This window comes from Mesorhizobium sp. M0983 (assembly GCF_040318975.1).
GTDB lineage: Bacteria > Pseudomonadota > Alphaproteobacteria > Rhizobiales > Rhizobiaceae > Mesorhizobium.
Genome location: NZ_JAMYNH010000028.1, coordinates 1 through 53,669, shown reverse-complemented (window position 1 = coordinate 53,669; position 53,669 = coordinate 1). Strand labels below are relative to the sequence as shown.

At 59.7% G+C, this 53,669-nt stretch carries 44 protein-coding genes, 1 tRNA gene and 7 pseudogenes; 21 read left to right on the top strand and 31 right to left on the bottom strand.

The genetic code is table 11. From position 1 onward, the window contains the following. Positions 1-205: 205 nt before the first annotated feature. A complete protein-coding gene (locus tag NKH71_RS29595) occupies positions 206-1,852 on the bottom strand; it encodes an MFS transporter (RefSeq protein WP_352706942.1) in 1,647 nt (548 codons plus the stop codon). A gap of 476 nt (positions 1,853-2,328) precedes the next feature. Here NKH71_RS29595 and NKH71_RS29590 point away from each other — a divergent pair. After that, positions 2,329-3,325 (top strand): annotated as a pseudogene (locus NKH71_RS29590) (class I tRNA ligase family protein); the annotation flags it as partial. Positions 3,326-3,514: 189 nt separating this feature from the next. On the opposite strand, the gene NKH71_RS29585 reads toward NKH71_RS29590, so the two are convergent. After that, positions 3,515-4,660 (bottom strand): trans-sulfuration enzyme family protein, encoded by a 1,146-nt coding sequence (locus NKH71_RS29585; protein WP_352895740.1) that lies wholly within the window; start codon positions 4,658-4,660, stop codon positions 3,515-3,517. 92 nt (positions 4,661-4,752) lie between these two features. On the opposite strand from NKH71_RS29585, the gene NKH71_RS29580 reads away from it, so the two are divergent. From NKH71_RS29580 to NKH71_RS29550, 7 genes and pseudogenes are all read left to right on the top strand, one after another. After that, positions 4,753-5,415, top strand: a complete 663-nt coding sequence (locus tag NKH71_RS29580; protein ID WP_352706947.1) for a helix-turn-helix domain-containing protein — start codon at positions 4,753-4,755, stop codon at positions 5,413-5,415. Next, positions 5,333-5,662: an FMN-binding negative transcriptional regulator gene (locus NKH71_RS29575; protein ID WP_352895754.1), complete on the top strand. Its 330-nt coding sequence runs from the start codon at positions 5,333-5,335 to the stop codon at positions 5,660-5,662. Before NKH71_RS29580 ends, NKH71_RS29575 begins: the two co-directional genes overlap by 83 nt. Further along, positions 5,613-5,801 carry an FMN-binding negative transcriptional regulator gene (locus NKH71_RS29570; RefSeq protein ID WP_352706952.1) on the top strand — a complete coding sequence of 63 codons (189 nt, stop codon included), beginning with the start codon at positions 5,613-5,615 and terminating at the stop codon, positions 5,799-5,801. Before NKH71_RS29575 ends, NKH71_RS29570 begins: the two co-directional genes overlap by 50 nt. Continuing rightward, the gene (locus tag NKH71_RS29565) at positions 5,725-5,961 is read left to right on the top strand and encodes an FMN-binding negative transcriptional regulator (protein WP_352706955.1); all 237 of its coding nucleotides are present in this window, start codon (positions 5,725-5,727) and stop codon (positions 5,959-5,961) included. Before NKH71_RS29570 ends, NKH71_RS29565 begins: the two co-directional genes overlap by 77 nt. Beyond that, positions 5,900-6,085, top strand: coding sequence for a hypothetical protein (locus NKH71_RS29560; RefSeq protein ID WP_352707076.1), 186 nt, complete (start codon positions 5,900-5,902; stop codon positions 6,083-6,085). The genes NKH71_RS29565 and NKH71_RS29560 overlap by 62 nt, the downstream gene beginning before the upstream one ends. Before the next feature lie 1,336 nt (positions 6,086-7,421). Then, positions 7,422-7,638: pseudogene (locus tag NKH71_RS29555) on the top strand (transposase); the annotation flags it as partial. A 299-nt stretch (positions 7,639-7,937) separates the two neighbouring features. Beyond that, the gene (locus NKH71_RS29550; RefSeq protein ID WP_198030557.1) at positions 7,938-8,906 is read left to right on the top strand and encodes a glycosyltransferase family 10 domain-containing protein; all 969 of its coding nucleotides are present in this window, start codon (positions 7,938-7,940) and stop codon (positions 8,904-8,906) included. A 137-nt stretch (positions 8,907-9,043) separates the two neighbouring features. Here NKH71_RS29550 and NKH71_RS29545 read toward each other — a convergent pair whose 3' ends face one another. The 5 genes and pseudogenes from NKH71_RS29545 to NKH71_RS29525 form a co-directional block, all read right to left on the bottom strand. Then, on the bottom strand, positions 9,044-9,400 hold the full coding sequence (locus NKH71_RS29545; protein WP_023722001.1) for a hypothetical protein: 357 nt from the start codon (positions 9,398-9,400) through the stop codon (positions 9,044-9,046). 83 nt (positions 9,401-9,483) lie between these two features. Next, positions 9,484-11,550, bottom strand: coding sequence for a carbamoyltransferase family protein (locus NKH71_RS29540; RefSeq protein WP_352895736.1), 2,067 nt, complete (start codon positions 11,548-11,550; stop codon positions 9,484-9,486). A gap of 1,198 nt (positions 11,551-12,748) precedes the next feature. Next, positions 12,749-12,974, bottom strand: a pseudogene (locus tag NKH71_RS33545) (PIN domain-containing protein); the annotation flags it as partial. 32 nt (positions 12,975-13,006) lie between these two features. Next, complete coding sequence (locus NKH71_RS29530) at positions 13,007-13,216, bottom strand: type II toxin-antitoxin system prevent-host-death family antitoxin (RefSeq protein ID WP_352895752.1); 210 nt, start codon at positions 13,214-13,216, stop codon at positions 13,007-13,009. A 138-nt stretch (positions 13,217-13,354) separates the two neighbouring features. Continuing rightward, the gene (locus NKH71_RS29525) at positions 13,355-14,569 is read right to left on the bottom strand and encodes a site-specific integrase (protein ID WP_352895733.1); all 1,215 of its coding nucleotides are present in this window, start codon (positions 14,567-14,569) and stop codon (positions 13,355-13,357) included. A 194-nt stretch (positions 14,570-14,763) separates the two neighbouring features. Between NKH71_RS29525 and NKH71_RS29520 the strand changes: the two genes are divergently transcribed. The 3 genes from NKH71_RS29520 (at position 14,764) to NKH71_RS29510 (ending at position 16,981) form a co-directional block, all read left to right on the top strand. Next, positions 14,764-15,714: a DUF1403 family protein gene (locus NKH71_RS29520; RefSeq protein WP_352895731.1), complete on the top strand. Its 951-nt coding sequence runs from the start codon at positions 14,764-14,766 to the stop codon at positions 15,712-15,714. Positions 15,715-15,719: 5 nt separating this feature from the next. Beyond that, positions 15,720-16,460 (top strand): SMC-Scp complex subunit ScpB, encoded by a 741-nt coding sequence (gene scpB, locus NKH71_RS29515; RefSeq protein WP_502900430.1) that lies wholly within the window; start codon positions 15,720-15,722, stop codon positions 16,458-16,460. A gap of 323 nt (positions 16,461-16,783) precedes the next feature. Then, positions 16,784-16,981, top strand: coding sequence for a hypothetical protein (locus tag NKH71_RS29510; RefSeq protein ID WP_352895728.1), 198 nt, complete (start codon positions 16,784-16,786; stop codon positions 16,979-16,981). Between the two features lie 145 nt (positions 16,982-17,126). Here the strand turns inward: NKH71_RS29510 and NKH71_RS29505 are convergent, their stop codons facing one another. Genes NKH71_RS29505 through NKH71_RS29490 form a run of 4 tightly spaced genes read right to left on the bottom strand, consistent with a single transcriptional unit; the run spans position 17,127 to position 19,176 of the window. Beyond that, on the bottom strand, positions 17,127-17,519 hold the full coding sequence (locus NKH71_RS29505; protein WP_352895726.1) for a ubiquitination-like system serine protease family protein: 393 nt from the start codon (positions 17,517-17,519) through the stop codon (positions 17,127-17,129). Then, positions 17,516-18,691: a ThiF family adenylyltransferase gene (locus NKH71_RS29500; RefSeq protein ID WP_352895723.1), complete on the bottom strand. Its 1,176-nt coding sequence runs from the start codon at positions 18,689-18,691 to the stop codon at positions 17,516-17,518. Before NKH71_RS29500 ends, NKH71_RS29505 begins: the two co-directional genes overlap by 4 nt. Further along, a complete protein-coding gene (locus NKH71_RS29495) occupies positions 18,666-18,938 on the bottom strand; it encodes a multiubiquitin domain-containing protein (RefSeq protein ID WP_292598752.1) in 273 nt (90 codons plus the stop codon). Before NKH71_RS29495 ends, NKH71_RS29500 begins: the two co-directional genes overlap by 26 nt. Before the next feature lie 16 nt (positions 18,939-18,954). Beyond that, a complete protein-coding gene (locus NKH71_RS29490) occupies positions 18,955-19,176 on the bottom strand; it encodes a DUF2188 domain-containing protein (RefSeq protein WP_352895720.1) in 222 nt (73 codons plus the stop codon). A 154-nt stretch (positions 19,177-19,330) separates the two neighbouring features. Between NKH71_RS29490 and NKH71_RS29485 the strand changes: the two genes are divergently transcribed. Genes NKH71_RS29485 through NKH71_RS29475 form a run of 3 tightly spaced genes read left to right on the top strand, consistent with a single transcriptional unit; the run spans position 19,331 to position 21,851 of the window. Continuing rightward, positions 19,331-19,657 (top strand): helix-turn-helix domain-containing protein, encoded by a 327-nt coding sequence (locus NKH71_RS29485; protein ID WP_352895718.1) that lies wholly within the window; start codon positions 19,331-19,333, stop codon positions 19,655-19,657. Next, the gene (locus NKH71_RS29480) at positions 19,654-20,562 is read left to right on the top strand and encodes an ImmA/IrrE family metallo-endopeptidase (RefSeq protein ID WP_352895715.1); all 909 of its coding nucleotides are present in this window, start codon (positions 19,654-19,656) and stop codon (positions 20,560-20,562) included. The genes NKH71_RS29485 and NKH71_RS29480 overlap by 4 nt, the downstream gene beginning before the upstream one ends. 20 nt (positions 20,563-20,582) lie before the next feature. Beyond that, entirely contained in the window at positions 20,583-21,851 is a 1,269-nt protein-coding gene (locus tag NKH71_RS29475; protein ID WP_352895713.1) for a hypothetical protein, read from the top strand. A gap of 26 nt (positions 21,852-21,877) precedes the next feature. Here the strand turns inward: NKH71_RS29475 and NKH71_RS29470 are convergent. The 3 genes from NKH71_RS29470 to NKH71_RS29460 form a co-directional block, all read right to left on the bottom strand. Continuing rightward, positions 21,878-21,985: transfer RNA gene (locus NKH71_RS29470), tRNA-OTHER, on the bottom strand. Between the two features lie 6 nt (positions 21,986-21,991). Continuing rightward, positions 21,992-22,474 (bottom strand): helix-turn-helix domain-containing protein, encoded by a 483-nt coding sequence (locus tag NKH71_RS29465; protein WP_292598747.1) that lies wholly within the window; start codon positions 22,472-22,474, stop codon positions 21,992-21,994. A gap of 349 nt (positions 22,475-22,823) precedes the next feature. Beyond that, complete coding sequence (locus NKH71_RS29460) at positions 22,824-23,702, bottom strand: DUF3800 domain-containing protein (protein WP_352895711.1); 879 nt, start codon at positions 23,700-23,702, stop codon at positions 22,824-22,826. Positions 23,703-24,088: 386 nt separating this feature from the next. Here NKH71_RS29460 and NKH71_RS29455 point away from each other — a divergent pair, with 386 nt between their 5' ends. Together NKH71_RS29455 and NKH71_RS29450 are read left to right on the top strand one after the other, a co-directional pair. Beyond that, entirely contained in the window at positions 24,089-24,358 is a 270-nt protein-coding gene (locus tag NKH71_RS29455) for a hypothetical protein (protein ID WP_352895709.1), read from the top strand. Positions 24,359-24,519: 161 nt separating this feature from the next. Next, on the top strand, positions 24,520-25,323 hold the full coding sequence (locus NKH71_RS29450; RefSeq protein WP_352895707.1) for a DUF4236 domain-containing protein: 804 nt from the start codon (positions 24,520-24,522) through the stop codon (positions 25,321-25,323). Here NKH71_RS29450 and NKH71_RS29445 read toward each other — a convergent pair. Then, positions 25,314-25,925 (bottom strand): SH3 domain-containing protein, encoded by a 612-nt coding sequence (locus tag NKH71_RS29445; RefSeq protein ID WP_352895705.1) that lies wholly within the window; start codon positions 25,923-25,925, stop codon positions 25,314-25,316. The genes NKH71_RS29450 and NKH71_RS29445 overlap by 10 nt on opposite strands. A gap of 252 nt (positions 25,926-26,177) precedes the next feature. Between NKH71_RS29445 and NKH71_RS29440 the strand changes: the two genes are divergently transcribed. Genes NKH71_RS29440 through NKH71_RS29430 form a run of 3 tightly spaced genes read left to right on the top strand, consistent with a single transcriptional unit; the run spans position 26,178 to position 29,565 of the window. Beyond that, positions 26,178-26,846: a vWA domain-containing protein gene (locus NKH71_RS29440; RefSeq protein WP_352895703.1), complete on the top strand. Its 669-nt coding sequence runs from the start codon at positions 26,178-26,180 to the stop codon at positions 26,844-26,846. Beyond that, positions 26,846-27,643, top strand: coding sequence for a PP2C family serine/threonine-protein phosphatase (locus NKH71_RS29435; protein ID WP_352895701.1), 798 nt, complete (start codon positions 26,846-26,848; stop codon positions 27,641-27,643). Before NKH71_RS29440 ends, NKH71_RS29435 begins: the two co-directional genes overlap by 1 nt. Next, complete coding sequence (locus NKH71_RS29430; RefSeq protein ID WP_352895699.1) at positions 27,640-29,565, top strand: helix-hairpin-helix domain-containing protein; 1,926 nt, start codon at positions 27,640-27,642, stop codon at positions 29,563-29,565. Before NKH71_RS29435 ends, NKH71_RS29430 begins: the two co-directional genes overlap by 4 nt. A gap of 383 nt (positions 29,566-29,948) precedes the next feature. On the opposite strand, the pseudogene NKH71_RS29425 reads toward NKH71_RS29430, so the two are convergent. Together NKH71_RS29425 and NKH71_RS29420 are read right to left on the bottom strand one after the other, a co-directional pair. Next, positions 29,949-30,284, bottom strand: a pseudogene (locus NKH71_RS29425) (cation efflux transmembrane domain-containing protein); the annotation flags it as partial. A gap of 47 nt (positions 30,285-30,331) precedes the next feature. After that, the gene (locus tag NKH71_RS29420) at positions 30,332-30,574 is read right to left on the bottom strand and encodes a metal-sensing transcriptional repressor (protein ID WP_352895746.1); all 243 of its coding nucleotides are present in this window, start codon (positions 30,572-30,574) and stop codon (positions 30,332-30,334) included. Between the two features lie 352 nt (positions 30,575-30,926). Between NKH71_RS29420 and NKH71_RS29415 the strand changes: the two genes are divergently transcribed. Further along, positions 30,927-32,663 carry an adenylate/guanylate cyclase domain-containing protein gene (locus NKH71_RS29415; RefSeq protein ID WP_352895697.1) on the top strand — a complete coding sequence of 579 codons (1,737 nt, stop codon included), beginning with the start codon at positions 30,927-30,929 and terminating at the stop codon, positions 32,661-32,663. A gap of 98 nt (positions 32,664-32,761) precedes the next feature. Here the strand turns inward: NKH71_RS29415 and NKH71_RS29410 are convergent, their stop codons facing one another. From NKH71_RS29410 to NKH71_RS29360, 10 genes and pseudogenes are all read right to left on the bottom strand, one after another. Then, the gene (locus NKH71_RS29410) at positions 32,762-36,097 is read right to left on the bottom strand and encodes an AAA family ATPase (RefSeq protein WP_352895695.1); all 3,336 of its coding nucleotides are present in this window, start codon (positions 36,095-36,097) and stop codon (positions 32,762-32,764) included. Positions 36,098-36,411: 314 nt separating this feature from the next. Next, positions 36,412-36,951: a transporter gene (locus NKH71_RS29405; protein WP_352895694.1), complete on the bottom strand. Its 540-nt coding sequence runs from the start codon at positions 36,949-36,951 to the stop codon at positions 36,412-36,414. Between the two features lie 137 nt (positions 36,952-37,088). Next, a complete protein-coding gene (locus tag NKH71_RS29400; protein WP_352895692.1) occupies positions 37,089-37,835 on the bottom strand; it encodes a pyridoxamine 5'-phosphate oxidase family protein in 747 nt (248 codons plus the stop codon). 193 nt (positions 37,836-38,028) lie between these two features. After that, a pseudogene (locus tag NKH71_RS29395) lies at positions 38,029-38,501 on the bottom strand (nuclear transport factor 2 family protein). A 75-nt stretch (positions 38,502-38,576) separates the two neighbouring features. Beyond that, positions 38,577-39,326 (bottom strand): SDR family NAD(P)-dependent oxidoreductase, encoded by a 750-nt coding sequence (locus tag NKH71_RS29390; protein WP_502900428.1) that lies wholly within the window; start codon positions 39,324-39,326, stop codon positions 38,577-38,579. A 138-nt stretch (positions 39,327-39,464) separates the two neighbouring features. Beyond that, positions 39,465-40,433: an MBL fold metallo-hydrolase gene (locus NKH71_RS29385; RefSeq protein ID WP_352895688.1), complete on the bottom strand. Its 969-nt coding sequence runs from the start codon at positions 40,431-40,433 to the stop codon at positions 39,465-39,467. 104 nt (positions 40,434-40,537) lie between these two features. Continuing rightward, on the bottom strand, positions 40,538-41,455 hold the full coding sequence (locus NKH71_RS29380) for an alpha/beta fold hydrolase (RefSeq protein WP_502900429.1): 918 nt from the start codon (positions 41,453-41,455) through the stop codon (positions 40,538-40,540). Between the two features lie 394 nt (positions 41,456-41,849). Beyond that, positions 41,850-42,674, bottom strand: coding sequence for an alpha/beta fold hydrolase (locus tag NKH71_RS29370; protein ID WP_352618184.1), 825 nt, complete (start codon positions 42,672-42,674; stop codon positions 41,850-41,852). A 146-nt stretch (positions 42,675-42,820) separates the two neighbouring features. Next, positions 42,821-43,066: a hypothetical protein gene (locus NKH71_RS29365; RefSeq protein WP_352895686.1), complete on the bottom strand. Its 246-nt coding sequence runs from the start codon at positions 43,064-43,066 to the stop codon at positions 42,821-42,823. Between the two features lie 83 nt (positions 43,067-43,149). Beyond that, positions 43,150-45,888 (bottom strand): ATP-binding protein, encoded by a 2,739-nt coding sequence (locus NKH71_RS29360; protein ID WP_352895684.1) that lies wholly within the window; start codon positions 45,886-45,888, stop codon positions 43,150-43,152. A gap of 437 nt (positions 45,889-46,325) precedes the next feature. On the opposite strand from NKH71_RS29360, the pseudogene NKH71_RS29355 reads away from it, so the two are divergent. Further along, a pseudogene (locus NKH71_RS29355) lies at positions 46,326-46,957 on the top strand (tyrosine-type recombinase/integrase). Between the two features lie 183 nt (positions 46,958-47,140). On the opposite strand, the gene NKH71_RS29350 reads toward NKH71_RS29355, so the two are convergent. From NKH71_RS29350 to NKH71_RS29335, 4 genes and pseudogenes are all read right to left on the bottom strand, one after another. Beyond that, positions 47,141-48,589, bottom strand: coding sequence for an argonaute/piwi family protein (locus NKH71_RS29350; protein ID WP_352895683.1), 1,449 nt, complete (start codon positions 48,587-48,589; stop codon positions 47,141-47,143). Beyond that, on the bottom strand, positions 48,589-50,409 hold the full coding sequence (locus NKH71_RS29345; protein WP_352895681.1) for an SIR2 family protein: 1,821 nt from the start codon (positions 50,407-50,409) through the stop codon (positions 48,589-48,591). Before NKH71_RS29345 ends, NKH71_RS29350 begins: the two co-directional genes overlap by 1 nt. A gap of 136 nt (positions 50,410-50,545) precedes the next feature. Continuing rightward, a complete protein-coding gene (locus NKH71_RS29340) occupies positions 50,546-52,369 on the bottom strand; it encodes a retron Ec67 family RNA-directed DNA polymerase/endonuclease (protein ID WP_352895679.1) in 1,824 nt (607 codons plus the stop codon). 759 nt (positions 52,370-53,128) lie between these two features. Next, positions 53,129-53,561 (bottom strand): annotated as a pseudogene (locus NKH71_RS29335) (helix-turn-helix transcriptional regulator); the annotation flags it as partial. Between the last annotated feature and the right edge of the window lie 108 nt (positions 53,562-53,669).

Sequence of the window (53,669 nt, the reverse complement as noted above, 5' to 3'; positions counted from 1 at the left end):
AATCGGTGATTGCAACGTCACCACCGTGCCATGGCCGCTCGCCCTTCAGAGCAAGCGCCGTTCTCTCTCCAAAACTTTTTGCAGAACCTTCAGGACACTATCCGCCTAACCGGCCGCAACGTATGGCAATCCGGGCTGACCCGACGAAAGAAGGAGTAGGTCTCGGCCATTCCCGTGTCCGAGCCCAGAAAAGTTACTGGTTTCCTTACGGGCGCGATACAAAGGGCACAGGCTGGACTTGGCTGGCGGGGGCGGGGCTTGTCGACCGCTCGATCGAAAGTGAGAGACGAGGAGGAGAATCACCGACCTGCAGAGCGGCAAGGCGCTCGCCTACCTCCCTGTCAGTCACCGTTAGCCGATGGTTTAGACGAAGATAGTCCGTCCATGTCGGCGTGCGGAATGTCTCGGTCCAAAGAGTCGAGTTCTGAAGATCGCGCTGGAGGGTCCAGTCCCGCGCACCGGCACGGCTCTGAACGCGCCGCCTTTCGCGCATGCAGCTCAGAAATTCCTCGATATTCTCCTCGGGTATCGAGTACTCCACCTTGATCACGATCGGGCCGCTCCTGGGCTTCAAATCGAGGGCCAGTTCTGGTGGCCTGAAGTCGAAGGCCCCTTGATCCGATTCCTCCCATAGCCGTACCGGCAATAGCTTTCCCACAGCTGCAACCAGCAACAGCGCCGCTGCAGCACCTTCCAAAGCCCACGTCAGGGAATAGTACTGCGCGACAGCACCCCAGATCCAGCTGCCCGCTGCCATGCCGCCGTAGGTCAGGGCGTAATAGATCGACAGGGTGCGACCAACGACCCACCTTGGGCTTGCCAACTGCACACACACGTCGGTTCCGGTCCAGGTGACAACCCAGCCTGCGCCAGCGATTGCAAGCGCGATCGCTGCTACGGCCACCGATGATGTGAGAGCCAGTAAAAGGCAACACGTTGCGCAAGCAACGGACGCGAGCGTGATCAATCGATTTTGGGACGTGATGCGTCGCAAGTAGCTATTGCCAATGCCCGCGATGAAGGCGCCTGTGCCGAAGCCGGCTAACAGGACGCCGTAAACAATTGGCCCGCCCGCCAGTTGGTCGCGAACCACGAGGGGGAGCAGAGCAAGGATCGAGATGCTTGACAGCCCGAACAGGGTTGCGCGCACGATCGCCACTCTGATCTCAGAGGAGATTGCCGTGAAGCGCATGCCATCATGAATGGCCGTCGTCATCCGCTCGCGCGGAAGAGGCGAAGAGCGAACTTGCCACTTGGAGCGCAGCACAGCGCTCAACGGGACCAGGTCGGTCAGCGCAGCGAAGGCGAAAGCCGTAAGGGGGCCCAGCAAAGCCAAAATTACACCGCCCAGCGCCGGTCCTATGCTCCGAACCACGTTGTACCCCACCGACATCAGCGTCACTGCAGCGGGTATGTCGCGCTTTTCCAGGATGTCGCCGACCGAGGCGTGCCAGGCTGGATCATTCAAGGCAAAGCCGCATCCCGCCAAGAAACACAGTCCCAAGATCAGCCATGGACTGACAAAGCCCAGTCCAACAGAGAGAGCCAGCGCCGTGGATGCCAGTGCGATCAGGCAATGTCCGGCAAGCATCACGCCGCGGCGGCTGAAGCTGTCTGCAATCGCTCCAGCAAGGATCGACAAGAAGAAGGCGGGCAGTGTCGATGCAGCCTGCACGAGCGCAACCATCAGATCGGAGGCTGAAATCGTTGCCATAAGCCAGCTTATAGCCACGCTCTGCACCAGCCAGCCAAGGCTGGATATCTGCGTGGCTGTCCAGATCGAACGAAAGACCGGATTCTGAAGAGGGATCAGTGTGTTTGCCGCAAAGGGCGGGGAATCTTGACGCCGCATGACTTCTCACCTCCACCACGTAGTTCTTTCACTCACTCACTTGCTGACAGCGGTGCGCTTACGCACAGCTGCGTCACAACCAAGTTCCGATATCGCGCTCGCAACAAAGTAGATGTCGCATCCACGGTGCTGATGCGCGATGAGTGTGCCAGTTGGGCGTCAGCTGGTCTGGGTCGCGCAGCCCGATGGGGTGCGGTCTGCCCTGCGACTCTTGGCCTTGGACGGTGCTACCGCCCCGATGGCCGGGTTGTCAAACTGCCACTGTGCTAGCAGCGCCCATCCCATCCTGACAGGCATGAGCATACGACGCAGTGCATCGCTGGTATCGGAGGCGGGTGCAAGATCAAGGGTGGCATCGTCTTGACAAGTACGAGCTGGTGGGCGCCTTTGCCCGACCTACACATCGGCGATTCATGGGGCCGCCGTTCAACTCGTTGGTCTATGCGCAAAAAAACATAATACGCTTGTAAAAGACGTTTCGTGCCGGCGCAGGCGCCGAGGAGGGCGCGGAAGCCTTCACCATCGTCATCCCGCCACCGAACGTCACCGGCTCGCTGCATATGGGTCATGCGCTCAACAACACGCTGCAGGACATTCTGGCGCGCTTCGAGCGCATGCGCGGCAAGAATGTCCTTTGGCAGCCGGGCATGGATCATGCCGGGATCGCCACACAGATGGTGGTCGAGCGCCAGCTGATGGAGAAGCAGATCCACCGCCGCAACCTGACGCGCGATGAGCTCATCGAGACCGGCGGCGCGATCCTCATCAGTTGAAGCGGCTGGGCGCCTCGGCCGACTGGAGCCGGGAGCGTTTCACCATGGACGAGGGCCTGTCCAGGGCGGTGCTCGAAGTGTTCGTGACGCTCTACAAGGAAGGGCTGATCTACAAGGACAAGCGCCTTGTGAACTGGGACCCGAAGCTGTTGACCGCCATCTCGGATCTCGAGGTCGAGCAGCAGGAAGTCAACGGCAACCTCTGGCACTTCCGCTATCCGGTCGAAGGCAAGACCTTCGATCCGGAAAATCCGAAAACCTTCATCACCGTTGCGACGACCCGCCCCGAGACGATGCTGGGCGATACGGCTGTCGCAGTCCACCCCGACGACGAGCGTTTCCGGCATCTCGTCGGCAAGAACCTCATCCTGCCGATCGTCGGCCGCAAGATCCCGGTGGTGGCGGACGAGTATTCCGATCCCGAAAAAGGCAGCGGTGCGGTCAAGATCACGCCGGCGCATGACTTCAACGATTTTGAGGTCGGCAGGCGCCATAAGTTGCCGGCGATCAATATTCTCACCGTAGAGGCGGCGGTCACCCTCACGGACAATGACGACTTTCTCGCCGGGCTGGAGGTGACGCCGGAGCGCCAGGCGGTCTGGGACGAGCTCGACGGTCTCGACCGTTTAGTCGCGCACAAGAAGATCGCCGAGCTGATACCGGCGGTTTCCTCGAAAAGGTCGAGCCGCATCGCCAGGCCTGAAGCGGCGGTTGCGGCGATCCTGAACAAGGTGCGGTCTCTCCGCGCCAACGCATCCGACACCGAGATTTTCGATCGAAATCTAAGCATCGTCGAAGATGCTTTGCCTGATCTAGGCGCCCAACCGTAGCAGGCCGCATTGCTGCGCCAGCCGCCACGTAAAGCGCTGCCAGAGTTCTTGCACCCGCGTCATTCGGCTGCCGCTTTGAAGGTTCCGCCTAGGGCCTGCATCAGATCATCGATAATGTCCTGAGGATGCTCAAGTCCCACTGACATTCGCAGTAATCCGCCTGGCGCCTTGGACTTGGCACCCTCGACGGATGCGCGATGCTCAATCAGAGAGTGGGTCCCGCCAAGGCTTGTCGCCCGGGCAACAACCTCGAGGCGGCCGGCCACGGCCATCGCAGCATCGGCTCCGCCTTTGACGATAAAGGATAGCATCGCTCCGTAATGGCTCATTTGCCGCTTAGCGAGATCGTGTCCCGGATCAGTTTGCAGGCCAGGAAAAAGTACTTTTTCGACACGCGGATGAGACGCCAAAGCCTCAGCAACCTTCTGGGCGCCTTCGCAATGCGCGCGCATGCGTACCGACAATGTCTGCAGGCCCCGCAATGCCAGCCAACAGTCGAATGGCGCTGCGACGCTGCCCTTGTGTTTCTGGACCATCCGCAGTGGGCGACCGAAGGGTGACGAGTGCGGGACAATGACGACGCCCGCCATCAAGTCCGAGTGGCCGCCGATGTACTTTGTCGCCGAGTGCATAACCGCGTCCGCCCCAACTTCGAGGGGCCGTTGAAGCACTGGAGTTGCCCACGTGTTGTCCACTACGGCCAAGGCGCCAGCCTCGTGCGCGATTTTGCAGATGGCCGAAATGTCGACAACCCGGATCATCGGGTTTGACGGCGTCTCGACCCAGACGAGGCCAGTCCGCTTCGACGTGACCGCGGCGCGCACGGCATCCAGATCGCGCATGTCGACGGCCGCAAAGTCGAAGCGAGACCCAATGTCGGTCTCGTCAATCAGCGAACGAATGCCGAAATACATGTCATCCGGCAGAACGATCCGACCCGTCGACGGATGGCTCTCAAAGACTGCAGCGATTGCAGCCATGCCCGACGCGAAGGCAATGCCATCTTCTCCGCCCTCGAGCGCGGCCATGGCCATTTCGAACGCGTTGCGTGTCGGATTTCCATCCCGGGTGTATTCGAATCCGGAAGGAAACGAGCCGTCGACGCTACGTTGGAATGTCGTGCTGGTGTTCAGCGGCAGGGACACCGCCCCCGTGGAAGCGTCGACAGCTCGGCCGCAATGGATCGCCTTTGTTTCAAAACGCATCGGTCATTTCCTCGCTAACGGGGCAGTTGCACAATTTCAGGCCGGTCATTATATTGACCGTAATAAGTGAGCCGAGGCACTAAGTCAATATAATGACCGATGTTACGACAGCGTTGGACCCCGAGCGGGTGCTTGGCCAAGCGATAGCGGTTCGGATCCGACAATTGAGGCGCGACCAAAACCTGACCCTGGATCGACTGGCAAAACTGAGCGGCTTATCCAAGGGAACCGTCGTCACGCTGGAGCAAGGCAAGGCGAACCCCAGCATCGGCATACTTTGCCGACTGGCGGCGGCGTTTTCGCTTTCGGTGGCCGATTTGTTGAATGACCATCCTTCCACAGTTCGCCTTCCTATTGAGCGGACAGAGGCGAGGACGCTTTGGACAAGCGCTAAAGGAAGCTTTGCACAACTTCATTCATCGATCTCGGGACGAACGATGTTCGAACTGTGGAGCTGGGCCATCATGCCGGGCGACGTGTTTTCCGCAGATGCTCATAGTCCGGATACGCGCGAGTTGATCTCGGTGACTCAGGGGTCCCTAAGTGTAGTGGTGGGTACCCACGCAGTAATTTTGAGCCAAGGCGAGAGTGTGCGGCTTGTCACTGACCAACCGCACTCATACGCGGCGGCATCTGATCTGCCTGCCCACTTCTCGATGGCAGTTCTTGAGCGTGGTGGACAGCGAGATCCGGGGCCCTCTTCGCCGGCATCGAAGATGCCCGGGCTCGTTCCGCAAGACACCGCCGCTCGCTAACGACCGCCCATTCGCGACAGGAGATCCACCGTTGTACGCTCCGCCCCATTTTGCCGTCCCGATCACAACACCCTGCTTGACCATCGAGAGACATCCGCTCGGTATCCTGGTCACCCACAGCAAAGGCACACTCGACGCGAACCACATTCCCTTCGAGCTTGACGGCTCGAAGGGAGACAAAGGCGTCCTCAATTGCCATGTTGCACGCAAAAAATCGAGTCTGGGAGGAAGTTGCCAATGGCGATGAAGTCCTCGTTATCTTCCCTGCGGCCGACGCTTACATCTCGCCGAACTGGTATCCAAGCAAGCATGAATTCCATAAGCAGGTGCCGACGTGGAACTGTCTCGTCGTCCACGCCCCACGGACGCATCACTGTCCGGGATGATGAGCGCTATGTGCGCCGTAACGTGGCGAAGCTCACTCAGATGCATGAAGCCTCGCAGCCTGCCCCGTGGAAGATGGGCGACGCGCCGAAGGACTTCATTGACACGATGGTTAAAGGCGATCGCCGCCCTGGAAATCGAGATCACCGGCCTGGTTGGTAAATCAAAACTCAGCCAGAACAAAGAGGTGCGCGACATTCAGAACGCTGGTGAAATGCTGAATGCCCGAGGCGTCAATGGGATGGGAGAAGCGATGCTCGCGGCTGCGGCGGCCAAATCCCAATAGCATCTATCTTGTCCCGACAAGCCGCTGGTGCTGGATTTCCAAGGGGTGAACCTTGAGAGACAAATGCTTCGGCTCGCCGGAAACGCGACCAGCACCTGACCACCCGCTATGCGGCAGATGGACAAGAACTCAGGCCGCCATCGCCAGCCAGATCCGCAATGCCGCCGGATCGATGGAAGCTGCTTACCCCGCGAGCCTTTCCGGTCACGTCGCCTGCTTCGTCAATACCTCGAACAGCAGCCTGGCGCTTAAACCGAGTTGCGTGTTCGGTATGGCGGCATAGCGGTTTCGAGATCGGAGCCGACTGGCAGCGAACGCCACGCCCCACGGTGGCGATGCCTCGCAGCCAGGTTGGATGACCAAGCAGCTGGGATGTTCGGCAGGCTTGCACCCGCTTCAGATGCGAGACGGGTCAAGACGATCATCCTGCACAACGTCACGCGGCGGTGGGCCGGTTCCGAAAAGGGCCGGCCCCGGCCATTCATACAAGTGGAGTTGGGGGCGCGGGGCCGGGTCAAGCCTATCGGGTCGGACCCGCCGGGACAGCGCGTACATCATCCTGGCAACGCCAGGCGCTCGTCCGGCGTCATGCGGGCTTCGGCTTGGCGCGCCGAATGTCTGGACCGGCATCGCGGAGCATGGCGCACCCCATGCTGCCCCTGGCCAGATCGCAAATGACGCACGGCTTGTTCGTAACCGTTCGGCCAAGGTCGGCCAAGGCCGCGGTGGCTATGATTTCGGGCGATGGTTTCTGCGGTAGGTTTGGGCGGTGCGTGGCCCGCAGCCCTGCGCGCGTCGACGATATGCCGAAGGTTGTTGATGCCGTCTTCGGTGAAGACGACGGTAGGTTCGCTTAATTCGGATGCGGGATAGTCGTCATAGCGGCCTGGTGACGTCTCGTGGACGGATGGCCTCAGGACTTCTCGCGCATCGGTTCTTCTCGGCTTCTCGCCCGCAATCGCCATTGCCGCAATCCAGAGCAAGGTGGCTTTGGTCAGCTCCGGCGGATCAATACGGCTTAGGACGCGCATGTGTTTTTAGCGGCCGGATGAGCGGCTCCAGAAGCGAAGTCGCTGCCATGACTGTCGCCGGAAGCCCCGGCTATGCCGAACCCTGATGAACATCTGACGCGATGGCGACTTTCGAGCCGTCCACGCCACAAAGGAGGAACGGCTATGAAGGCTGGGCGGCGGCACTTTCATTCTCAGGCGCCGCTCTATGCCACCTTCCGGCCAAGCGCAGTTGGCACAAATCTTGAACCTCTCTTTGCGCGGCGGCAGGAGCTGCAATCGCACGTTCGGCCTCACGCAATGAAAGACCGGTCACGATTGCCATGATGCACAGGCTTGCCATGCGCTTCCGCTGCATTTTGCGGGGCCGTGAATTGGACAAGCTCGACCACCTGGATCGACGATGCCGTCAACGCCGGGCTCGTCGCCATCACGCGTTTCGCTCGGGTCCTACGCCGTGACATTGACGCCGTTCGCAATGCCATTGAATTTCCGTGGAGCAACGGCCAGGCGGAAAGGCAGATCAACCGCCTGAAGACGATCAACGATCACCACACAAAGTGAGGAAGAACCTCGTTAAGTGCAAAGCGACATTGCCTCGACAGCGGGTCCCGGAAGGTTTATGCTGCCCAGTGTTACCGCAATCCGGAATGGCGATGAGTACCTTCACGAGTGAAGGGATTCCCGCGGTCTTAGAGATGAGTTGTCGAATGGCGCGAAGTCGCACAGAATCGTGTGTTTGATATCGATCAGGATCGCGAGCTATTTCAGGCGCAGAGAGGTCTTGCGCCCGATGCACAAGTTGCTCCCGGTCCAACGGAAGTGAATGGGGTGGAACTGCTTTGTCGGCCAAATTGTTGACGGAACGTCCGGCGCCCATTGTTGCTACATGTCTGGATTCTTGGGGCAATTTGGATGATGCAATCCACCATCTCACTCCAAAGGGGAGTGGAATCTGGAACAATGTCGCTTTTGTACGCACGACATCCTTCGCGCCCGATTGGCATATTGTCTTTAACTCTGCTTCTCTTTTTGGGCTCCCTGTTGATATCGAGGCGAGCCCAAACAGGATAATTTTTGCAATCGGCGAACCGCCGACGAAAGCTCATCGCGCATTTCATGAAGGGCAGGGGAAAAATACTATCATCCTGACGTCTGACGCAGAGCTGGCTGCTCGGCAGAATGCAGGGCGCCGATTCGTATTGTCTCCACCTATCACTCGGTCTTGGTCTGTAAACAAGACATATGACCAACTTCTGGTCAGCGAAGTCGTGGACAAGCCGCTTCGGCTCTCATGGATTACCAGTAACATCGCCCTGCTTAAAGGGCATCGATATCGGCTGGCGTTTCTGGAACGGCTGAGAGAGGAGCTCGATTTTGACCTGTTCGGCCGAGGTTTTCGGCTGATTGGAGATAAATGGAACGCACTCGCACCTTACCGTTACAGTATAGCTTTCGAGAATACTCGTGCTGATTACTATTTTACAGAGAAGCTTATGGACTGCTTCGTTGCTGAAACAATGCCGATCTATTACGGCAGCCCGGCAATCACGAGGTTCTTCCCTTCGGACTCAATGGTTCTGATTGACCCAGAGGACAAGAACGTAATCCAAAAAATTCAAGGAATCATCAACTCGGACCTGTGGAAGGAGCGTCGCGGCGCAATACTAGAGGCGAAGCGGTTGGTTCTCGAGAAATACAATACGTTTGCTTATCTCGCGGGCTTCATCGAAAGCGTTCAGGATAAACCGTTACCGCCGGAAGTTATACACATCGGTTCGCCTGCGGTCGATTTTGGGAGAGACGCATGAAGTACTCCAACGCTCGCTTCGCGTGCCCGGCGGTTGGTGGTCTGGCGAGATCGGTACGGAACGCTCGGCGGAGAATGCCTACCTGCGCAGACGGGCCGGCAGGGCGCACGAGGTCATGCGCCCCCGGCCGCCGCTGATCAGACGAACTGGGGAAGGCCAGGAACGGAATTGAGGACCTCGTCCACGAGTTCGTCGCCGGCATGTTCCTTGGCGAAGGCGATCGTCTCGTTGGCGAGGGCGGCGATGTTTAGAATGCTGAGACCCTCACTCATCAATTGCTGGCCGAGCCCAATGAGGCCGCCTCCGTCGTCTGGGTCGTCGCCATGATACTTCGCCACTAATTCCGAAGCTCCGGGAATGGCCTCGATCATGCGCGCAACGGGACCGTCGGCCGCGTGGCGTTGCAGGAAACCCAGCATTAACCCAACGGCCTTCTCTGCGAGAGCCGGGCCGATGCCGGCACCAGTGGCGATGCGCGATAAGAATTCTTCCATGGCAGGGTTCCTCTCTCTTTAATGAGGTTTACACGGGGCCGGTCCGGCGCCCAAAGCGCCGAGCTTGGATAGCGGCATCGCTATCACGCTGAGAGCCCGTTATGCTGGTCCAGCGTTTGATCGCAGTCTTGATCCATGCGAGCAGCTTGTGAGGGATGCAACCGAACGAGGCGCTGCTCCCACAGTCGTCGCAGGCCCTCCATCAAAGCGTCACGCTTAGCCTGATCCGGCGCAATTGTATTGAGGAGATCTCCCAACATGGCTTCGCCCTCAATCCGCATCAGCAGATTAAACAAGTCGTGTGAAATTCGCACACTGTCACTGCTGAAGTGGGTCGTGCTGATCTCGCAGTGAGTCTCCCGACGATCTGGCGCTTTGTAAGCGCGGGTTTGATGGAGGGACACATAGGGCGGCAACGAAACCGCAAGCGCAGTCCAATCCTGCAGCGTTGCAGCCCGCTTTTTTACCAGGAAGGGCCCGACCACAAGTCCATCCAGCTCTGTCGTCAGAAAGGTGGCAATCGCGTCTGCAACCGAATCCACGATCGGTTCGGCATTGTTGTTAAAGGAGGTATTGAGCAGAATTGGAGTGCCTGTGCGCTTCTTGAACGCATTGATGACCTCCCAGTACGCGGGATTGGCGTTGCGCGATACTGTTTGCAGGCGAGCGGTACCGTCGACGTGCGTGATGGCACCGAGCAAGGCGCGCTTTGAGTCACGCACGCGAACGACGAAATTCATGAATGGAAATTCGTGCCTACCGTCCGGGAGGTCGAAAAATTCGCTCGCATCCTCCTCCAGCACAGATGGCGCGAAGGGCCGATAGCCTTCGCGCTTCTTGACCATCGCATTGATCCGGTCCTTGTTTGCGGCGGGCCGAGGGTCGGCAAGAATGCTGCGGTTGCCCAGCGCACGTGGCCCAAACTCCGAACGACCCTGCACCCAGCCGATCACGGCGCCGTTGGCGATCCAGTCGGCTGCACTGCTTGCCACGTCATCAGAGCGTTCAACCTCGAGATGTCCGGCCCATGCATTCAGTTCCTGTTGCACGGCGCGCTCGCTCCCGAGATCAGGACCCCAATAGACCTCCTGCAGTCGCTCACACGGCGCGGGGCGGCCCATCTCGTTAGAGACTATCAGCGCAGCTCCCAATGCGCAGCCAGCGTCGTGAGACGCGGGTTGCACGAAGATGTCTTCGAAAAGCCCTGAATACAGCAGCTTACCGTTCATCGTGCAGTTGTGGGCCACCCCCCCCGCCAGGCACAACCGCTTCATGCCGGTGGCCTCACGGTGATGCCGGAGAATGTGGAACACGATCCGCTCAAGCGCTTCCTGCAGTGACGCACTCACATCTCGATGCTGCTGGGTGAAGGGCATTCCCTTTCGCCTGACCTCGATATTGCGGAGCAACGCCGGACCGATGCGGTCGAGGTGAACACGGTAGCCACCGCCGTTGGCGGAGAGCTCGTAGAACTGCTCGAAGAGCTCGCGATAGGGAGCGGGGTCGCCGTAGGGCGCGAGTCCCATTACCTTATACTCGTCGAACAAGCCGTAGCCGAGATAGCGGATCGTCTCGAGATAAAACAGCCCAAGAGAATTGTTCTCGGGAAAAGCCTCGAGTTGCGTAATTTCTGTGCCAGACCCTTCCGCCACGAGGCCCGATAGGAAATCACCAGAGCCATCAATCGCTAGAATGAGACTTTGTTCGAAGCCCGACATTGCAAAGGCGCTCACGGCGTGCGCCTGATGATGACTTACGAATGAAATACGCGAACTGTCCAACTTAGTGCCGAACTCACGCGTTAACAGATCCTGCACCAACGTTTTAGCACCCAACGGAATGGAGAGAATGTCCGGGTGGGATGCGGACATACCTTCAAGCATGGCGTTGGCATAGGGCTCGCTGGCGTAGAGCGCGACACGATCAATGTCGTTGAGCTGAACCCCCGCCGCTGACAGACAGTATTGAATCGAACGAATTGGGAGCTTGTTGGAGTGTTTCATCCGATTGAGGCGTTCCTCTTCGACGGCTGCTATCACCCGTCCGTCTCGGACGAGCACCGCGGCGCCATCGTGCATAAAGGCGTTCCGAAGCTCGAATCGGTTTTCATGGACTTGGTCAAGTCCGCCGCTAATTCCTAGACACAGCATTTCTTTCTCCACATAGTGACGGGCAAGCCAAATTGGCCTGCCTCCGTTTCCAACTAAATAGGCCGCATTGTCGCTTGCAGCTGCAACCGCCTGTCAGGCATCACCGGCATCAAAGAACGCCTCATAAGGGGTCCGCCTGAATCAACATGAGATGCTTCGATCGTGGCGCCTGCCGTTCCATGACGCCGAGAGTTTGGCTGGATCCGAATCTTGAGCGGCTGCTGACTTGCATGCCGGCGATGCCGTTTTAATCTGCAGCACGAACGTGTGACGCGGAGTGCCTGTATCCTGCGAAGGGGCGGCTGTTGACGAATAATACCGCGCCGTGAACTGGCCCGATTTCATTCCCCGAAAGACCGTCGCACAGGCGAGTGACACGTGCTGCACTGTCCGCCTGCTTCCCGGTCGCACATCCGATAACGCCTTCGCTTGTGCAGGAGGCCGCATCGCGTCATGCGTCGGCCAAACATGGCACCGACTGGAAGCACGGCAATACCGCGTAGATGTAAAGTGCGCTGATGTTGTATGGTAGCGCTGCCGGCCGGGTCTCCAATCCGCTGCCCAGACGAGCCGACCATCTGCCTGCGGCAATAAGCCTGTCACAAGCAGAAACGCGCTGGGCAGCTGGCTCCCTGCAAGACTTCGCAGCTCAGGAACATTGAGGGACGACTAGCGTCGAACCGCCGACATGGTCGGCCAGTTGCAACTCATTTCTCGGCACGACCTCCACTGCACGTCAGGGCGCATGGAAGATTTTCTCCTTTGGATGGGTGATCGGTGCGGGATGTGCTTCTGTCCATGCAAGATTTCCGAAGAGTTATGAAATCGTTTGTTTCGATCAAAGTCATCCACGCTATGAATAGCTGCCGGACATGCGCTTCGAAGGGCTTCAGGCTTCCCGGATGGCTACTCCGATTTGAAGCGCGTGGCATTCCATGCGCTCTGTCACAACATTTTTCAGCAAAGGGTATGAGAGCAAACCCACACTTCTTGTTCGAAAGTCGCTTCGCGCATTCGGGATGTGGTGCTGGGCGATTCACGCATCCACGAATCGAAGAGCTCTATTCCGAAGCCTTCGAAATCCTTCGGATTACCCGTTACCAGAGTGAGCCCTGGGCAATGGCTGTGGGTGCTGACCTGCCACTGAACATTCATCCAGCGGCGATTAGAGCCTTGGCCGTTTCTGTTACGCCTCTTGGCGCGGGTTGAGCAACCGGCTCGTCGACGGGGAGGACTCTCTGCTCTAAAACGCTAAGGCAGGTCTCGGGCAAGCCATTCGGCCAGCGCCTCACGCTTCCGACCCTCGCCCATGAGAGCAACGCCGCGCCGGATTTCGGCGATCGAGACCACGCTGATGAACGAGCGATCCTCGCGAGCTTGTCCAGCCATTCCAGAACGCGTGCGTCCGGCGCCGGCCTTGTCACCTAGGACAGGATATTCGTGTCCAGCAGTAGCCTCACAGCGGCAGATCACGCGGTTCATCGCGTTGACGCTCAAGGTCGAGTTCCGCGCCGCGTAGCGGCGACTCCAGCAGAAACTCCTCAAGCGTACCCTTGCGCACCGTCTTGCGTTGCCATTCCTCGGCGGAGACGACAACGAGGCTTGGCCTACGGTTGCGCGTAATCGTTTGCGGCGCCGCCTGCGCACGCTCGATGACTTCCCACAGCCGCGCCTTGGCCCGAGCGACGGTCCAGTTGGCATCCTCTTTGGAGCAGACTGCATTCTGGCCTCCGTGACCATTGTGACTATCGTGACTACATAAAAATGACTTAGTGACCGTGACAGGGGAGGGGGGGACTTTTTTCTAGAGCCCGGACGCCTTAGTGAGATTGACGCGAAAGCGATCGCGCCGACGCTGGTATTTACGCGTCATTTCCGCTGAGGCATGGCCGAGCTGCTTTTGCACATAGCGCTCATCGACTTCGGCTGAGGAGGCCAGGCCTGCGCGCAACGAATGGCCCGCGAACTTTTGCTGTCGTTCGCCTTCCGACAAATCGCCGCGGACGCCGGTGGCCAGCGCGGCACGCTTGACCAAGCGGGCCACCTCCTGATCGTTCAATCGCTCCGCGCCGACTGCTTTGCCCTGTCCTGTGACACGCCGAAACAGCGGCCCGTGGGCAATGCGGGCCAGCTTGAGCCAGGTCTGCAGCGCAACCACGGGGCAGGTGGCGTCGGCGGAGCCGCGGCCGATTTCGACCTCGCGCCAGCCCGTCTTGCCACGTAAGGTTACCAGAGCGCCTTTGTCGAGAATCTCGACCCAGCCACGGCCGTCATCCGTCTGATCCCTGCCGACGTCGAGGCCGACAATTTCGGAGCGACGCAGGCCGCCCGCAAAGCCGAGAAGCAGCATGGCGCGGTCGCGCAAGCCGCGCAGGGTGCCCCGGTCGAGCGTCTGCAGCATGGCGATCAGGTCTTCGGGAAGTATGGCCTCCTTCTGCACAGACGGTTTTGCGTGGCTCTTACGGATGCCGGCGAGCACGGTGGCGATATGGCGGTCCTTTCGATCGAGCGGCTCGCCACGCTGCGTATAATTCCAGGTCAGCGAGGATAGCCGGCGCTCGATCGTCGCCACCGTTTTTTTGCCCCCAGAGGCCGTGCCGGATGCAAGGGCCGTGATGTAAAGTCCAACCACCTGGGGATCGGGCGGAACCACCTCGACGCCTTGGCGCCGGCACCAGCTCGAAAACTGCCGCCAATCCGATCCATAGGCGCGGCGCGTGTTGGCCGAGCTCGCCGCCTCGACATACTCTCGCGCGCGGCCGGCGAGCGCGTCGAGATGTGTCGGCAGGCGGGGATTGGCGATGGCCGGAGGAGGGGAGGGAGTTTCGGCCGACTCTTCCGGCGTCTTCCCCATCTCCAGAACGACGTCGATGATGTCAGGCAGGTCGTCCTCGGCCTGTGCCACGAGATCGGCCGACGTCCGCGCAGCCGAAACATCGTCGGCCAGCCCTGTGCTGTGGGACGCTCCGGAGGGTCGCTCAGCGTGATTTTTGGGCTTTTGCTCGACGAAAATGGCCATTTCTTCTATAAAGAGCAATACGAACGATAATGCAACATTATCGTTCATTCTATCAGCACGACAGGCACAGCGCTTATTGTCCATTTTTGTTGCCAAAAGCGCCGCTATGATTCATCGTACTTTCGATGATTCTGCGTCCCAAACCCTCTCCGCGCCACCAAGCCACGCTCGCCGGTGCCCCTTCGACCGCGCCGATGGCAGCCGTGCCGGCCTGGCTGCGCCGCGCCATCCCGGATGCACAAAGCCTTGCGAGCAAAGATGTTGAAGACGTCGCGCTCACAGCGGGCGCTGCCATCGGCGCGCTTGACGCGGTGGTTCACCGCCAAGGGCGATGGGCCGGTGCCTGGCGGCAGCGCCTGGCGCTAACGGCAGCCGCGGTAACGGTGAAACAGGCTGGCCGCGTGGAGGATGAAGCGGCGCTGCGCGATGCCGTGCTGCTGACGCGCCCCGGCGATGACGTCGGCCCCGCGGGCCAGATGTCTTCGGCCTGGCGCCGCCTGGCCACCCGGCCCGCGGTGGGTCTCCTGACAGAAAAAGGTCTCGCTGCGGTGTTGGAGGAATTTGGTCACGCCCGCGGCCACGAGGCTGTCTGTGATCTGGCGGGCGAACTCCGGCAATTCAACGCCGGCACCGGAACGGTCGAGATGCTGACCCGCGCCGTGGCGGCTGCGGAGCGTCACGGCTTCGGGCGCGCCGTCGGAGCTTGGATCGCCGACGCTCTGCTGGCCCAGCGGCTGGGGTGGATACATGCAGTACCGCTCTTGGGCACCGAGGAGGCTTTGGGCATGGGTGCGAGTAGATCGCGCCGGACGGCGACCGTCATCAGGGCAACTGCTATCGAGGACGGATCCGAGCGTGCGAAAATGCTGCTTGCCGCCCAGGCGCGCGCTGCGCTGCGCGCGACTGATCTGTCCGCTGAGCTCGGGCGCCGCGCGGATAAGCTGCTCGCCGTCGCCCCGAAACTCAGGGCCAAGGCGGCGGACGCCGTCGTCGATAGACTCCTCTCTGAAGACGCGATCGTCGCCTCGGAAGAGATTGCTGGCATGAGCGACCGCGGATTGCGCCGACTGTTCGACCGGCTGGTGGAACTCGGCGCCGTTCGCGAACTGTCCGGCCGCTCGACCTTCCGCACCTACGGGCTGTGAAAATCATGACGGAGACTGGGCACACACTGAGGGGCAAGAGGCGACCAGCCGACGGTCGTTCACATGGCCACTTGTTCGACCGTGAGCTCGATCATCTTCCGCCGGAAGCACGCTGGCGCGAATGGATGCAGCGCGTCGAGGCAACGATCTTCGCTTCAAGCGAGCCAATTGGTCGCGAGACGTTGGCGCGGATCGTTGGCAAGAACTGCAGCATTGACCTGTTGATCGACGATGTTCGCGAGGAGCTGCGCGGGCGCCCCTACGACCTCGTCTCCGTCGCCGGCGGGTGGAAGCATCTGACACGTCCCGCCTATGCCGACGCTATTCACGCGGCCGTCGGCGGAAGTGAGAAGGCTGTCGGCCTGGCGCAGTCGGAGGTGCTGCTGCTGATGTGCATCGCCTACTTCCAGCCGATCACCCGCACCGAGCTGTCGAGCTTCTTCGGCAAGGAGATCAGCCGCGACCTGATCGGCCATCTGCGCGGCGCGAAGCTGATTGCGTCCGGCCCGCGCAGTCCGACACCGGGCGCGCCCTACACCTACGTCACGACCAAAGAATTCCTGCTGGAGTTCGGGCTCGACACGCTGCGCGACCTGCCGGACTTCGAAGCGCTCGAGGACGCCGGATTGCTGTCGAAGGATAAGCTGCTGGCGGGGGATATTCCGGTCGGGTTTCCCAGCGGAGAGATTGACGGCGAAGAGGAAGATGCAAGCGCTAGTAGCGAGGGTATTGAGTTTGGTACCTGAGAGAGGGGATGCTTGATGGGATCTGGGCGGTTCTGTTGCAAACGGTCGGCTTCGTCCCAATGAAAAAGGCATTTGCCATGGCTAACCCTGGCTGCGTGAATCTTTACGTTGCAAAACGGACGGGGATTGGGCCGGCTTGTGGCGCACCACATGCCGCGTGGCTTTATTGGAAGCGCACACCGGGCGACGGCCCTGCCGGTGCGATGCTTGAATAGTCGCCATGTTCATGGCCCGCCTACGGATCGCGGCGTTGTGCCAATGCCCAGGTGTTGCTACCATTAGTGGTGGTCGCCGATTCCTTCGGGACAAGATGGAGCTTTACAATGCGTGAACCTGGATTGGACGGTCGCCATCGTGACCAGAACGGACGGATTAGCGAGAAGCACGGCAATACCAAGGTCGAAACCCTTCGCAAGACCTACGGCGAGGACTTCGCCCCCGGAATCCGTGGTGACGCCAAGCTTTCGACCCTGCTGAAGCGCGAAAACGTGAGCTCACTGAGCCAGCTGCTCAAGAAGTGACGGCAAGGTTTCGATGGCTGTGAGCCCAGATGGGTCGGGGCCGGGCTCGGTCAGCCTCAAGCTGACTTCATCTACACGATGAGCGTCTCGCAGCTGAGTGTGATACTACGGTAACCTGTGCCCATCCTTGACGCTGTGGAAACGGCTAGCCGAGGCCAATCCATCCGAGAACCGTCTTCCATGCCCGAATCCACCACCTCGGCCTGCGATAGTGGGCTTCGCGGCGACGGTGGTCGTGTTGCAAGGCGGTCACGGCCTGGGCAGCGCTCATGGAAGGCGCCCAATGGATCTTTCCGTCGGTGATGATGTAGTGAGACCGGCAGGGCAGCTGTCCGTTGCCGATTGACGGCCAGACGGTAGGCTTTCCATTGCGCTCGCTGACAGTCCACCCGGCTGGCCCGAGGGAAATCGGGACCTTGCTGCTGCAACCGCAGGCGCACAGGTGCACGGCGATCTTGTACTCGTCAGAGACGTACAAAACACCGGCCTCCGGCTCCGCGGGAACGTAGCGGACCTTCTTGAGGCGGAGTTCCGTCACTCGACGGGCTCCGCAAACAGGTGTGGCACGACGGTGTTCATCAGCAAATGATAGGCGGGCACCCCGTGCGCGTAAAACCCGCAGTGCTGCTTGTAGCGCAACATGGCGATGCTGGCGTTGAGCGCGTTGAGTTCGGCGATCTGGATGTTGAGCCGATACTCGTCGCCCGGCGGGTCGGTGAGGGGCACCAGCCCCTTGCCGCGGACTTCGGCGGCGTTTTCAGGCAGGAACGTCGTCGTGCGGACCATGCCGGCGAGTGCGCCGTTTTGGCGGACTAGCCCCATTCCGACATCGATGAAAGGAATGCCCAGGTGCATGAGGAGGTCGAAGATTTCCGCCCGTGCGGTACCCTTATCGACGCAGACGAACGCGAAGGTTACGCCCGCGAAGTCCGCCTCGCAGTCGCCGTCGATGGCTTTGACCTCGAAATGCAGCCCCTTGCGGAAGTTCTCGTAGCGCTGCCGGTAGACTTCGGCCTTCGGCTTGTCGAGCTCGTCCTGCGACAGCCGCCCGGGCGAGCGGAACGCATTGTGAACGTGGAAGGGCTTTGGATCGAAGCCCCTGATTTCAAGCACATTGGTCTTCACGAGGAAGTCCACCACATAAGCGCCGGTGCCGCCCAGTCCGATAACGGCGACCACTTCACGGGCAAACTTCGCGGCAAGGTCGCCGATCAACGCACGGCTGGTGAGGGTGTCGCGGAAAAGGAAAACACTTTCGGGGCCGGCATCCTCGTCGACGTTGAACGTGAAGGGGTTGGCGTCAGGGTATTTGTGAATGGCAGGCCCCGAGAGAATCGATAGGTAGTGCTCGATCTTGACGAAGAAGTCAGGCAGGCCGCCGGGCGGCTTGTTGGAGAACGACCGCTCCACCACAACGTCGTTCTTGGCCAGCGTCACGGTAGCCGCACCGCCGCCGAGCATAGGTATCGGCTTGCCGTCCAGGCCATACGGCACGCCGCCGGCAAAGAAGACCTGATGGTCCTCAGGCCGAACCCGCGTGCCGTCAATGTCTTTGATGACGCTGACAATCGCGCCCCAGCATAGATTTCCCTCGGCGTCGAGGTACGGGATGTCCCTGACGACAAGGTAATCGCTGTCGAGCCGGAGCGCGTAGCCCCGGTCGATCAGCTTTTGGATGTCGGCATTATGACTCGCTAGTTGGAATAACATGGAACTCCATCTCGTCCTTCGCCTTGACCGAGCCGCCTGGCGCCAAAGTGCCTTCCTTGGGCTTTTCGCCGCGGGTGTAGGTCACAGAGTAGACCGTCTGCGGATGCTGCGGGTAGGTCGGGTCGAAATACGTCACTACTTCCGCGTAGGTAAGGTCGTGGTTCTTCGGTACCTGATGCGCGGTGCCATTCACCACGACGGTGATGGTCTTGTCGTGATCGTCCTTCTTGTCGGCGATGTCAGTCATTGCGTGCTTCCTTTTGTTAGCCCTTGGGAGGGTAGGGGTCATTGCCGTACGAGTTGGAGTCGCGGATCTGGCCATTGCGGCGGTGGATCACGACTTCGCTGTGTTGATTGATCGCGATGTCCCGGGCCGAAGAGATGGCGTCGGCCTGAGTGGGGTGAAGGGAAGTTGCACGGCTGTTGCCGGTGCCGAGCACCGCCCATTGTCCGTCACGAGGTACCACATGCTGATTCTTGCCCATGAAAGTCTCCGTTAAACTCTGTTTGCTACAAACTCGTACAACTATATCTTACGGCATGGCTTGCGTCAATGCCCACGGTATGATGTTGTAATGCCTTATCAGACGGCGTGCCGCGCAAGCGTGCGCGCCGCTATGACTCGTGGAGAAGGGCTGAATGGTAGAATTGGCCGTCAAACTGAAGAAGCTGCGCGTGAGGAACGCGAAATCCTTGCAGGAGGTCGCTGATGCGGTGGGGGCTTCCAAGGCGCATATCTGGGACCTCGAGCGCGGTGCCAGTAAGAACCCGTCGCTGGTCCTGCTGAAGGGCCTTGCCGACTATTACAAGATTGGCGTGGCTGAATTGGTGGGTGAAGATCCGACGGCCCCAGACGAAGAGCCTGACCTGATTGCCCTTTATCGCAACCTCAGCGAACTGGAGCCTGAGGACCGCGAGACGATAGCGCTCATTGCCGAGCGGCTGAAAGCGAGCCGAAAATCATGAACATCACGCGGATGGATCTTGCCGACGCGGGTAGCCCCGAGCGCCTCGTTCTCGAGATCCTGAAGCTCGAGGCGCAGCTGCCGATTCCGGTGCCGATCGAGGAATTGTGCCTGAGACTGGACATCCACGAAATCGTGCCGCTCACAACGCAAGGCTATGAAGGCGGGCTCATCACCACGCCCGACAAGTTCAACGGATCGATTCTTTTCAACGAGGCAAGCCCACGGGAGCGGCGGCGCTTCACCATCGCCCACGAGCTTGGGCATTTTCTCATCCCGTCGCACGTACCCTCGGCGGAAGGCCGCTTCTTGTGTAAGTTGCAGGACATGCGCGAGCTGAAAGGCGGGGAGTGGGACCGGCGCCTGAAAATGGAGGTCGAGGCCAATCGCTTTGCCTCGCAGCTCCTGATGCCGCCCCCGAAGTTCCGGATGGATGTCGCGGTCGGCAAAGACCCTGACATCCGCCAACTGTCGTCTATCGCCAAGAAGTACGACGTTAGCAAGGAGGCGGCCGGCCGCGCGTACGTAAGATTTCGCGAGGAACCTGTCGCCATCGTGGTGACGCAGAATGGCAAGATGTTGCGCGACTATCGCGACACGCTCAAGTTTCCCCGACTTGCAATCCCGACCGGAGCCATGGTTCCCGCACTCTCGCTGCTGCATCGCCGGAAGCATGAGATGGGCGTGCCCAGTGAAATCGACGAGACTGACGCCGGCGTGTGGCTCCCTGTCGAAAGGGGTCGCCAACCCGCGCCGCTCTATGAGCAAGTCCTTCTGCAACGGCAAGGTTACGCGCTCATCATGTTGTCGCGGGATGCAGTCGCCGCCGATGAGGAAGATGTTGACGAGGAAGCCGAAATGACGTCGGCAGAACGGCTCAAACGCCGCCTGTTTTCCGACCGGTGAGGACGGGGCAGGAGGCTGGTTTGAGCGCAGAGCATTCGGTCGTCTCCTTCTTTGAGGGCAAGGCGCATGGCCCCATTGAGCTCGCCGACACGGTTGTTGCTATCCATCTTCAAGGCAAGCCTTGTGAGTTCAGGGATGTTTCGCTGCGGCTGGATGACCACCTTGAACTCCAGCTGAGATGGACAGGACCTCTCAGGCCGGGGGTTGTTAGGATTGATCAGGATCTCAAGGTCACCTTCGAGGGTGGGACGACGGCCGAGTTCCTGATGCTTTCCCATAAATATCACTTTGTCGGGCACGAAGAATTCTCGGCGACGTCGCGATTCTCGCCTTTGGATCTCGCCGGAAAATCCAAGGGATTGGCGGAAGCCGTCATTTCGTGCGGTCCGGCAATCCATCCAAAGAAGGTCGGGATTCCACTGGAGTTTGGCAATCTGGCGGTGACCATACAGCCATTCGATCACTTCCTGGCCTTGGGCGGCGGGGGTGTTCGGCTTCCGCTGGTACCCACGATTTCACATCGGGCGCTGCTTCGATCTCTGGATGGCAAACCGCTGAAGGCCGCCAAGCTGTATGAATTCCTCGGCCAAATATGCTCCTTCCTTGGATTCATAAAAGGGACGCGGGTTGGATACGGTGAGGTCCGCAATGCTGCTCACAACGGGTTCCGATCTCTGGGATTCACCCGGGCCGACAGGCTGGAGGCGCCGAGAAACTGGTTTCATTGGGCGTTGGCCGACGACTTGCCGGCGCTGTTTGCCAGCTACATGACCATCTTTCAGACCCCGGAGGCCAAGCGGGGCGTCGGGCGGGCTTTGGCCTATTATAAGATAGCGAACCTCTCCCGCTACGATTCGGTGGAGACGGCGGTCATCATGTCGGCGGCCGGCCTCGAAACCCTCGCTGCCTATGTTCTGGGGACACGGGGCGGGTGGAGCGTCTCGATGTTGCGCAATGTCAGTCTTGCCGAACAAATCAGAGCTTGTACCCGCCTGCTCAACATCGAAGGGGATCCGGCCGATCAATCCGACCGGCTTCGCAAACGTTTGAAAGGTAAGAAGGGGCAGCCGGCTCGCGACGGATTCTCATTGCTGACCGAATTCCGCAACGGCGTCACGCATTCGTCGCCCTTCAATTACGACATGGACATTTTCCACGCTTGGGACGCCTCACAATGGCTTCTTGAAATGCAGCTTCTGGCGCTGTTCAACTACCGCGGAAAATACCAGGATCGACGTCTGGAGATGCGATCGCACGCTGGCAATCTCGCGACCTTTCCAGTCGCATAGGAGGGCCAGGCGCTGGTGAACATCGATGGGCGTGACGGCAGGACTTGAACATGCGACCTCCTCGCCCCTAGATAGTGGTGTCCCGCACCACCCAGGTCGAAAGCGAGGCGCTCTATCCTCTGAGCTACGCCACGATCTGCCTATGCATCGTTGTCCACGACCAGCTGCGGCTTCTTACGGTTCAACCGGTTCGATCTCTCCTCGGCCGCCTTCTTCATCTCAGCGGCCTTTTCCAGGGCAAACGGCCTGGCGGCCTCGATCAAGCCGTCGAAGTGATAGCGGTTCGTCATGCTGCCATTTGGCGTGTTGCGCCGTTCTTCCCGGCCAAGAAGTTTAAGGGCCTCGAGGGCGGCAATGCGTTTCTGAATGGTGCGGGGCGTCACCCCGATAGCCTTGGCGATCGTCTCGACCGAGGGGTGGGGCAGGTTGTCGGGCAGCCACCAGTATTGGACCAGGTGGATGATGATGTTCATGTCGAGCGCATCGAGGCCGAGAGCCTGCTGCTTCTCGATGATGATGTTGGGGAAAGCGCTCCAGCCCGTGGCCATGAGTGCCTTGGTCCACTTCTTCTCGTTGGTGCGTAGCTTGTCGACGTCTGCTTTGGCGGTTTCTGGCTGGGCCATATGAGGCTCCCTGTGGTGAACTGCATCCAGATATGGTGGTTTCCCGTGATGACGCAAGGGCATGGGGGGCGGTTCTGCATTCAGGGGGAGGGTGTTTCAAGGTTCGCCCGGCCTATGTCCTTGGATTCAGGGGCCGGGGAACCGCGCTGCACCCAAAGAAGAGGACTTGATAATATGAAGTGTCGATCAGACGAACCGTGTTATATGCAAGCGATAAGGTAGGATCCCCCTGACCTGAGGTTCACCCGGGGTGTTGACAAAGAGAGCGTCGATACCCATACTTTGCGTGTGAGCATCGCTCCGGGGTTGGCGCCAGGCGCCAGCCGAACTTTTCAAAACGAAGGCCCGGCTAGTCCGGGTCTTTGTTTTTTATCCGTTCAAAGCAGCTGTATTTGATGCCGCAGGATGCCAGGTCCTCGGGCGGCAGGTGCGCGTCGATGAGACGCTTGTGGTCCATCAGGGCGCTGTAGGGCCGATAGGACGGTTCATAGCCGCCCTTGGCCATCGGATAGAGGTAGAGATCGGCGATCTGCAACATAGGTGTGGCTTTGGTTCTGCCGCGGGGCTCCCCGCGCACGATGTCTTTGAACTCCTTGGCGGTTAACGACCCGTAGCTGGCGGAGTTGGCACCGTCGAACGGCATCCCCTGCGTCTTCAGGATCCTCGTGTAGGCTATCAGGTCGCGGTCCTCGGCTTTGCCGGCCCGCTCGAAGAACACGCGCAGCTTGCGATCCTGGCTGCGGGCGTATTTAGCGGCGCGCTCGATCAGGATGCAGTAGGCGGTCTTGCACATGAACCACAACTGGTCCTGATACCGGTCCCGGTAGCGGGCAACGTAGCCCGGCCGGTCGATGACCGCGGCGATGCCGATCACGGGCAGCGCAAGCAGCATCCCCTGCAAATCTCCGAGGAACTCAAAAGCAGCCTCGGGCTTCTTCAGCCAGCCGAAGTCGCCACGGCCGCCCCGGATCGCCCAGGAGTGAAGCGGGTAGGTGATGCCGTGCTTCAGGCAGAACGCCTTGTGGCAGGCATAGAGCTCGTCGACGTCTTCCTCGTTGATGAGGATCCCGCCGAGGGCGAAATAATCCATTTCGTCCCGGCGCTTCTCTTTGGGCTCTCGGTCTGGCTCGCGGCTGCCGCTGTCGTCGAGGTAGAGGTGGATTTCGCGGTTTGTCACAGGCAGGCTTTCGTTGTCCGCACAGCTTGGCGCAAAAACCGAAATCTGCATAGTAATCTGGTTGCCAGCTGGGCCGGCAATTCAGTGCCTCGGTTGTGGTGCGGCTTCACGGCTACTCGTACAGGCGATTCCTGGAGTGAAGGCCGAATGGGAGAAGCAGCCGTTCGACCAACATACAGAGACGATAACCCGGTTTTTAGAATATTGGAGGCTTCAAACCTGGCCTTGAACAAGCCAAACATCTGGGTCGGGGAGCCAACAAAACCCGGTGCTATCGCCTGTCAACGAGCAGGCGGTGGTCGGGGAGTTCCTGTTGACCTACCTGCAAACCGAGGAATTTTGAGAAACTCAACAGGTACCTCCTTGGTCACCTGTTCGATCGAACCGTGGTGGGGAGGGGAGCAAAAGAGCTGACCGGACGTGAGCTTATCGATCGGATGAAGGGCTATGAGTTTCTGGATCAATTGCTGCCCGAGGAGCGCACCGCTCTGAACAATACCCTCGATCGGTTTCTCGCGTTGAACCCGTCGCTGGCGGATCTTAAGATCAACGTTGTATTCGCGAAAGAGCCAAAGGGCGATGAAATCATCAGCGTCGGCCGTAAGGTATTGCCAGACATTGAGCATTTCCAGGAAACCCTCAAATCATATCTTGCGCAGCAGGACATACCGCTTCCGGTGCTGCAGATCGACGTCGGGACGCCTTAGGATAAAGGCCCGGCAAAGTGAAGGCCGTTGCGACGAAGCCCGGCAAGCGCGAACGGGACTTTCAAATCGATAGACTACTTGGCCTCGAGTTCTATGAAACGGACGTTGCTTCGTAAGTGCCCCAACGCTAATGTTCGCTTCAAAGTACGCGCGGGGGCGCAGTGGGGTTTAGATACAGAAAGTCATTGAGGCTTATTCCCGGCGTTCGCCTGAACGTCACCGGGAAAGGGCTCAGCAGTGCCTCCTTTGGCAAGCCCGGCTCCACGTTGAACATGGGTCGTGGCGGCATTCAGAGCACGGTTGGTCTTCCCGGTTCGGGCATGTCCTATGCTTCCAAGCGCAGCGGTAAATCAGCTCTTTTTCTGGGTCTATTGATCGCAGCACTCGTGGCCCTGATCTACCACGCCGCCAGGGGAAGCCGGGCGGCGCAAGTCTCGTTGGTTGCTATCGGCGTCCTCGGTGTGGGGGCGGCCTTGATGGCCCAGAATTCCGACACAAAATCCGGCGCTGCGCCAAACCTGACATTGGCACCCCGAACCGTCCACCAGGAACCAGGACAGACCCCACCGCTGCCGCCGGCAAGCCGCGACATCAGCCCTTCGAATCTGCCGCCATTTGTGGAAGCAGCCAAAGCGCCGGTTCAGCAGGGCGCTCCCGTTGGCGATAGCTGGCCCACCTCCGCTGGTGATCAGAAACCACCAAGCACTTCATCGGGAACCGATCTGGGTTCCTCGGCAGCGGTCGAGCAGCCGCAAAGCGAGCAATTTCCAACGGCAGTCGTGACCAGGACCGCGAATATCCGTTCGGATCCTTCCATGGGCGGTACCGTGGTGAGGCAGGTGCCGGCCGGCACCGCTCTGACGGTGGTCGAAATCAATGGCCGCTGGGCCCGGGTCAGCAAGGACGAAGTCACATTGGGGTGGATCAACCTCTCGCTCATGGCTGCGCAGCCTTCCTACCAGTAGCACACCGGGCTCCTGCCGCCAGGCTTGCTGTAGGCGCTCCGGCCCCCGCATAAACGCCCGTTGCGCATCAGGTCGTATGGGCAATCGCATCTGCCGACCACGGCGTCTCTAACAGGATCGCCCGAGGCATGCTCCGAAACGTTGCCGTCATCTGATGCAGCAGCTGGCGCGACCGGTGTGGTCGAAGTCAGTTCGACCGGCTTTGCCTCGCTGAGGTAGTCGCCATGGATCCATCCGATCCGTGCGGAGACCGTCACGTTGTACCAGTCGCCTTGTTGACCGTTGGTCTGGACCAGGTCGCCCAACGGGAGCGTGGTGATGATACGCGCCCCGGTGTCCGGCGCGACCCTGACACGGACTTTTTTGGTGGTGTACAGCCAGCGAACCAACGTGGCGGGGTTGGGCTCCTGGGTAGCCACCGCGTCGGGCTTTGCATAGGCAATCGAGCCGTTGCTCGGCTGCACCTCAGGCACCACGGCGGTGGTTGCCGCGGGAACCGCGGGCGGGGCGGGGGGTGGCGATCGGGCGTCGATGCTCGACATGGCCCACCCGATAGCGCAGAAAACCGCGATGCCCCAGCCGATCCGTTGTTGGCTGACCATTTCACCCTCCCTGCACAATACAAAACAGAGCAGTCCGCGAAAGTCGAATCGACTTTTGGGTGGCTAAATCTCAAGTCAATTGACAGCAGAAACCGAGCATCTGTAGATAGGGAAGGGGATTGAAAATTGGGGCGGGCAAGCGCATCGACGCGCTTTGCAATTCCGGTTTCAATAATTTTTGGACGCTCACCTGCCGAATACCGGGAGACCCGGGCTTGCGGGAAGCGATATTTCGGCGAAAAGGCGAGTAAAATGTCCAACCAGTTTGATCAGATACCGTTTGGGGCTGCAGAGTTCGCGGATAACCCCGAACCTCGCTGTCCATGCCTCCTTCTGCTCGACACGTCCTATTCGATGAACGGAGCGCCGATTGACGCGCTGAACCAGGGCCTTGTCGCCTTTAAGGACGAGCTCGCGGCCGACAGCCTGGCGATGAAACGCGTCGAGGTCGCGATCGTCACCTTCGGACCGGTCAACATCGTCGCGCCTTTCCAGACCGCTGACCTGTTTACGCCGAGCACGTTGGTGACCAGCGGCGACACCCCAATGGGTGCGGCGATCGAGCAAGGCCTAGAGATGTTGCGACGTCGCAAGGATGAGTACCGCGCGAACGGCATCTCCTATTATCGCCCCTGGGTCTTCCTGATGACGGACGGCGCACCCACGGACAGCATCGTTGCTGCCGAACACGCCGTCAAATCCGGCGAGGCGGCAAAGGCGTTTTCGTTCTTCGCCGTTGGCGTCGAGGGTGCCAACATGGACATCCTTGCCAAGCTCTCCACACGCCAGCCGCTGAAGCTAAGTGGCCTCAAATTCCGCGAGCTGTTCTCATGGCTCTCAGCATCGCTGTCAGGCGTCTCGCAGTCGCAGGTCGGACAGACCGTGGTGCTCCAATCTCCCGCAGGTTGGGCTGAGGTGTGATGTCTTGGCGCATAGCGTCGGCTAGCGCCATCGGCACTTCGCATGTCACTGCCGGCAAGCCCTGTCAGGATAATTCGGTCCATGCTCTGATCCAGGGCAGGGAAGGTCCAATCCTCGCGGCCGCCGTCTGCGACGGCGCTGGCAGTGCGGCGCACTCGGAGGTTGGGTCTTGGCTGGCCGGGCAGAATCTGCTGGAGCTCATTTTCGTGCACTTCACAGAGGACGGTGCGCTCGATCAGATCGACCGGTCAAAAGCGTTGGGCTGGGTGGCCGAAATTGCCGAGCGCATCGCCGCTCATGCGCGCGCACTCGGGCACGAGGTGCGCGATTATGCATGCACGCTGCTGGTTGCCATCCTCGGTCCCACGAGCACCGTGTTCTTTCAGGTCGGTGACGGCGCAATGGTCGTTTCCCACGGCAGTGAAGACGGATGGTCCTACGTGTTCTGGCCGCAGCACGGCGAGTTTGCCAACACGACGAACTTCGTCACGTCGTCAAATGTCGCGGATGTCCTCGAATTCGAGTTCGCGCCGCGGCGCATTGATGAGGTCGCGCTGTTCTCGGACGGTATCGAGAATCTCGTCTTGCACCAGGCTTCGCGCAGCGTTCACCAGCCTTTCTTCGATACGATGTTCCCGGCTGTCAGACGATCGGCGGTGGCAGGCGAGGATACAACGCTGTCGGATGGGCTGAAGGCTTATCTGCTTTCGCCGCAGATCTGCGAGAGGACCGATGATGACAAGTCGTTGATCCTAGCCACAAGATCGCCAGCTGAAGCGATGGTGGCCGCAAAATGAATGCCAGGGTCCGCGAGGTGTTCACCCTGCGAGGGGAAGCCCTGAAGCTTGGCGAAATCGTCGGCCAGGGCGGCGAGGGCGCAGTCTACGACCTGGCTGCACACAAGAACCATGTCGCCAAAATCTACCACCGGCCGCTCGAGCAGCAGAGGATCGACAAGATCCGGGCCATGGGCAAGATCAAGACCGATTCACTCGAAAAGCTGACGGCCTGGCCGACGGGGCTTGTCTGCTCCAAGGACAGCAAGCCCATCGGGCTGATCATGCCGAAGATCAGCGGTCGCAAGAGCATCCATCAGCTCTATAGCCCCAAAAGCCGCAGAACCGACTTTCAGCGGGTTGATTGGCGATTTCTGACACGCGTGGCAGCAAACACCGCGAGGGCATTTGCGGCCGTTCACGACAACGCCTGCGTCATCGGCGATGTGAATCACGGCGGTGTGCTCGTTGCGCAGGACGCTACCGTGCGCTTGATCGACTGCGACAGTTTCCAGGTCTCCTATCTGGGCCAGCAATATCTTTGCGAGGTGGGCATCGAGACCTTTACGCCGCCGGAGCTGCAGAACAGATCGTTTTCCGGCATCGTGAGGACGCCCAATCACGACAATTTCGGTTTGGCCGTGATGGTCTTCCTGTTGCTGTTCATGGGAAAACACCCCTTTGCCGGCCGATACGCGGGAACCGGCGACATGCCGATTTCGAAGGCGATCGAGGAGTACCGCTTTCCCTACGGGGCGAACGCCGCCGCGGTTGGAATGGCGAGGCCTCCGAGTTCCCCCGAACTCGCTATCGTCGGCCCACGACTTGCAAAAATGTTTGAGGATGCCTTCTCGCAAAAGGGAACGTCGGCTGGCAGGCCCGTGGCCCGGGACTGGGTGGCTGCCTTGGCCGAACTTGAAGCGAACCTCAAGCAGTGCTCCGCCAATTCCAGCCACTGGTCACTTGGCTCATCGCCATGCCCTTGGTGCAAAATGGAAGGCGCTACGGGCGTCCCGCTGTTCTCAACCGTTGTTCCCGCCGGCGGGGCGACGCTTTTCGATATCGCCGGATTCCAGCGGCAGGTGGACGCCATCCCGCATCCCGGGTCGGTGCCGACCGTCCCAGAAAAGAATGTGACACCAGATCCCAACGCCCTGAAGCTCAAGGGGTACGCGCGCCGCACCAACTTCCGGGCAGGGATAGCGGCCGCAGTGGTCGGCGTCGCTGGCTTGATGATGGCGCAGATCTGGGTGCTGGGCATCGCCTTGGGGGTTTTTCTGGGGTTGAGAGGTTTCTTGAACAGGGACAGAGAGGCTGCGGAATACCGGCGCATCGCCGGCGAGGCCGCCACCCAGTGGAAAAACGCGCAAACCACGTGGATGCAGAGGGCCGGGCCGGATGCCTTCGACAGGCAAAAAACGGTGCTCGCCGGGCTCAGGCGCGAATGGGACATCTTACCTTCCAAACGGGTAGCCAGGATCTCGGAGCTCGAGCGCAACCGTCGTCAGGCGCAGTTGCACCGGTTCCTGGACAACTTTGAAATCTCATCGGCAAAGATCGAGAGCATTGGACCGGGCAAGAAACAGGTCCTGGAGTCGTATGGCGTCGAAACAGCGCTCGATGTCGAGAGGAACAAGCTTTACAGCGTGCCCGGATTCGGACCCAAAACCGCGCAGAAGTTGTTGAATTGGCGAAGGTCCGTCGAAGCCCGCTTTGTCTTCGATCCCTCACGGGCGATCGATCCACGCGATATCGCGCAGATTGACCAGGATATTCTCGGCGACCGCAAGCGGCTGCAGGGCGCCTTGATTCTCGGTCTTGAGCAACTCAAGCAGACAAGAGCCCAGATTCTTGCCGCCCGCGAACACAGTCGCCCGGAAATGGAGCGATTGCGGTTGGTATTGGATCAGTCGTCGGCAAACGTTGCCGCGATTTCAGGTTGAGACGGCTAACGCTGGATCGCCAATCAGGCTCGGTGAGTTGTGGCATACCTTCATCACCCTGGTTGCGCGTCAGTGTGAAATACCGATTTCACGTTGGAGGCCTCGACGATTTTTGCCGGCCGGAGCGCTGACTTGAAGAGAGGTGAACGGCGGCTTTGCGCCGCCAGTCGGTCATTCAAATTAGTTGTGCCACTGCCTAAAAGCGGACGTTATTGACCGCATTGGAGGCCGCGCTTCGGAGGTGTGAGCCTATGGAGAGAGTGTCTTGAGGCGGCGCACGTCATCGGCGGCTTCGGCCAACAGCCAGTCGCGGAACGTCGTGATTTTCGGCAGCGTCGACGTGGCCTCGGATACGGAACACGGCGACCGCTTCATTGCCGATGAAGCAGAATGCCGGCCAGATCCTCGACCCGGCCCAGCCCGTAGGTGAACGTCTTCTTGCTCGGTTTGCGACGGGCCAGCATGAAGGCGACCCACAATGGGATGGCGGTGACTGCGTCGCCAACATTGTGGATCGTGTCTGCTAGCAACGCCACGCTGCCGGAGAGGAACACGATCACCAACTGCAGCGCCGCGGTGATGGCCAGTATGACGAACGACCATTTTATTGCCCAGATACCCCGGTCGGTCGTCGCGATCGTCGGATCGATGACGCCGTGCGTGTGGGCATGCCCGCCCTCGCCATGATTGGGCCCATGGCCACCGAAGCCCTGTGTCATCGGACCGAAACCGAACTAGTCCCGTATTTTATCCATCATGGCGCGTCTCACAGGTACTTGGTGATTTCCTTGAAGTCGTCGATGGAGCGGCGTTGTTCCTGCTCCAGCGGACCGACGACGGCTTCAAGACAATGATCGAGATGGTCCTGGATCAGGGTTCGCTTTGCCTGGCAGACCGCCTTCTCGACGGCATGAAGTTGCTGGGCGATCTCGAGGCAGGGGCGGCCCGCCTCGATCATCTCAATTATACCTTTGACATGCCCGCAGGCCCGTTTCACGCGCTTCACGATATCAGGGTGCGTTTCGTGGACGTGCGACCGTTCGCTCTAAGACAATATCAATTCGAGTGTCCGCATTGGCGGCACGGCGAGACATGACCTTGTGGGCGTTGTGATGCCGAGTTCCAACGACGTAGCTCTCGCTCATCCAGGCACCGGCCACCCACCAACGGCGCTATCGGGCGCTTGTCGGGGCGACAACGGCAATTGTTAGCTAATCGCACGCCAGGGTCGCTGTCTCCGGTGTCCAGGGCGAACCACGCGCCAAAAACCTGCTCGACCGTGCTGAGGCAAGTTTCTGGCAGACATTTGCGCCGTGTTGTAGATTGGTTAGCGGCGATGGGAACGAAGAGGTTGGTCGGCAGTGGTTGGAAATGCTGCGCAGCGCCGTTTGGCTGCCATCTTAGTGGCCGACGTGGTTGGTTACTCCCGCCTCATGGAGGCGGATGAGCTCGGCACTTTTGATGTGATCAAGGAACGGCGAAGGGAGATCGTGGTGCCGGCCGTTCGAGAGCACGCAGGTCGAATCGTCAAGTTCATGGGTGACGGAATCCTGGCCGAATTTGCAAGCGCAGTAAATGCGGTGAGTTGTGCACTTGAACTTCAGCTCCGCATGGCCAAGGCAAATGAAACGCTAGCAGATGCTAACCGGATCAGGTTGCGGATAGGCATTAACCTAGGAGACATCATAGAGGACGAGTCGGATGTCTACGGTGACGGTGTTAACATTGCCGCTCGGCTTGAAACCCTGTCCGAGCCGGGAGGTATTTGCATCTCGGGCCAAATGTACGACGCAATTCAAGGAAAGCTCGAGATTTCAATCGAGGATATTGGGGAAAGCTCCCTCAAGAATATATCCAGGACAATTCGCGCCTATCGCATTAGGCCCAGCGACGCAGAAGGAGTCCAAGAAGCCCAATTCTTAAGGGGCAACGAGCGTACGACGGTGGCGGTGTTGCCGTTCGCAAATATGTCTGGCGACCCAGCACAAGACTATTTCTCGGATGGAATAACCGAGGACATAATCACGGAGCTTTCCCGCTATCAACATCTGTCAGTGATTGCACGTAACACGACAGCTCTGTTCAAGGATCGGTCCATAAATGTGGCGGAGATAGGCCGCAAGCTTCGGGCTGATTTTGTGATTGAGGGAAGCATTCGCCAGGCCGGCAACAGGGTCCGTGCTACAGTTCAACTCATCGACGTTCAAACTGGGACTCACGCGTTCGCAGAAAACTTTGATCGGAAAATTGAAGACATATTTCAGGTTCAGGATGAGATCGTCGATGCTATTCTTGGTCGGCTTTTTTACAATCTAGATGAAGCAGCAAGCAAAGCTCGTCAGCGAAATCCGACGACAAGCACCACCGCTTATAGTTTGTGGTTGCGCGGCAGGCAGGCTTCGAGAAATGGCGATGAGGAGGATGCTATAAGCTGCCTGAATCAGGCGATCAAAGTTGATCCTCAATATGCGAGAGCGTTGGCCATGTTGAGTGGCCTGTATGGCTATAGACGATTCAGCGGATCCGCACGTGACAGTCACATGAAAATCGCCGAACTATCTCGCGGATACGCTGAAAGAGCCATCGCTGCCGACAAGACAGACGCCTACGTGCTTGAACAGGTAGCAGCTGCGTACCTAATGCTCGGCGATGGAGACAATGCAAGACGATACTCTGATAGTGCAAGTTTACTCAATCCGCGTGACATCTCCACGGCCGCCACGCGCGCACTAGTTCTCGCCTTCATAGGCGAACGCAATCGCGCACGGGAAATAATTGAACGCGTATATCGGGCTGAGCCACGCGTACCGCCGGGATGGACGGTTATCTTGGCAGACGTACAGTATCTAATGCGTGACTTTGATGGAGCCCTTAATACCTACAAAACAATTAACGGCGCACCTTTCTATGTAAGATTGCTTCAGTCGATGTGCCTTTCCCAACTGGGGCAGATCGATGAGGCAAAAGCAATTCTAGGCGAGGCACCGACAGGTTTCGACGTTCCGGCATTCGCCCGCAATTGTGCAGGCATGTGCGCGCTGGCCGAAGACCGTGAATTGTGGCTCGAGGGGTTTCGCAAAGCAGGGGTGGACGTGTGAGCGCCGTGCCGCGCTGGAGGTCGTTGTGGGGTACGCGCTAAGCTTGCATCAAATCGGCACAAACTACCTTGTCTGAACCGACGCAGGATGGGGCGACCTCAACGGCTCAGGGCGTCCAGCGCCCTTTGTGCCGCGATGAGGTCGACGATTGGATACTTAGTGTCAAATGTGTGGACCACCGCTTGCAGACGCGCCGCGGCCTCGTGGACACGACCTTGACGTGCCAGAAGTGGTGCCAGTTCCGTTGCGGCGCGAAGCTCGAAGAGTTTTGCTTGCTGCCGACGGGCAGTGGCAATTGCTGTTTCGAATAGGTGCACGGCACCCGTCAGGTCACCTCTGCACGCGGCGATTTGGCCACGAAGGCGAATACATTCTGCTAGGCAGCTCGCTTCGTCCGTATCGAAAACGAGGGTATCGACATTATCAAGCATCTGCGATGCCTCGTCGATTCGGCCGGCCCGCAGGAGAAGATCACAAAGTTCGCATGTTTTCTCAGGGGTATGAAATACGACGCCCTGCCCACGCCAAAGAATCATACTCTCCCGGACGTCATCGATGCCGGCATCCAGTTCACCTAAATGCGAGCGGGCATGGCCACGCCACCTAATGCCGCTGCTTCGACGCGCCGCATAGCCATGCCGATCGCAAATCTCGACGATCTTCGTAGCGTTATCGAGTAATTCCTTGTATTGGCCGAGTAGCGCGCACAATTGGCACTGCACGAGAAGATGCCACGCGAGGTCGAATGGCTTATCGAGCTGGTCAAAATCTCGCATCAGGCGCTCTTTCTCTTCGACTGCAGCATCAAAGAAACCCAATATGATCAGCGATTCGCTAAAATATGCCTGGGCAGACACACGTTGATCCGCACCGGCGAACGAAATGCGACGACTTGGGTCAACACGATCAATCAGATCTAAGGCATTCCGCAAAGCCTCCGCTGCCAGTGGTTGTTCTCCTCGGTTGGAATGAGCAATTCCCTTCGTTGCCCAAAGACCACTCAGATAGGCCGTCGGAAGGAGATCGGCACCGTTTGCGAGCTGCTCTTCGGCCAGGGTCAGGTAATCGTGATTGCGCCCAGTGGCATAAAAAAATGGAGCGAGTGAAAGCGCAACGTCACATTGCAATTCGACCGATGCCGCGTTCGCGGCGGCAAGACGTGCATCTTCAAGCGTCTTCCCAAGGCGCTCGGAACGATACCCTTCAGCCTGCATCAAGGCATTGGCCATCGCAAGGTGGAGACGTGTCATCCGTTCGGCGCCGCCGGAGACGTCGCCAAGTCGCCTGCTGCAGTCGATCGCACTGGCAAAGTGCGACACGGCTTCCCTGGTGGCAGCTCTCGCCACGGCTGCCCCTCCCGCCTTTTCCCAGTGATCGAGCGCGCCCGCCCAATCCCCAGCCTCCTGAAAGTGGTGCGCGAGGAGCTCGGGTTGCGCTTCAGTGATTTCGGTCCACTTTTCCTCCAACACATCTGCGACACGCTTATGTAGCTCCTGGCGCTTGGCGCGCAGCAGCGTGCCATAGGCTGCGTCCTGAACGAGCGCATGCTTGAAGAGGTAAGTGGCCAGTGGCCGCGTCCCGCGGCAGAACACCAGACCGGCGCTGACAAGTTGATCGAGTGCGCCATTTAGATCAGCGGCATTTCGCTGTGCGACCGCTGCCAGCAATTCGTGGGAGAACTCCCGACCGAGAACCGCGCCGACCTGTGCGAGCTCCTTAACGGATGAGCCGAGGCGATCGAGCCGCGCCATCAACGAGGCATGCAGTGTGACGGGGACGTTCAACGCCGTCGCAGCAGCTCTTGAGAGCACTGTCCTGGCGTTGCCGCTCTCCAACACCGCTTTGGTTAGCTCCTCGACGAACAGTGGCACCCCATCCGTGCGTTCAATGATCTCGGCGACAACATCGCTCGGCAGCTCTCTGTTGCCGACGACCCGTTGGACCAGCGCGGCGCCGTCGCGATGGCCCAGCCGGCTGAGGGCAAGCAGTCTGACATGTGCCTGCCCGGTCCATGGCGCTTGAAATTCCGGGCGAAAGGTAACGACCAGCAGCATCGGCAGGCGCGACATGCGCTCGATGAGAAGGTCGAGCAGCTCGCGCGAGCTGGGGTCGATCCAGTGCACGTCCTCGAAGAGCATCAGCACGGGACCTTGTCGCGCCAGGTCTTCGAGCTGCCGGAGCAACGCATCGAAGGTCTTCTCCTTCTTACGCTGGGGCGTCAGTTGGAGAGGTGGGAAGCGACCTTCGGTCGGCAACGACAGCAGCTCGGCCACCAGCGCCACGTCCTCCGGCGAGGTCCGGGCAAGCAGGGCCGCAAGCCTATCCAGCTTCCTCTCAGGTGGGTCGTTGCGCTCCAACCCGGCGGCACGTTCTAGCTGTGCAATGGTCGGGTGGAGCGCGCTGTCTTGATGGTGCGGCGAACAGAAATAGCGCAAGCGGGTGTGTGGCTCATCCTGGATCCGCTCCTGCAAGGTGACGGTAAGGCGCGACTTTCCGATGCCGGGCTCGCCTGAGAGCAGCACCACACGACCTTCACCATTTTTCGCGCGATGCCAGTGGCGCTGCAGCAGGTCGACCTCTTCCTCACGCCCGACCAGCGGCGTGGGCGTCGCCCCATGCAGCGCCTCGAAGCGGCTTTCGACATCGCTCTCACGAAAAACTTGATAGGGATGGATCGGCTCCGGAAAGCCTTTCACCTCGACCGCGCCAAGATCGCGATATTCGAAAAGATCGCCGACCAGTTGCCGCGTTTGCGGCCCGATCACGACCGTGCTGGGTTCGGCAAGAGCTTGCAGGCGGGCGGCGAGGTTCGGCGTCTCGCCCACGACGCCGCGCTCTTGCCCTTCACCGGCGGTGATCAGATCGCCAACGACGACCTGTCCAGTGCCGATGCCGATACGAACCCGCAATGGCTCAGGCTCTGGCAGTCGCCCAACGGCATTGACAAGAGCAAGGCCAGCACGCACCGCCTGCTCGGCGGCGTTCTCGTGCGCTTGCGGGTAGCCGAAATACACCAAGACTCCGTCGCCCATGTACTTGGCGACAAAGCCACCGAAGTTGGCGACCGTATCGGCGACACAGCGATGATACGCTCCGATGGTCTCACGCAGGTCCTCCGGATCCAGACGCGTCGCCAGCGCCGTCGAGCCGACGAGATCCACGAACATGACGGTAAGCTGTCGACGCTCAGCGCTTAGCTTCCGGGTGCGGCTCTGAGCCGCGATGTCATCGGTGCTCGCGTGGGAAGGGCTTGACGACGGCCCCAGCCCCACTACCGCCTTGCGGAATCTCTTGCGATGACCGAGGAGCATACCGAGCTTCTCGAGGTCGGCATCAGTCAGGTCCGGCAGGACTTCCGCGTCGATCGCGTTGTCGCGAAATGCCTGCTCGTATCGCTGGAGGCCGAGGCCTCGCAACCAAGCGGCAACGTCCACACAGCTCTCCCAAGGCTGAATTCGGGTCCCTCAGCCGCAACATTAACTCAGATGCCAGGGAAATGCTGTAGGCTCGGCGACGGTGACAGCAAAAGTCGAAACGCTCCTAGTGATCAAGCCTCCGCACCGGTGAAGGTTTTCCGATGCGGGGCTCGGCGCGAGGGTGCGTTCGGGGCCGGCCTTGGCCCGCGTCGGAAAACCTTCACCGATGCTGCCGGACCGCAATGCGCCCCCATCTCGGCCGTAGAGACCAGCTTTGCCACCGCCTGAAAGCGGACTTGCTGCACCGCGAAGAAAACTGCGTCTGTGGAGCGTCACGGGAGAGTCCTCTCTTTCTCAGATAGCCTCGGAACCGAAGCTAAGAGCGCATGAACGGCCCGCCACGGCGGCCAATCGCCATCGCCGATTATAAGCAGGCCGCCACCCGCGCCTTTCGGTTGGATGTCGAACAGGCTTGGGAGGACTGCAACCGGTTTGCCGGCCTGCAGAAATCGACCGATCAGCGACCCCGCCAAGCCGTCATCGTTGCTGCTCCAGATGGAGCCCGGCAAACCGACGCAGAAGCCACCATGAAAATCCTCGATGAAGACTTGGCCAAAGGTAAGCGTGTTTGCCAGATCATCGCGAGCATGCCGGTCGCTTCGAAACCGCGCCGCCAGTTCGCTGCCTTCCCCGCCGGGTCGTTTGGGCCGCGTCGGCCAGGGATAGCCTCCTGATACCGACGCAAGCAGCATTTCAGCGCCGGCATCCAGAAGCGCGTAGTAGACGGCAAGGAACCGAGAGAACTCAACACAACCGTCGCCGGACGCGGGACTGAGCATGACAGCAATGCGAATTGGCGCTTCCGGAAACACGTTGCTTTACTCCACCCGTGAGCCTTGTGAACCGTCAACCTGCTGCGGCAGAGGTTTGCTCGACCGGCAAACGCGCCCCGATCCATGCCAGCACATCCGACATGACCGTTGCGCGGCCAAGATCGTTCAGCAGGTCGTTAAAGTGGGAGGGATAGAACTTGAGCGTCTTGTCGGACGAGCCCACAATGTCGAAAACAGTTGGCTGCCGGCCGGCTTGGTCCCCTTGTCCGCCGCGCCGTGCAGAGTGAAGACCGGCAGCGCAATGAACTACGCCGAATATCGGCGCTTCGATGTCTGCGATTTGTCCTGCATCCGTCCACACTCCCGGTGAGTGGCGAAACCTGCCGCAATATCGTTTTCGGTAAAGCCGGGGGTATGTGTTGCGGGCAGTTCCAGTCGAAGGCCTCGACCTTGATGAGCATCACGCGCTCGACCGCCGAAGCATAGTCGGCGAATGTCAGCCTTGCCGCGAGCGCCGCATCATCTTGGGTACCGATGACATGCATTCGACCTAAGATCTTGAGACGGCGCCTGTTCGGAGAGTCGATCAGCAGCAGCGAAATACGGCTGTCCGTGGCGACGTTGCCGGTGGTAATGTAAAGCCGGTTGCCCCGGAAATCCGCGAAGCCCAGAGTCTGTTCGTCAAGGACCCTCAGGAATCCAGCCGGCCCGCCACGGAACTGCACGTAGGGCCATCCGATCTCCGAGACCGAAGCAATGTAGAAGCTGTCGCGCTCGGCGAGAAACTTGATCTCATCTGGCCCAAGCGGGCGGTTGATATCGGAACCGACTTCACGGCGTGCATAAGCGCTGCGGCTGCCCATCGTTTGCTGCACGGATTTCACTGCGTCAGTGAACCCGATTTCGGCGAATTTGTGGGCCATTCATTGCTCCCTGCGAGCCGCTAGATGGTGGGCTAGATGGCACGAGAACCCGGACGATTTGGCAGATCCGTGGGTCCAACTTCGAGATTTCCTCGAGTCCGTTCTTCTGGCGGATGGCGGCTCGCGCCTTCGAAGCCATGTTCGCGGAGGATCTCGGCAAGAACCGGAATAAAGTCCGAACCTTCTCCGACGATTACATTCCTAACTCCGACAGGCCCGGATGATCGGCCGGACGTGGTCTGGAGCGGTCCCAAAGAATTTGCGTTCTGATTCCTGAATTGGCAAATCATTGATGCAGGCAAAGCGTTTTTGCATCAGGCCGTTTTCATCGAATTCCCAATTTTCGTTGCCATAGGCGCGGAACCAGTTGCCCGAATCGTCGTGATATTCATAAGCGAAGCGAACGGCGATGCGGTTGTCGGTGAAGGCCCAAAGTTCCTTGATCAGCCGATAATCCAGTTCACGTTCCCACTTGCCGGTCAGGAAGGCGACGATAGCCTCGCGTCCCTGCACAAAAGTCGAGCGATTGCGCCAATAGCTGTCAACCGTATAGGCGAGCGACACGCGTTCGGGATTGCAGCTGTTCCAGCCATCTTCTGCACTGCGAACCTTCTGGATGGCGGTTTCGCGGGTGAATGGCGGCAGCGGCGGGCGTTGTTCAGGCATGATCTTTCTCGTTTCTCCAGTCAGTGTTCCGATTGGTAAGCGGTTGGTCACGTCGGAACGACGTAACCCTGAAATCTAGATCTGCGCGGAGCCGCCATCGACAAACAGCTCGCTTCCCGTGACGAAGCTGCTGTCGCTGGAAGCAAGGAAGAGGGCTGCGCTTGCGGTTTCGTCGGGGTCAGCGAGACGCCCTAACGGCGTTCTTGTCGACACGAACCGGATCATCTCATTGTGTGCCTCCTCGGATGGCGCGAGCTCGTGCCAACCGGCAGTAGAGGTGGCGCCGGGGACAAGTATATTGACGCGAATCCCTCGGCCGGCCAGATCAAGTATCCAACTGCGCGCGAAGTTCCGGATTGCTGCCTTACTGGCGCCGTAGACGCTGAACCCAGGCGTGCCAGTCGTCGCAGCGGTCGATCCGGTAAGGATGATTGAGCTATCGTCCCTGAGAAGCGGCAGCGCCTTCTGGACTGTGAAGAGCGTGCCTTTCACGTTGACTCCAAAGGTTCTGTCGAAATGCTCTTCCGTAATAGCGCCGAGAGCGGAAAATTCGCCGCCACCTGCGTTGGCGAATAGAATGTCGATGGCGCCGGCTTCATCCTTCACGATCTCAAAAAGGCGGTCGAGATCGGCTAGGTTCGCTATGTCACCCTGAATGCCGCGCGAATCGTTGCCAACTTCGTTGACGGCCGCATCGAGTTCCCTTTTTCGGCGGCCGGTCATGAATACACGGGCGCCTTCCGCCGCAAACCGTTTTGCCGCGGCCAAACCGATGCCACTCGTTGCACCGGTGATCACTGCGATTTTTCCGTTGAGCTTGCTCATCACGAAATCTCCTGATCCAAGTTGGCCGCGGCAGCGATGAAGAGAGACGGTATGGTCCGCGCCTGCGGCTGGCGTGCGAACCTCATCGACGGCGCTCAGGTTTCAACTGAGCAGATCCATCGAATTGCGCCTTGGAGTTCACACCCCCTCGTAGACCAGCCGGGTGAAAAAACCGGGATCGATCACGAAGTTGCCCCACTTGCCGTCGAACGCAGCGGTAGGTTTAACCGTCACGGTTTCGTCGCGCGTTCGTCCTTGCCGCTTCAGCTTCGCGACGTTCTCTCGGATCGCGACCAGCATGTCGCGAAAGTCTTGGAGCTCCGCTCGGTTGCTGACCGGATGGCCGTGACCCGGAATGACGATCGTCTTGCCGGTTGTCGCGGCGAGATTAGCGTCGGACGCAGCAATCATTCCGTCGATGCTGCCGCCCGTCGAATAGTCGATGAAAGGATAAATGCCGTTCCAATAGGTATCACCGAGATGGACGATATCTGCTTCGCCAAACGTGACGGAGATGTCGCTGTCGGTGTGCGCCGGGCCGCAACGTTTCAGTGCGATGGACGCCCGATTGAGCTGCAGATCGCGCCTGTCGGCGAACACTTCGCTTGGTAGTCCATCCGGGAGCAATGGGAGGAAGTTATAGTCCCATTCCTCGACGCGCTGGGTCTGTGAGAGATATTTACGGGTGTTTTCGTGAGCGATGATCTTCGCTCCGGCCGAGCCCAGCCATGCATTGCCGTCGGTGTGATCGAAATGCCAGTGCGTGTTGATCAAATGTGTGATCGGCTCGGGGCCGAGATGGGCGAGCACCTTCGTCATTTGACGGCGGGAAACCCCGATGCCGGCATCGACAAGCACCTTGCCGTCGGGTCCAGTGAGGACCGCGACGTGGCCGCCGGAACCTTCAAGCACGCTGATGTTGCCGCGCAATTTGTGGGTGGCTATGGGCGATACGGCGGCACTGTCCTTGATCAGGCTGACGATGCCGCGTGCCTCGGCAAATGCTTCCCGAGGTGTAAGCCAGCCGCCGGTAACAGCGCCGGCGGAAGCGGCCATGCAGCACAGGCAAAAGCCGCGACGCGAAAGTAACTGCCGGCGGGCGTACATGATTGTTTCATCCTTTGATGTTGCGTCATGTCGTGTTTGTGCGTCTTGCGGCCACCCGCTGGCGGCCGCGACGCCGCCAGCGCTCAGATCGCGCTGACGTTGGCTCAGTTGGTAGCCAGCTTGCGGTCCAGGAAGTCCCGGATAAGCGGAACCATCTCGTCCAGCTTGTCTTCGAGCGCGAAATGCCCGGTGTCCAGCAAATGAAGCTCGGCTCCTGGCAAATCACGAAGATATGGGCCGGCGCCATCGGCGGGGAAGATTTTGTCGTTCTTGCCCCATACGATCAGCATCGGCGGCTTGCGCTCGCGGAAAAATGCCTGGAATTTCGGGTAGAGTGGAACGTTGCTGCCATAGTCGTGGAAGAGATCGAGCTGAATGTCCTTGTTGCCGGGACGGTCGAGCAGCACCTGATCATGTCCCCAATTGTCCGGGTCGATCCGGGAAACGTCGGCTACGCCGTCCGTGTATTGGAATTTCGTGATGGCAGGCGTGACAAGGAAACTCAGCGCCTTCCGATGCGCGGCCGAACCGTCCGCCCAATAGGCCTTGATCGGATCCCAGAATTCCTTCAGGCCCTCCTCGTAAGCGTTGCCGTTTTGCACGATCAAGGCGGTTACCCGTTCCGGATGTTTGAGCGCGAGCCGGTATCCGACCGGAGCGCCGTAGTCCATGACGTACATCGCGTAGTTGTTCGCGCCGAGTCGCCCCAGCAAGCCATCCACCAGATCGGCGTAGTGAGCGAAGGTGTACGCGAATTTGGTGTGATCAGGTGCCGCGCTCTCGCCAAATCCCGGGTAGTCGGGCGCGATCACGTGATAGCGGTCGGCAAGCGCCGGGATCAGATTGCGGAACATGTGTGAAGAGGTCGGGAAGCCGTGAAGCAGAAGCACAACCGGCGCGTTAGCCGGCCCTGCCTCACGATAGAAAACGTCGACGCCACTGATCTTGACGGTGTGGTAATGGGTGGTCGAGTCCACGGTCTCAGCGGCGGCGCTTACAGGGGCATTGACCATCATCGGCATTGGGCTCGAGGAAAGCAGTGCAGCAGCGAACACCAGCGCGGTGCGGCGGGTATTGAAGGTGAACATTTGATCTCCTTTGTCCGGCGGCTGCCGGGATTGTTGAGGAAAGGCGCTACGCGGGCACGCGGTGCCCGCGTAGCGCAGTCAACGGCCTGTGGGGGAGGATGCGGGGAGTCAGCCGTTTTGCGTATGAAGGCGAGGAGCTCCGCGTTCACCTCGTCTTTGTGTGTGGTGCATAAACCGTGCGGTGCACCTTTGATCACCTGTCAGCTTCGCCGACAGCAGCGCCGAATCCGCGATCGGAACGATCTGATCGTCGTCCCCGTGACAGGACGAGCGTCGGTAGGTCGACGTGCTTGTTAAATTCACGGCAAGTCTCCGCTTTCGCTGCCAGCTAACCTTTGATGAAGGCGAGCAGGTCGGGGTTTACGATCTCGGGATGCGTAGCGCAGAGTCCGTGCGGCAGACCCTCATAGGTCTTCAGCGTGCCACGCTTGAGCAGCTTGACGGAAAGCGGCGCGGAATCCGCGTAAGGAACGACCTGGTCGTCATCGCCGTGCATGACCAGCACCGGAACGTCGATCTCCTTGAGATCCTCGGTGAAGTCTGTCTCGGAGAAGGCCTTGATGCAGTCGTAGTGCGCCTTCGCGCCGCCCATCATGCCCTGCCGCCACCAGTTCTCGATGAGACCCTGCGAAATCTTCGCGCCTGGCCGGTTGAAGCCGTAGAAGGGGCCGGAAGGAACGTCGATGTAGAATTGAGCGCGGTTCGCGACAAGCGCTGCTCTGAATCCGTCGAACACTTCGATCGGCAGGCCGCCTGGATTCTTGTCCGATTTCACCATGATTGGCGGCACCGCCCCGATGAGCACCGCCTTGGCAACCCGCCCCGGTTCGGCGCGCGCCACATAGTGCGCGACCTCGCCGCCGCCGGTCGAATGACCGATGTGGACGGCTTCCTTGAGGTCCAGCGCCTCGGCCAGCTCCGCGACATCGGCGGCATAGGTGTCCATCTCGTTTCCCGTGGCGGTCTGGGTCGAGCGGCCGTGGCCCCGGCGATCATGCGCAATGACACGGTAGCCATTTTCCAGGAAGAACAGCATCTGATTGTCCCAGTCGTCGGCGCTGAGCGGCCAGCCGTGATGGAAGACGATCGGCTGGCCCGCCCCCCAATCCTTGTAGAAGATCTCGGTGCCGTCCTTGGTGGTGATGAAGCCCATGGTCTGTTTTCCTTTTCTGGTTTGGGTGGCAGCTTCCACTGAGAGCGCCTGGGTTGGGTTCGCCGGCAGTAGCGTCGCTGCGGCGCTGGCCATGCCTGCCGCAAGCACGTCGCGACGGGTGAAAGAAGTGGAGAATAGGAAGGCGCTCATGGCCGCGTCTCATCGCCCAAGAAGCGGATGACCTCCTCGCGGAACTCACGCGGGTAGGCGATGCCGCCAACATCGAGCGTCTGCGTCTCTACGCAAGCGGCACCGCATGCCGCTGCCTGATTTTGCTGAACCGGAGTTGTTGGCGTGGCCAGCACGGCAGTTGTCAGAACAGAGAGCAGTGCGGTGCGGGTCACGTCAGCCACGACCGTTCGACGAAAGGAGGTAATGCGGGTTGAGTTCATCGCTCTGTTCCTGGGCATAGTGTGTGCTTCGTTCGGTGCCGAAACAGTCGCGCAGGAGAGCGGTGTAAACCAGTAAATCGATGCTAAACGGTGCTAACGTGCCTGTTTAGCGCGGCAAGACTGTCGGCTGAACGTCGCTCCAGAATTGTGGCTCCCTGATCACGGGCAATCGTCATCGCGCGCTCAAAGAGCGCCCGGGCGTCGGGCCGGCGCGAGGATTGCCCGGCCAAGATCGTGCCCTTCTGGCGAATCAGCTCAGCGCAATACCAAGCCTCGCCGCTAACTTGACATCGCGACAGTGCGCCATCCAGCAAAGCCATGGCTTCCGGTTCACGGCCAAGCCTCGTTAACCCGGAGGCGAGGATTGACTGGAAGACCGTTTGATAGAGATAGAATCCCGCGCGATCCAACCGGTCGAGAGCTTCGCGAACGAGGGTGACGCCTGTCGCCGCCTCGCCACTCCGGATCAGGATGTCGCCCTCGAAGCACTCCGCATAGGCATGCCAGACATCGAGCGCATGATCTCTCGTGCGTCGATGCAGCATTTCGGTGTAGCGTTCGGCGCGTGCCAGATCACCCGCCATCAGCGACACCGGACAGGCCGCGTCCGAAAGCGCGTGGCAAAGCGTGAGATTGTGGCCTGCGGCAATCGCTGTTTCGATAAGGTCGTCTATCTCGCGCAGAGCTTCGTCTGTCTTGCCGCGAAGCCACAGCACACGCGCGAACGTAATGCGAGCGGTAATGCGCTGTTCATATTGAAAGCGCGCAAGGTGTGCTCTGTTAGCCGGCGCTTTATAGGCGGCCAACATGCGCCGCACATGGTCCTCCGCACCGGCCTGGTCGCCAAGCAGGTGCAGCGACCTGGCCTTCATCCTCTCGCCAATAAGCCGATCGGCGTCGTCGGTCGACCGCTCCGACAGTATGCGAAAGGCTTCGGCCATCTCGAGCCCGGCGCGGGGTTCGCCGCTGTTGGTTCGATCCACCCAGAGTGCCCAGAGGGCACGCAACTGGAAATCCACGTCGTCAACGTTGCGGGCGATCTCGAGCGCGCGCGTCCACGCCTCAGCGCCGCTGGGTCGGCCCGAAATCGCGCGCATATGCGGAAAACCCAATGCCGCATGCAGCTGCATCAGACTCCGTTTGTCCGCTTCCGGCTGCTTTTCAAGCCAGTCCAGCGCTTGCTGGACACGCGACAGGCATTCGTCGACGAGCGACAGCTGATACCACAATGGGATCGCCGCGATTGTCATCGCAACGCCCATCGCGCTCTCGCCTGCTGGCGAAAAGCACCAGTCGAGGGCCGCGCGCAGATTGCCGATGTCGCGGCTGTAGATTTCCGGGGATACCGGCTCCTGCGCGACCTGCCACTGTCGCGCGGCATCGTCGAAATGCGTGCGGTAGTGGGTCGCATGCCTGTATGACGCCTCGTTCTCGAAGCCGGATGCCGAAAGCTTCTTCGCCGCATAGGCGCGCGTCATGTCGAGCAGGCGGTAGCGGATGGGATGCGCGCTGCGGTCGGCGACCACCAGCGATTTCGCGATGAGGTCAACGATACTGCCTTCCACATCGACCGCCCCTTCGCCCGATACAACGGCGCGCGCCGCTTCGAGCGTGAATTCCTGGTTGAACAGCGATAGCTGGGCAAGGACGAACTGTTGTGTCGACGAGAGCAGCGTATAGCTCCAGTCCAACGTCGCGCGCAGCGTCTGGTGGCGTGGAAGCGCCGTGCGACGTCCCCGGGTCAGGATGTCGAAATTGTTCCGCAACGATTCCGCGACGCCTGCAATGCCCAAGGTGTCCACACGCCCGGCGGCCAGCTCGATGGCAAGCACGATGCCGTCGAGCCGGCGGCAAATCTCGCCCACGATCGGCGCTTCGGCGTTGCTTAGGAAATAGCCGCCGACGCTGGCTGAAACGCGTTCGACGAAAAGCTGGACTGCCGGAAAACGCAGCGCAGTAGGGCCGTCGAGCGCTTCGTTGGCGCCTGGACAGTCCAGGGGTAGCAGGCGAAGAACCCATTCGGCTGGGATACGAAGCGGTTCCCTGCTGGTCGCAAGGATGGTCAACTGCTGCGTCTCGGCGATCAGGGTTTCCGCGACGACCGCCACCTCGTCGATCAGATGTTCGCAACAATCCAGGATGAGCAGCATCGAGCGGTGGTTGAGCTGTCTGGCAAGCTCGGCAAGAGGATCAGACGACGAGAGCACACAGCCTACCTTGGCGGCAATCGACCCGGTGAGCAGTTCTCCGTTCGAAATCCCAGCGAGATCCACAAATGCGGTCCCGCCCGGATACTGGTCTTTGAGACGGTCCGCAAGCGCGATTGCCACCGTCGTCTTTCCTATACCACCTGGTCCTACGACCGTAAGCAGCCTTTGCTCCGGCATCTGTCGCTCCAGCAGATCAATAACCGCCTCCCTGCCGATAACTCGGTTCGCAAGACGGGGCACCGACGGCTTGCCGCCAAAGGCCGGCTGCCCCTCTAGACTGACAGGGGCCGCCTTATGAGAGACCGCGGCCACAAAGCTGTAGCCCCGGCCGGGGATGTTGGAGATGTATTGCGGAGCGTCGCTGCTTTCGCCGAGAATCCTGCGGAGCGATGCGATGTGAACGCGCAGGTTGTTTTCTTCGACGAACGTGTTCCGCCAGACCAGCGAGACGAATTCATCCTTAGAGATGATTTCGCCGGGCCGCGACGCCAGGACGATGAGGATGTCCAGCGCACGGCTGCCGATCTTCAATCTTTGATCGCCCTGCAGTAGCATGCGCTCGGCGGGCACCAGTGTAAACGACCCGAAGGAGAGTGCGACGCTCGTCTTCAACTCAAAACTCAGATTGATGCCCGGATTATTTAGAATTCCATAATGCATAACGCGAGGAAACAGGCCAGCCTGTCGGACGCGCCCCTTCGTTGAACTCCCGTCCGCGCGATTTAGAGCGATCGCTCAAAGCGGGGATGACGCTCGGAATGTCCGGTTGGAATCAGGAACGCTGGTTGCGGTGAAGGGTCGGTTATCGAGCAGCGAAATGGGCTGATGAAGGGCGGCTCAGCGGTCAGGTCACGACACATATTGACACTGGATCGAGTCAGCATTTCCGATCCCGCCGGAAGTTAGCTTTCGGGACGTTAGAAAGCGACCGGACTGAACGTCCGCTCTTGAAGATCGGCAGCTGAGAGCTGTCAGTGCGCTCCCGGCCCAGACCCTGACAGGCCATACGCGTTCCTCCTGGGGCCAATCATGGCCGAAGGAGAAACGAAATGGGACATTCACACTACGACCGCGTTGCCACCAATCACTGCGCTTGGAATGCGGGCATGAAGGTTGGCACGAAACGCCCTCTTAAGCCTCGGCAGATATGGGCGATCCGTTTCTTCCTTGATCGGGAGCAGCGCCTGCGCGATCGAGCGCTCTTCGATCTGGCGATCGACAGCAAGCTTCGGGGCTGCGATCTCGTTAAGATCAAGATCGGCACTCTTGTAATCGGCCCGGAAATCCGCAGCCGCGCGATGGTCGTGCAACAGAAAACTGGGCGGCCAGTGCAGTTCGAGTTGATGGGTGACGCTCGCGCGAGCCTTCTCGTGTGGCTGGAACGACGCGGCGGGACCGTTGATGACTATGCATTTCCGAGCAAGATCGACCGCGCAGCTCACCTGAGCACGAGACAGTATGCCCGTCTCGTCGACGAATGGGTCGCGGCGATCGGGCTTAGACCTAGGAATACGGCACGCATTCTCTGCGACGCACCAAGGCGTCCATCATCTACAAGGCGACGGGAAATCTTCGAGCCATCCAGATCCTGCTTGGCCACACCAAGATCGAGAACACGGTCCGTTATCTCGGTGTCGACGTCGAGGATGCCCTTGAACTTGCCGAGGCAACGGAGGTCTGACCAACAGCGGCTCCACTTCCCGATTGGAGCCGCGAATGCTTTGCGCCGCTAATCGGACGTTCAGGAGTTTGTTTGCGTGCTCCCAAAAGCAGCCGGTAGTCTAGAGTTCTGACGGTTAGCAGAAGCTCATCCGAGGCCGATACGCTCGCGCCGGTTCCTGGATAGGCGCATATCACGGCGCGGTCACATGAACAGGCGATACGGATAGACATTTCGCGGCAGGTCAGGGACGTTCGCTATCGTGCGGGCCAGTTTCTGCGAATAGCGAATGCTTACCGGCACAGGGTCGTAGAGCGCGTCGTTGTTCCAATCCATCTTCGTAAGGGCCAACGCCTCGTGGGCTATGAGTTCAAGCGGCCCACTCCCGGCATGACGGATCAGCTGCAGTGGCCGGGGAATGCTCTTCTTGCCCTGATAGTAGTCGCCCTTGGTCGAAACATCGGGAGCATTTCCCGCCACCCATACCAAGGCGGAATTGCCCGTGCGGACCACCATTGTCCCGCGCGGCACGGGAAATCCCGACGGCTTTGACGGAGGCTTCTCCGCGCCCGACTTGATCAGCCAGACGCCGCGCCAGCACGATGCCGAACTGACCTCGATACACTCTACTTCCGCCACACCGGCGAGCGCGTCGAATGCGCCTTCGATCTCGCCTTCCTTGAACGCGGTCGTCTTATGAATAACCATGCGTCTTGGCAGGTTGCCGCCGTTGCGCCCTTGATAGAGCTCCAGGCTGCGGGCGAGGACGGCGCGCATGTCGTCGCGGCTGAGAAAGGGGTTTCTGCGGGCTTCGGTGACGTCGGCCACCGGGTCCCGCGCCTCGAACGCAACGAACTGCATGCCGCCGCCGTCCATGTCGAAGACCTGCGAACAGCACGTCACATAATGTGCGTCTTGCTGATCGCCGCGTAGGGCATAGGCCAACCCGATGTAGGCGGTGTCGGCCGGTACGCCTTTTAGCGGCGCCAGCTTCCACGGCGTGCCCGCAGCCTTAACGTACAATGCGGTCGAAAGACGCCACGCCAGCGATGCCTTGTAGCTGAAGGTGAAGACGCGGTCGTTCAGGACCTGAGTCGGAATATTATACTTGGCGCCTAAGGCCTTCAGCACGTCGTGTGCGTCAAAGAATTTTCCGCGTGTCGCCGTGTCCCAGCTGTCGGGAAAGTGGACCAGCACAACTTCGAACTCATTGCGAACGGCGTCGAGGCGGCGGAGCGCGGCATCCATGGCAAGGTAGAGGCGATGCTGTGCGTCGCCGTCGCCCGGCAACTGGTCTAGGCGTTCAGGCCACTTGATGTGCGCGCTTGCGGGCGCGGCCTCAAGAGCCACGCGGAACAGGCGCTCGAAACCTGGATATTCCGGCACATATTCCGTTCGGTCAGTAGCCCGATGCACGTCGCGCAAAAGCTTCATTAGGTCGCCGCGACGATGGAAAGCACCCCCCGGGCCGACTGTTGCGATGCGCACACGAGAGGTATAGCCGCTGAAGGAGCCCTTCGAATATGGCCCATAATTCACGAGTCCCCGCAGCGGGTGGACATCGACTTGAGTGGGTTCGGATGGCGAAAAGGACAGATCCGGCTCGTCCAACAGCGTGAATGGCGGCAGCTCGGTCAGGGCTGAGTTCGCCATCATTTGCTCCTGTCGAAGTAGGTGTGGTGGTGCGACGGCCGGCTGTACCCTGTAATCGGTGACACCTTGAACACGGCATCAATGCCCGTGCCGTCTTCGAGCCCGAAGGCGCTTCGCGCCGTCCCTCCTGTTTCGGTAAGAAGCTGCGCCCAGGCTCCAATAATGCTGGCCCAGCTCTTGTTAAAGCGCGGAGCCCAGCGTTCGCGACGCCAGTCTCCGGCGGGATCACCCCGGAGTTCGACCTGTATACCTACTTCAGCCGGGGCCTGGTTGGCGGAGAAATCCTCGGAGCCAACCGATTGGGGAGTGTCCTGACGGGGTAGCTGGACGAACGTGTAGGGCTCGAAGCCGCACCACCACCTGCCGTCCACCTGTTCCAGTTTGAGGTGGACACCCTCCCGAAAGGGGAAACCAAGCCCGGGCACTGCGCCGACGAGATTAGTGCCGTACGCGTCGCGCAACCGCGATAGGGTTTGTTGCTGGCGCCGCGTTCGCTCAGGATCGTCGCCGTCGCGCGGTGTGGCGACGACGAGCGAATGACCTGAACGCCTGTAGCGCGGGATTAGCGGGCGCTGTCGGGCCAGAGATCGCACGAGTGTGTCGTACAGCAAGCCCATGGCCCAGCTATCGGCGGCCGGATCGAGGTCGATCGTTCCAGCGAGCGATGGGCCGAGCGGAGCCAAGGCGTCCACGAGCTCCTGATCCCGCCCAAACACCGCCAACTCCCTCCCCAACGCGGCCGCCGTCGCTCGATAACCTTTCGCCTTGAAGATTTCTCGCACCTCTGCCGACGTGGTTACGCGGGTCAGCATGATGCGCCTCGCCGCCGTCGGCATCGATTGGAGCAGAATTGCCGAATAGCGCAGTACCGGGAATGCCCGGGCCTTGGCATTCGGAATCTGGACGGGTACGAGGCGCGGCGTAGGTCGCCCTTCCATCACGTGATCGTAGAGCGCCTGCGGCAGATCCGTTATCTTGACAATCTCGGCGACCAGCTCGTCGAACGTCGTGCATTCGATAACCGAAACGTCGACCCCTGCCGTCTGCGCGCGATCCAGAAATTCGGTGACGGCTGGGAGCAGGCGGCTCGCTGATGAGGCAACCCAATAGAGTCCGTTCGGGAACGGAGAGGGTGCAGCCAGGACGTCGTTCAGCGCCTCTAGGATCGAGGTGTCGCGCCCGCTGTAACCGACGAACAGCATTCCGAACCGCTTTCCAGCCTCCACCAGCACGTGTCGCATGCGGGCGTCCTGCTGCTCCAGCTCTGATCCGGTGTTCTTGATCGCGATCGACTGGTAGTCCCCATGAAGTTTCGCGATTAGCGGCCAGTCGGATTCGTCGAGGCAACGCGTCGCACGGTCGGCAGAATCGATCGCCGCCACAGTGGGCCGTCTCTGGTCGGCGGTCGGCAGGATTGCGTTCGCGGTGAGTGCCGCGTCTTCCGCAAGCGGGTCAAAATTGGTCGTGAAGATGCAGTCGGTCTTGCCCGCCGCCATCAGGCTGGCAAGCACCTTGTGCCCGAAGCATGGCACACCCTTAGCGATCGCATCCGCAATATACTGTCGACGGTGGCGAGGCTGGGGATAGACCGCCTCGAAAGCGGCGGCATATTCCATGGGATCTCCGTCCGGCGGCAGCCGCGACGTCCGGCGAAAGAAATTATCGATCCGCTCAATCCAGATGGGGTCGGCCGTATCGATTTCCCGTTTTGAAAGGTTTGTCTCGCGACAGAAGATTCGGGCCTTGAAGTCACGGATCATCGCATAGCCGGTAGGAATCCCGGATGCCGCCGACGCGCCGGCGCCGAGAAACCATGCCACCGTATTCGGTCGTAGGGCGAAGGCTGTCGCGAACTGAGCGAGGGACATGGTTGGGACAGAACTGATTGGGTGCTCCTTCGACGGTGTGGGAGTTATGCTACTCGATTTGACAGGAGTTTGGCAGCCGCCGCCAAGATCAGTCGGCGATTAGATTGCTGTTAATTGCTACTTTGCGCCCAGCAACGGACAGTCTGGAAACGGCCCCAGCTCTGCCTGCGGTCGGTGCAGACGGGATAACCGATCCGACCCTCTTCTTATAGTCCTCAATCACCTCGACAACAGCGTTCAGCACCGGTTCAAATCCGCCGAAGTTGATGGTGGCCTTGTTCACGGCCACCACCTTGCTCGCGAAAGTCTTTTTGGAGATGTGAGTCGCCCCGTCCGTTTCTTTCAGCTTTATATCGAATTTCTTACCCTCGTAGGGCTTGTCCAGCAGGGCTTGTTCGAAGAGTTTCTCAATGGGGGTATCGGCCCCTCCAATCTTCGGAATGGGTATCACGTAGAGGTTGGACTCCAAGAAGTACCAACTGTCCGATCCATCGACCTTCTTTTTCGTGACGTGCTGTACGTGCTTAGATAGGTCTTTCGAGCCTTCGTCCGAATCGACCACCATGATGACAGGATGTTTGCCGCCACTCTTGAAGCCCTTAATGCGGGCCGAATACATCCTTGCCAGTTTAGTAAGATCGCCGCAGCCTCCGCCCAACTGCTGAACAGCAGCCGAGCTACGGGTGTATTTGAAGAGTTTGATTTTCAGTTCGCCCGCTGGACTGGTGAGGGCTGGATACTTGGCTGCGAGATTGTGAAGCGCGGACTTGATGTAGATATTGTCCGTGACGCCTTCACAGAGAACGACAGGTCGTTCAGCGCCGTATAGGTCGGCATAATTCAGGAAGCGCTCAAAGAGCTTGAAACTCGCCCACACCTTCTGTGGAGGCGCCTTGGTCTGCTCGTCCTTTTCGTCGGGAACCTGACGTACCTTCGGTCCTCGCCCGCGGACTTGGTGGATAAAGGCCAGTCGTCCACGGAGCTTGGCAAGCGAGAAAGGCCGTTTGGTCCCATTGACCTTCACGTGGCATGAGCCGTCCATAAACAGGTGATGGCACATAGCCGCGACGGTCGCATAATAGTCCGAAGCGATGTTGACCTTCTGGTTGACGACAACCCCGGTCACATCCTGCCGCGAGTAATAGTACTGCATACGCGTTTTGGCGTGATTTAGCTCGAATCCGGCCCGAGCTATCATCTTCACAAGCTTGGGGCCGGCCTCCCAGAGGTTGATGCTGCCATTCACACGGCGTCCGATTGCTGACGGGAAGAGCTGTTCGCTGGTCGAGAACGTAATGTCGTCCGCATAGCGCGTGTAGGTGCAGTGGTTTTGCCTCGCCAGCTCATTAAGGCGAATGTCCATGACGCTGGCGATCAAATTGGAGATGACAGGCGAGCACGGGCTCCCCTGGGGCAGCTGGTTGTCGAAAGATGCAATCTGCGTTAGGACGGCCGCGACCTTGCGCTTGAGCGCAAAGTCCTTGTGCTTAGTGAAAAAGCCGAAGACCCGCCCAAAATTGATCGCTGGAAAGAAGTCCTTGAGATCGACGTTAAAGACGTATCGCTGATCCCGGTGATTTTCGCCGTTGGTGATGATGGAGAGCTTTTTCTTGAATCCATGGGCGAGAATGCAATTGCGTTTCTTGACCCGGCTCGCCTCTAGCTCCTGTTCGATCAGCAGCAAATCCTTAGCAAGACGCTTTTGAACAGCCTTCAAGGTCTTGTGCGGGGCACGAATGATCCGGTCGCCGCCCGATTTTTTGGGGACGGTAAACTCATCGTATTTGGAAGCATCGCTGAGTTTATACAGGGCATAGGAGATGTGCGCCGGTTTGAGGTCGAGAATTCGCGCAACATCGGTCAGAGTGTCCGCTTTTTTGTACTGCTCCAGTTTAAGCGAAACGATTGTCATGGGAGGGGCGGCTTGCGGATACTCCTATGCGATGTAGCATAATTGACCATAACGTATCGCCCTCGTCGCATTCTCCGGGAAGCACTAGAGCCGTCTTGCTTTCACCTGTGAGGAACCCCCACAGAAAAATCTATCCGCAAGCCGTCGTTCAAAGATCAGATCGGAAATGGTGACGCAAGGGGGTGCGACCGTAGTCCACAAGTAGTTAAGAATCTCCGGCGAGAACACGACTGTGAGGCACGGCTAAAGCATCGAAAGCGCTATTTCTTAGTAGCTCGGAGAACAGTCGGAATGCGGCGGTAAGCCGACAGCAAGTGTGGCTCATCTCAGCGTCAGCTTCTTGGGCAAAGGCAATGTCTGCCTAGCGACCAAATTGCCGTGGACTTCTGTTGCCGAAACTTTGACTTTTGCGTCTGCTTTCGGAAAACCACAAACAGGCTAGCGGCGCCCGAGACGGGGGTCGAAAAGGTAACAAGGCAAATTTTGCCTTAGAGGGGGACCAGAATGGCAGCTTACCGCCGAGCGCTCCCCAGAACCGGACCGTCGGGACTCGGCCCCCTTCCGGTCATTCACAAGCCGGCCGATAGCCGAAGTGAGCCAGTGCTGTTTACGTCGAAAACACATAGGCCGCCGCTACATGTTCGCCTTTTGTGCTTCGAAAGTCGCATAATTGGCAAACTGAAACCGGGTGCCAATCTCATCTTCGGCTGAGGTGATAAGGCTGGAGAATGAGCGACAAGCCGCCGCGCGTCCGGCGCGTTACCCTTCCGGAGATGGCTCTTGAAAATACTTTCCAGGAGAGGCACCGAAGGCCGCGCGAAACACCGCGATGAAGGCGATGTCGCCGACGCTTCGGCCGGCGGCGAGCCACTCCACCGCTTTGAGGAGTTTCGCCTGCTGCCGCCAGGCGCGAAAACTCATGCCAGTCTCCGACTGGAAGTGACGCTGGAGGCTGCGCGGGGACATGGCGGCGCATGACGCAATCTCATCGAGCGGCCAGTCTGCACCCGGGTCGTTCCGGATGTCTTCGGCGAGGGAAGAGACAACGGCGCGACCGGGCTCGCCCGGAGCTGGTCGAGAATGACAGCGACCAGTCGTTCGGCGCGGGCGCTGCCGGCCTCCGCACGGGTACTTCGAGAAACGCCAGGATGAGTTCGCGCAGCAGCGGCGTCGTCCCGATCACGGAGGCATCCGAGGGGGCGTTGGTGCATCGGTCCGGACTTGAGCGGATGTCGATCTTTGAAGCGGCAGACTATGCCGTGGCCGCCTTGCGGCGGGCGGATTTCGGGCGTGCGCAGGC

Coding starts and splice junctions, on each gene's coding strand:
- NKH71_RS29595 (WP_352706942.1), bottom strand. CDS start 1,852: ATGCGGCGTCAAGATTCCCCGCCCTTTGCGGCAAACACACTGATCCCT.
- NKH71_RS29585 (WP_352895740.1), bottom strand. CDS start 4,660: ATGCGTTTTGAAACAAAGGCGATCCATTGCGGCCGAGCTGTCGACGCT.
- NKH71_RS29580 (WP_352706947.1), top strand. CDS start 4,753: ATGACCGATGTTACGACAGCGTTGGACCCCGAGCGGGTGCTTGGCCAA.
- NKH71_RS29570 (WP_352706952.1), top strand. CDS start 5,613: ATGTTGCACGCAAAAAATCGAGTCTGGGAGGAAGTTGCCAATGGCGAT.
- NKH71_RS29565 (WP_352706955.1), top strand. CDS start 5,725: ATGAATTCCATAAGCAGGTGCCGACGTGGAACTGTCTCGTCGTCCACG.
- NKH71_RS29545 (WP_023722001.1), bottom strand. CDS start 9,400: ATGGAAGAATTCTTATCGCGCATCGCCACTGGTGCCGGCATCGGCCCG.
- NKH71_RS29540 (WP_352895736.1), bottom strand. CDS start 11,550: ATGCTGTGTCTAGGAATTAGCGGCGGACTTGACCAAGTCCATGAAAAC.
- NKH71_RS29525 (WP_352895733.1), bottom strand. CDS start 14,569: ATGGCCATTTTCGTCGAGCAAAAGCCCAAAAATCACGCTGAGCGACCC.
- NKH71_RS29520 (WP_352895731.1), top strand. CDS start 14,764: ATGGCAGCCGTGCCGGCCTGGCTGCGCCGCGCCATCCCGGATGCACAA.
- scpB (WP_502900430.1), top strand. CDS start 15,720: ATGACGGAGACTGGGCACACACTGAGGGGCAAGAGGCGACCAGCCGAC.
- NKH71_RS29510 (WP_352895728.1), top strand. CDS start 16,784: ATGCGTGAACCTGGATTGGACGGTCGCCATCGTGACCAGAACGGACGG.
- NKH71_RS29500 (WP_352895723.1), bottom strand. CDS start 18,691: ATGTTATTCCAACTAGCGAGTCATAATGCCGACATCCAAAAGCTGATC.
- NKH71_RS29495 (WP_292598752.1), bottom strand. CDS start 18,938: ATGACTGACATCGCCGACAAGAAGGACGATCACGACAAGACCATCACC.
- NKH71_RS29490 (WP_352895720.1), bottom strand. CDS start 19,176: ATGGGCAAGAATCAGCATGTGGTACCTCGTGACGGACAATGGGCGGTG.
- NKH71_RS29485 (WP_352895718.1), top strand. CDS start 19,331: ATGGTAGAATTGGCCGTCAAACTGAAGAAGCTGCGCGTGAGGAACGCG.
- NKH71_RS29480 (WP_352895715.1), top strand. CDS start 19,654: ATGAACATCACGCGGATGGATCTTGCCGACGCGGGTAGCCCCGAGCGC.
- NKH71_RS29465 (WP_292598747.1), bottom strand. CDS start 22,474: ATGGCCCAGCCAGAAACCGCCAAAGCAGACGTCGACAAGCTACGCACC.
- NKH71_RS29460 (WP_352895711.1), bottom strand. CDS start 23,702: ATGCAGATTTCGGTTTTTGCGCCAAGCTGTGCGGACAACGAAAGCCTG.
- NKH71_RS29455 (WP_352895709.1), top strand. CDS start 24,089: ATGAAGGGCTATGAGTTTCTGGATCAATTGCTGCCCGAGGAGCGCACC.
- NKH71_RS29445 (WP_352895705.1), bottom strand. CDS start 25,925: ATGGTCAGCCAACAACGGATCGGCTGGGGCATCGCGGTTTTCTGCGCT.
- NKH71_RS29440 (WP_352895703.1), top strand. CDS start 26,178: ATGTCCAACCAGTTTGATCAGATACCGTTTGGGGCTGCAGAGTTCGCG.
- NKH71_RS29435 (WP_352895701.1), top strand. CDS start 26,846: ATGTCTTGGCGCATAGCGTCGGCTAGCGCCATCGGCACTTCGCATGTC.
- NKH71_RS29430 (WP_352895699.1), top strand. CDS start 27,640: ATGAATGCCAGGGTCCGCGAGGTGTTCACCCTGCGAGGGGAAGCCCTG.
- NKH71_RS29400 (WP_352895692.1), bottom strand. CDS start 37,835: ATGGCCCACAAATTCGCCGAAATCGGGTTCACTGACGCAGTGAAATCC.
- NKH71_RS29390 (WP_502900428.1), bottom strand. CDS start 39,326: ATGAGCAAGCTCAACGGAAAAATCGCAGTGATCACCGGTGCAACGAGT.
- NKH71_RS29385 (WP_352895688.1), bottom strand. CDS start 40,433: ATGTACGCCCGCCGGCAGTTACTTTCGCGTCGCGGCTTTTGCCTGTGC.
- NKH71_RS29380 (WP_502900429.1), bottom strand. CDS start 41,455: ATGCCGATGATGGTCAATGCCCCTGTAAGCGCCGCCGCTGAGACCGTG.
- NKH71_RS29370 (WP_352618184.1), bottom strand. CDS start 42,674: ATGGGCTTCATCACCACCAAGGACGGCACCGAGATCTTCTACAAGGAT.
- NKH71_RS29365 (WP_352895686.1), bottom strand. CDS start 43,066: ATGAACTCAACCCGCATTACCTCCTTTCGTCGAACGGTCGTGGCTGAC.
- NKH71_RS29350 (WP_352895683.1), bottom strand. CDS start 48,589: ATGGCGAACTCAGCCCTGACCGAGCTGCCGCCATTCACGCTGTTGGAC.
- NKH71_RS29340 (WP_352895679.1), bottom strand. CDS start 52,369: ATGACAATCGTTTCGCTTAAACTGGAGCAGTACAAAAAAGCGGACACT.